The sequence below is a fragment of the Bacillus pfraonensis genome, from assembly GCF_050768835.1.
GTDB lineage: Bacteria > Bacillota > Bacilli > Bacillales > Bacillaceae_G > Bacillus_A > Bacillus_A pfraonensis.
Map to the genome: position 1 here is coordinate 1 of NZ_JAHCDO010000017.1, position 57,671 is coordinate 57,671.

General features: G+C 37.4%; 56 protein-coding genes, 1 pseudogene and 2 other annotated features (1 of these 59 running past the window's edge). Of the genes and pseudogenes, 49 read left to right on the plus strand and 8 right to left on the minus strand.

Translation table 11 applies throughout. The features are described from left to right. A pseudogene (locus tag KFD70_RS17445) lies at nucleotides 1-792 on the plus strand (SafA/ExsA family spore coat assembly protein); the annotation flags it as partial. Between the two features lie 121 nt (nucleotides 793-913). Next, a complete protein-coding gene (locus KFD70_RS17450) occupies nucleotides 914-1,594 on the plus strand; it encodes a YhcN/YlaJ family sporulation lipoprotein (RefSeq protein ID WP_336450223.1) in 681 nt (226 codons plus the stop codon). Between the two features lie 67 nt (nucleotides 1,595-1,661). Here the strand turns inward: KFD70_RS17450 and KFD70_RS17455 are convergent, their stop codons facing one another. Beyond that, complete coding sequence (locus KFD70_RS17455) at nucleotides 1,662-2,096, minus strand: branched-chain amino acid ABC transporter substrate-binding protein (protein ID WP_336450222.1); 435 nt, start codon at nucleotides 2,094-2,096, stop codon at nucleotides 1,662-1,664. 482 nt (nucleotides 2,097-2,578) lie between these two features. Here KFD70_RS17455 and KFD70_RS17460 point away from each other — a divergent pair, with 482 nt between their 5' ends. The 3 genes from KFD70_RS17460 (at nucleotide 2,579) to KFD70_RS17470 (ending at nucleotide 4,596) form a co-directional block, all read left to right on the plus strand. Next, complete coding sequence (locus KFD70_RS17460; protein ID WP_336450221.1) at nucleotides 2,579-2,899, plus strand: ArsR/SmtB family transcription factor; 321 nt, start codon at nucleotides 2,579-2,581, stop codon at nucleotides 2,897-2,899. A 68-nt stretch (nucleotides 2,900-2,967) separates the two neighbouring features. Continuing rightward, nucleotides 2,968-3,882, plus strand: a complete 915-nt coding sequence (locus tag KFD70_RS17465) for a DMT family transporter (protein ID WP_336450220.1) — start codon at nucleotides 2,968-2,970, stop codon at nucleotides 3,880-3,882. Between the two features lie 183 nt (nucleotides 3,883-4,065). Next, complete coding sequence (locus KFD70_RS17470) at nucleotides 4,066-4,596, plus strand: BofC C-terminal domain-containing protein (RefSeq protein WP_336450219.1); 531 nt, start codon at nucleotides 4,066-4,068, stop codon at nucleotides 4,594-4,596. Nucleotides 4,597-4,609: 13 nt separating this feature from the next. On the opposite strand, the gene KFD70_RS17475 is transcribed toward KFD70_RS17470, so the two are convergent. Then, nucleotides 4,610-5,554, minus strand: coding sequence for an iron-hydroxamate ABC transporter substrate-binding protein (locus KFD70_RS17475; RefSeq protein ID WP_336450218.1), 945 nt, complete (start codon nucleotides 5,552-5,554; stop codon nucleotides 4,610-4,612). A gap of 191 nt (nucleotides 5,555-5,745) precedes the next feature. Here KFD70_RS17475 and ruvA point away from each other — a divergent pair, with 191 nt between their 5' ends. Genes ruvA through yajC form a run of 6 tightly spaced genes read left to right on the plus strand, consistent with a single transcriptional unit; the run spans nucleotide 5,746 to nucleotide 10,080 of the window. Continuing rightward, nucleotides 5,746-6,363 carry a Holliday junction DNA helicase RuvA gene (gene ruvA / locus KFD70_RS17480; protein WP_017150673.1) on the plus strand — a complete coding sequence of 206 codons (618 nt, stop codon included), beginning with the start codon at nucleotides 5,746-5,748 and terminating at the stop codon, nucleotides 6,361-6,363. A gap of 5 nt (nucleotides 6,364-6,368) precedes the next feature. Beyond that, the gene (gene ruvB / locus KFD70_RS17485) at nucleotides 6,369-7,370 is read left to right on the plus strand and encodes a Holliday junction branch migration DNA helicase RuvB (protein WP_336450217.1); all 1,002 of its coding nucleotides are present in this window, start codon (nucleotides 6,369-6,371) and stop codon (nucleotides 7,368-7,370) included. Next, nucleotides 7,367-7,567 carry a DUF2905 domain-containing protein gene (locus tag KFD70_RS17490; protein ID WP_174098877.1) on the plus strand — a complete coding sequence of 67 codons (201 nt, stop codon included), beginning with the start codon at nucleotides 7,367-7,369 and terminating at the stop codon, nucleotides 7,565-7,567. The genes ruvB and KFD70_RS17490 overlap by 4 nt, the downstream gene beginning before the upstream one ends. Before the next feature lie 18 nt (nucleotides 7,568-7,585). Then, entirely contained in the window at nucleotides 7,586-8,638 is a 1,053-nt protein-coding gene (queA, locus tag KFD70_RS17495; RefSeq protein WP_336450216.1) for a tRNA preQ1(34) S-adenosylmethionine ribosyltransferase-isomerase QueA, read from the plus strand. A gap of 14 nt (nucleotides 8,639-8,652) precedes the next feature. After that, a complete protein-coding gene (gene tgt, locus KFD70_RS17500; protein WP_336450215.1) occupies nucleotides 8,653-9,792 on the plus strand; it encodes a tRNA guanosine(34) transglycosylase Tgt in 1,140 nt (379 codons plus the stop codon). 27 nt (nucleotides 9,793-9,819) lie between these two features. Beyond that, entirely contained in the window at nucleotides 9,820-10,080 is a 261-nt protein-coding gene (gene yajC, locus KFD70_RS17505) for a preprotein translocase subunit YajC (protein WP_017150677.1), read from the plus strand. Nucleotides 10,081-10,112: 32 nt separating this feature from the next. On the opposite strand, the gene KFD70_RS17510 is transcribed toward yajC, so the two are convergent. Further along, nucleotides 10,113-10,496, minus strand: a complete 384-nt coding sequence (locus tag KFD70_RS17510; RefSeq protein WP_241814875.1) for a TIGR04086 family membrane protein — start codon at nucleotides 10,494-10,496, stop codon at nucleotides 10,113-10,115. Between the two features lie 113 nt (nucleotides 10,497-10,609). Here KFD70_RS17510 and KFD70_RS17515 point away from each other — a divergent pair, with 113 nt between their 5' ends. Then, on the plus strand, nucleotides 10,610-11,266 hold the full coding sequence (locus KFD70_RS17515; protein ID WP_336450214.1) for a DUF421 domain-containing protein: 657 nt from the start codon (nucleotides 10,610-10,612) through the stop codon (nucleotides 11,264-11,266). Between the two features lie 39 nt (nucleotides 11,267-11,305). Here the strand turns inward: KFD70_RS17515 and spoVB are convergent, their stop codons facing one another. Then, nucleotides 11,306-12,865 carry a stage V sporulation protein B gene (gene spoVB / locus KFD70_RS17520; protein ID WP_336450213.1) on the minus strand — a complete coding sequence of 520 codons (1,560 nt, stop codon included), beginning with the start codon at nucleotides 12,863-12,865 and terminating at the stop codon, nucleotides 11,306-11,308. 206 nt (nucleotides 12,866-13,071) lie between these two features. Between spoVB and KFD70_RS17525 the strand changes: the two genes are divergently transcribed. The 12 genes from KFD70_RS17525 to KFD70_RS17580 all read left to right on the plus strand — a co-directional run bounded on the left by KFD70_RS17525 (nucleotide 13,072) and on the right by KFD70_RS17580 (nucleotide 28,121). Further along, the gene (locus KFD70_RS17525) at nucleotides 13,072-13,356 is read left to right on the plus strand and encodes a post-transcriptional regulator (RefSeq protein WP_336450212.1); all 285 of its coding nucleotides are present in this window, start codon (nucleotides 13,072-13,074) and stop codon (nucleotides 13,354-13,356) included. 355 nt (nucleotides 13,357-13,711) lie between these two features. Next, nucleotides 13,712-15,976 carry a protein translocase subunit SecDF gene (gene secDF, locus KFD70_RS17530; RefSeq protein WP_336450211.1) on the plus strand — a complete coding sequence of 755 codons (2,265 nt, stop codon included), beginning with the start codon at nucleotides 13,712-13,714 and terminating at the stop codon, nucleotides 15,974-15,976. Between the two features lie 208 nt (nucleotides 15,977-16,184). Then, nucleotides 16,185-17,078, plus strand: coding sequence for a cation diffusion facilitator family transporter (locus KFD70_RS17535; protein WP_336450210.1), 894 nt, complete (start codon nucleotides 16,185-16,187; stop codon nucleotides 17,076-17,078). Between the two features lie 119 nt (nucleotides 17,079-17,197). After that, nucleotides 17,198-19,537 carry a single-stranded-DNA-specific exonuclease RecJ gene (gene recJ, locus KFD70_RS17540; protein ID WP_336450209.1) on the plus strand — a complete coding sequence of 780 codons (2,340 nt, stop codon included), beginning with the start codon at nucleotides 17,198-17,200 and terminating at the stop codon, nucleotides 19,535-19,537. Between the two features lie 47 nt (nucleotides 19,538-19,584). After that, a complete protein-coding gene (locus KFD70_RS17545; RefSeq protein ID WP_336450208.1) occupies nucleotides 19,585-20,097 on the plus strand; it encodes an adenine phosphoribosyltransferase in 513 nt (170 codons plus the stop codon). Between the two features lie 212 nt (nucleotides 20,098-20,309). Beyond that, nucleotides 20,310-22,496, plus strand: coding sequence for a GTP diphosphokinase (gene relA / locus KFD70_RS17550; RefSeq protein ID WP_336450207.1), 2,187 nt, complete (start codon nucleotides 20,310-20,312; stop codon nucleotides 22,494-22,496). Nucleotides 22,497-22,513: 17 nt separating this feature from the next. Next, nucleotides 22,514-22,954: a D-tyrosyl-tRNA(Tyr) deacylase gene (locus KFD70_RS17555; protein ID WP_336450206.1), complete on the plus strand. Its 441-nt coding sequence runs from the start codon at nucleotides 22,514-22,516 to the stop codon at nucleotides 22,952-22,954. A gap of 156 nt (nucleotides 22,955-23,110) precedes the next feature. Then, entirely contained in the window at nucleotides 23,111-23,302 is a 192-nt protein-coding gene (locus KFD70_RS17560) for a damage-inducible protein DinB (protein WP_336450205.1), read from the plus strand. 276 nt (nucleotides 23,303-23,578) lie between these two features. Beyond that, the gene (locus tag KFD70_RS17565) at nucleotides 23,579-23,755 is read left to right on the plus strand and encodes a hypothetical protein (protein WP_001242606.1); all 177 of its coding nucleotides are present in this window, start codon (nucleotides 23,579-23,581) and stop codon (nucleotides 23,753-23,755) included. A 54-nt stretch (nucleotides 23,756-23,809) separates the two neighbouring features. After that, nucleotides 23,810-24,041: a binding site (T-box leader), on the plus strand. A gap of 69 nt (nucleotides 24,042-24,110) precedes the next feature. Continuing rightward, complete coding sequence (gene hisS / locus KFD70_RS17570) at nucleotides 24,111-25,382, plus strand: histidine--tRNA ligase (RefSeq protein ID WP_336450204.1); 1,272 nt, start codon at nucleotides 24,111-24,113, stop codon at nucleotides 25,380-25,382. A 12-nt stretch (nucleotides 25,383-25,394) separates the two neighbouring features. Continuing rightward, a complete protein-coding gene (gene aspS / locus KFD70_RS17575) occupies nucleotides 25,395-27,170 on the plus strand; it encodes an aspartate--tRNA ligase (protein WP_336450203.1) in 1,776 nt (591 codons plus the stop codon). Between the two features lie 183 nt (nucleotides 27,171-27,353). Next, nucleotides 27,354-28,121, plus strand: a complete 768-nt coding sequence (locus KFD70_RS17580; protein ID WP_000903174.1) for a tRNA threonylcarbamoyladenosine dehydratase — start codon at nucleotides 27,354-27,356, stop codon at nucleotides 28,119-28,121. Nucleotides 28,122-28,482: 361 nt separating this feature from the next. Here KFD70_RS17580 and KFD70_RS17585 read toward each other — a convergent pair whose 3' ends face one another. Beyond that, on the minus strand, nucleotides 28,483-29,127 hold the full coding sequence (locus KFD70_RS17585) for an RsfA family transcriptional regulator (RefSeq protein ID WP_336450202.1): 645 nt from the start codon (nucleotides 29,125-29,127) through the stop codon (nucleotides 28,483-28,485). 37 nt (nucleotides 29,128-29,164) lie between these two features. Beyond that, entirely contained in the window at nucleotides 29,165-30,451 is a 1,287-nt protein-coding gene (locus KFD70_RS17590; RefSeq protein ID WP_336450201.1) for a replication-associated recombination protein A, read from the minus strand. Between the two features lie 301 nt (nucleotides 30,452-30,752). On the opposite strand from KFD70_RS17590, the gene cymR reads away from it, so the two are divergent. The 7 genes from cymR to KFD70_RS17625 all read left to right on the plus strand — a co-directional run bounded on the left by cymR (nucleotide 30,753) and on the right by KFD70_RS17625 (nucleotide 37,170). Next, a complete protein-coding gene (gene cymR / locus KFD70_RS17595; RefSeq protein ID WP_000704116.1) occupies nucleotides 30,753-31,169 on the plus strand; it encodes a cysteine metabolism transcriptional regulator CymR in 417 nt (138 codons plus the stop codon). A gap of 35 nt (nucleotides 31,170-31,204) precedes the next feature. Next, nucleotides 31,205-32,350, plus strand: a complete 1,146-nt coding sequence (locus KFD70_RS17600; protein WP_336450200.1) for a cysteine desulfurase family protein — start codon at nucleotides 31,205-31,207, stop codon at nucleotides 32,348-32,350. 16 nt (nucleotides 32,351-32,366) lie between these two features. Beyond that, the gene (gene mnmA, locus KFD70_RS17605) at nucleotides 32,367-33,482 is read left to right on the plus strand and encodes a tRNA 2-thiouridine(34) synthase MnmA (protein ID WP_336450199.1); all 1,116 of its coding nucleotides are present in this window, start codon (nucleotides 32,367-32,369) and stop codon (nucleotides 33,480-33,482) included. Nucleotides 33,483-33,594: 112 nt separating this feature from the next. Continuing rightward, the gene (locus tag KFD70_RS17610) at nucleotides 33,595-34,254 is read left to right on the plus strand and encodes a tetratricopeptide repeat protein (RefSeq protein ID WP_336450198.1); all 660 of its coding nucleotides are present in this window, start codon (nucleotides 33,595-33,597) and stop codon (nucleotides 34,252-34,254) included. A gap of 102 nt (nucleotides 34,255-34,356) precedes the next feature. Continuing rightward, nucleotides 34,357-36,693, plus strand: a complete 2,337-nt coding sequence (recD2, locus tag KFD70_RS17615) for an SF1B family DNA helicase RecD2 (RefSeq protein WP_336450197.1) — start codon at nucleotides 34,357-34,359, stop codon at nucleotides 36,691-36,693. A gap of 141 nt (nucleotides 36,694-36,834) precedes the next feature. Further along, on the plus strand, nucleotides 36,835-37,023 hold the full coding sequence (locus KFD70_RS17620; protein ID WP_000490499.1) for a hypothetical protein: 189 nt from the start codon (nucleotides 36,835-36,837) through the stop codon (nucleotides 37,021-37,023). An 18-nt stretch (nucleotides 37,024-37,041) separates the two neighbouring features. Next, entirely contained in the window at nucleotides 37,042-37,170 is a 129-nt protein-coding gene (locus tag KFD70_RS17625; RefSeq protein WP_098490228.1) for a YrzQ family protein, read from the plus strand. Nucleotides 37,171-37,216: 46 nt separating this feature from the next. On the opposite strand, the gene KFD70_RS17630 is transcribed toward KFD70_RS17625, so the two are convergent. After that, on the minus strand, nucleotides 37,217-37,429 hold the full coding sequence (locus tag KFD70_RS17630) for a hypothetical protein (RefSeq protein WP_336450196.1): 213 nt from the start codon (nucleotides 37,427-37,429) through the stop codon (nucleotides 37,217-37,219). Between the two features lie 183 nt (nucleotides 37,430-37,612). Here KFD70_RS17630 and KFD70_RS17635 point away from each other — a divergent pair, with 183 nt between their 5' ends. The 13 genes from KFD70_RS17635 (at nucleotide 37,613) to KFD70_RS17695 (ending at nucleotide 51,326) form a co-directional block, all read left to right on the plus strand. After that, on the plus strand, nucleotides 37,613-38,671 hold the full coding sequence (locus KFD70_RS17635) for an AI-2E family transporter (RefSeq protein ID WP_336450195.1): 1,059 nt from the start codon (nucleotides 37,613-37,615) through the stop codon (nucleotides 38,669-38,671). 81 nt (nucleotides 38,672-38,752) lie between these two features. Continuing rightward, nucleotides 38,753-38,970, plus strand: a binding site (T-box leader). A gap of 53 nt (nucleotides 38,971-39,023) precedes the next feature. Then, nucleotides 39,024-41,666, plus strand: a complete 2,643-nt coding sequence (alaS, locus tag KFD70_RS17640) for an alanine--tRNA ligase (protein ID WP_336450194.1) — start codon at nucleotides 39,024-39,026, stop codon at nucleotides 41,664-41,666. Between the two features lie 78 nt (nucleotides 41,667-41,744). Further along, entirely contained in the window at nucleotides 41,745-42,011 is a 267-nt protein-coding gene (locus KFD70_RS17645) for an IreB family regulatory phosphoprotein (protein WP_000348589.1), read from the plus strand. Between the two features lie 3 nt (nucleotides 42,012-42,014). Then, complete coding sequence (gene ruvX, locus KFD70_RS17650; protein WP_336450193.1) at nucleotides 42,015-42,428, plus strand: Holliday junction resolvase RuvX; 414 nt, start codon at nucleotides 42,015-42,017, stop codon at nucleotides 42,426-42,428. A 12-nt stretch (nucleotides 42,429-42,440) separates the two neighbouring features. Further along, nucleotides 42,441-42,725, plus strand: coding sequence for a DUF1292 domain-containing protein (locus KFD70_RS17655; protein WP_336450192.1), 285 nt, complete (start codon nucleotides 42,441-42,443; stop codon nucleotides 42,723-42,725). A 222-nt stretch (nucleotides 42,726-42,947) separates the two neighbouring features. Then, nucleotides 42,948-44,018 (plus strand): endolytic transglycosylase MltG, encoded by a 1,071-nt coding sequence (mltG, locus tag KFD70_RS17660; protein ID WP_336450191.1) that lies wholly within the window; start codon nucleotides 42,948-42,950, stop codon nucleotides 44,016-44,018. 215 nt (nucleotides 44,019-44,233) lie between these two features. Then, the gene (locus KFD70_RS17665) at nucleotides 44,234-44,875 is read left to right on the plus strand and encodes an O-methyltransferase (protein ID WP_286115205.1); all 642 of its coding nucleotides are present in this window, start codon (nucleotides 44,234-44,236) and stop codon (nucleotides 44,873-44,875) included. 7 nt (nucleotides 44,876-44,882) lie between these two features. Beyond that, nucleotides 44,883-45,812 carry a peptidase U32 family protein gene (locus KFD70_RS17670; protein WP_336450190.1) on the plus strand — a complete coding sequence of 310 codons (930 nt, stop codon included), beginning with the start codon at nucleotides 44,883-44,885 and terminating at the stop codon, nucleotides 45,810-45,812. Between the two features lie 18 nt (nucleotides 45,813-45,830). Further along, nucleotides 45,831-47,111 carry a peptidase U32 family protein gene (locus tag KFD70_RS17675; RefSeq protein WP_336450189.1) on the plus strand — a complete coding sequence of 427 codons (1,281 nt, stop codon included), beginning with the start codon at nucleotides 45,831-45,833 and terminating at the stop codon, nucleotides 47,109-47,111. Nucleotides 47,112-47,128: 17 nt separating this feature from the next. Further along, a complete protein-coding gene (gene udk, locus KFD70_RS17680) occupies nucleotides 47,129-47,767 on the plus strand; it encodes a uridine kinase (protein ID WP_336450188.1) in 639 nt (212 codons plus the stop codon). A gap of 283 nt (nucleotides 47,768-48,050) precedes the next feature. After that, nucleotides 48,051-48,527, plus strand: a complete 477-nt coding sequence (gene greA, locus KFD70_RS17685) for a transcription elongation factor GreA (RefSeq protein ID WP_017150713.1) — start codon at nucleotides 48,051-48,053, stop codon at nucleotides 48,525-48,527. 286 nt (nucleotides 48,528-48,813) lie between these two features. Next, entirely contained in the window at nucleotides 48,814-50,568 is a 1,755-nt protein-coding gene (locus tag KFD70_RS17690) for a peptidoglycan D,D-transpeptidase FtsI family protein (protein ID WP_431613251.1), read from the plus strand. Nucleotides 50,569-50,684: 116 nt separating this feature from the next. Beyond that, entirely contained in the window at nucleotides 50,685-51,326 is a 642-nt protein-coding gene (locus KFD70_RS17695; protein ID WP_336450186.1) for a YrrS family protein, read from the plus strand. A 38-nt stretch (nucleotides 51,327-51,364) separates the two neighbouring features. Here the strand turns inward: KFD70_RS17695 and KFD70_RS17700 are convergent, their stop codons facing one another. Continuing rightward, nucleotides 51,365-51,580: a YrzA family protein gene (locus KFD70_RS17700; protein WP_174098915.1), complete on the minus strand. Its 216-nt coding sequence runs from the start codon at nucleotides 51,578-51,580 to the stop codon at nucleotides 51,365-51,367. A 136-nt stretch (nucleotides 51,581-51,716) separates the two neighbouring features. On the opposite strand from KFD70_RS17700, the gene KFD70_RS17705 reads away from it, so the two are divergent. The 5 genes from KFD70_RS17705 to adhE all read left to right on the plus strand — a co-directional run. Then, nucleotides 51,717-52,355, plus strand: coding sequence for a class I SAM-dependent methyltransferase (locus KFD70_RS17705; protein WP_336450185.1), 639 nt, complete (start codon nucleotides 51,717-51,719; stop codon nucleotides 52,353-52,355). Between the two features lie 14 nt (nucleotides 52,356-52,369). Continuing rightward, nucleotides 52,370-53,065: a 5'-methylthioadenosine/S-adenosylhomocysteine nucleosidase gene (gene mtnN / locus KFD70_RS17710; protein WP_016116419.1), complete on the plus strand. Its 696-nt coding sequence runs from the start codon at nucleotides 52,370-52,372 to the stop codon at nucleotides 53,063-53,065. An 82-nt stretch (nucleotides 53,066-53,147) separates the two neighbouring features. Then, the gene (locus tag KFD70_RS17715; protein WP_336450184.1) at nucleotides 53,148-54,071 is read left to right on the plus strand and encodes an O-acetylserine dependent cystathionine beta-synthase; all 924 of its coding nucleotides are present in this window, start codon (nucleotides 53,148-53,150) and stop codon (nucleotides 54,069-54,071) included. 2 nt (nucleotides 54,072-54,073) lie between these two features. Next, nucleotides 54,074-55,207 carry a bifunctional cystathionine gamma-lyase/homocysteine desulfhydrase gene (locus KFD70_RS17720; protein WP_336450183.1) on the plus strand — a complete coding sequence of 378 codons (1,134 nt, stop codon included), beginning with the start codon at nucleotides 54,074-54,076 and terminating at the stop codon, nucleotides 55,205-55,207. A 259-nt stretch (nucleotides 55,208-55,466) separates the two neighbouring features. Then, nucleotides 55,467-57,671 carry the 5' portion of a bifunctional acetaldehyde-CoA/alcohol dehydrogenase gene (gene adhE / locus KFD70_RS17725; protein ID WP_431613252.1) on the plus strand. 399 nt of this gene lie beyond the right edge of the window, so only the first 2,205 of its 2,604 coding nucleotides appear in the window; it begins with the start codon at nucleotides 55,467-55,469; the stop codon falls past the right edge of the window.

Sequence of the window (57,671 nt, forward strand, 5' to 3'; positions counted from 1 at the left end):
CCGAACATGATGCCGATAATGGATAATAACCAAATGCCGAACATGATGCCGAATATGGATAATGACCAAATGCCGAACATGATGCCGATAATGGATAATAACCAAATGCCGAACATGATGCCGAATATGGATAATAACCAAATGCCGAACATGATGCCGATGATGGATAATAGCCAAATGCCGAATATGGATAATAACCAAATGCCGAATATAATGCCGATAATGGATAATAACCAAATGCCGAATATAATGCCGATAATGGATAATAACCAAATGCCGAACATGATGCCGATAATGGATAATAACCAAATGCCGAACATGATGCCGAATATGGATAATGACCAAATGCCGAACATGATGCCGATGATGGATAATAACCAACCACCGCCAATGATGCCGCAACCAATACCGATGCCATATCAATCACAAATGATGCCACAACAGTACCCATATTATCAAATGCCATATCAACCACAGCAAAATCCGTATTATCAAATGCCGTATACACAAGGTGTACCAATAATGCCGTACCAAATGCCGGTGCAACATACTTCAATGCCATATCAACCACAAACGGATAATAACATGCCGCCAATGATGCCAGCAGAAGAAGATTGTGGATGTGGTGAGGAAAGAAATTTATATAGTCCACAGCCAGGGGGGGCATACTATCCGAATTCTCCATACTACCCAACAAATCAAATTGCATATGCACCACAACCAGGTGCGGCGCTTTATCAGCCAGATCCGCCGAGAATTTTTGGAGACCCACTTGCAGAAGATGAGGAATAGAAAGAGTAGTGTTAGAAAATTCCTAGTGAAATATTAACAAGTGTAAAAACCTCCTTTGTTACTCACTATAAGAAGGAGCTTTTCGAGAGAGAAGTTCAACCTAACAAGGGGGGTTTTTATATTGAGTAAAAAGATTAAAATTATTGCCGCTTCTTTGTTAGTTACCAGTGCGTTAGCTGCATGTGGTACACCTAATAATAACAATGCGATGGATGATCGTAATGCAACTTACAATTATGAGCGTACAACGTATGATAATACACATCCACATAGAAATAATGTGACGCGTACTGATCGCTATACAGATTATGTAACATATCGAAATGGGAATAGAGTTACAGATAATGTATATGATCGTCGTAATGATGTCGGATATAACTATTATCGTGATGTGAATTATCATGGTCAAATAGCAAATCCATATCCAACGCGTAACATTACAATGAATAATTCATATATTAACAACGATGGTAAGACAGCAGAAAGAATTACAAATCGTGTTAAACGTATGAATAATGTAGATCGCGTTTCTACTGTTGTGCGAGGAAATGATGTAGTAATTGCAGTAAAACCACGTGGTGCAGTAGCAAACGAAACAGCAATGGCAAATGAAATTCGTCAAGCTGTTGCCAACGATGTGAAAAACCGTAATGTGTATGTAACTGTTAAAAATGACATGTTTGACCGTGTCGATACAGTGAATACACGTTTGCGCAATGGAACAGTAACAAACGATTTAAATCGTGATATAACAGATCTGTTCCGAGACATTCGTGATGGTCTAACTGGTACAGTGCGATAACAAAAAAGGGAAAGGTTTACGCCTTTCCTTTTTGTTTTCATAAGTATTAACATAGCGACATGGAAAATTATTCATCTATATCCTGTAATCGTTTTTTCTTAATAAAGTAACCAACAGAATAAGAAGATAAGAAACATAAGAAAAAAATAATTCCAATAAGAAGTGCTTCCCATAATGGTCTTTCAGGACTGAAGATAACATAAATAACAACAAAGATGATTCCTACGATAGCAGAGCGTAAAACAAGTTTGTAATAAGGAGTGATTTTGATTCCCTTTTCATTTTCTTCAGAGTCAATAGAGATTCCCATTTGTAAATAGGCTAGAAGTATACTTGTTAGTATGAATAATAACCATAGCGGTGACTTTGTAATTTGATCTATTCCTTCATTGAAGCCAATATAACCTAAAATACCTATTATACCAATCGATTGAAATAAAAAGGCAATTCGTACGTTCTTTAAATTTTGAAGGATTAAACGTTCATCTTTTATTTTTTTCAATGTACTCACTCCTGTTTTACCAGATTTTTCATTATATCCATGCCTATTGTAACATATATTTTACATTAATCAATTTATATTTTACTTAAGAATCTTGAGGAATATATGTTGGTATGAAAAGTTAATAAAAATTTTTAGGATTAGCTTGCGTTTTTTGTACATTAATGTTATATTAGCAAAGCGATGAGCTAATTTACGTAAGACGAGAGATATGCTTAAGTGCTAAACACGCGGATGTGGCCGCCTGGTCTCTCGCCGTAAACGCATCAAGACGCCTGCTATGTTCAGGCGTCTTTCTTATTATATAAAGGTGAAATGAAGTTATGCATAAGAGAATTGTCGTCCAACTTCACTTTTTGGTAGGTTAAAATATCAGAATATTAGATTGATTTATTTACAAATCCCTTCAATAAGATTAAAATATAAATGGTAATATATTACACAATATAGTGACTATATGAAATGGTAAGGATGAAAAGAATATGGAAAATTTTGAATGTAAAAATACAGAGGTTGTTTTGGAGAAATTTAAATTAACAACACCTATATTTCAGGCTTTGGGAGATATAAATCGTCAACAAATTATTATGATGTTACTTGAAAATAAAAGTCTGAATGTAACTCAAATAACCGATGGAATGGGTATTTCAAGACCAGCTGTTTCTCATCATTTGAAAATTTTAAAACAGGCAGAATTAATTACAGCTGATCGAAATGGAAAAGAGATATTTTATGCTGTAAGTTCACGAGAATTTTTAAAACAAATTAAGGAGTTAATTGTAGCGGTAGAATCAAACTACTAATTTTTTTAGATTATAAGTTTACAAGTTTAAACATTTGAACTCATTTTTAGTGAAAAGGAGCAATCAAGGTGAATGGTAAGAATCGAATGTATGTATTAATGTTACTCGTTCCTTTGTTTTGGGGTGGCTCTTTTGCAACAGCGGAGCATGTTATTACAGAAATTCCACCACTTGTTGCAGCGACGATTCGTTTCACGTTAGCTGGAGTTATTTTAATAGGGATTGTTCTAGTTAAAGCTGAGTGGAATATGAGCGTGTTAAGTAAAAGCTGGAAAGGTTTATTATTTGTATCCTTAACCGGCATTTTTGGATACAATGCATTTTTCTTTATGGGACTCAATTATACTTCTACGATGAATGGCTCATTAATTATTGCCACAATGCCAGTGTTTGTTACAATGGGAGCAATTTTGTTTTTTAAAGAAACATGGAGTGTGAAAATAGCAATAAGTTTAATTTTATCCCTTATAGGTGTCATTATTGTTATTACGAAAGGCTCATTATATACACTTATATCTTTGTCGTTTAATAAAGGAGATTTATTGTTTATAGCTGCATTAGCCTGTGGAGTGTTATACAGCTTAACTGGGAAGGCAGTGATGAAGGGTGTTTCGCCTTTGTTGACGACTATGAGTATGACTGTAATAGGAGCTATTTTTCTAGCAGGTCTTTCTGTTTTTGAGGGAGGATGGGAGAAAGTTCCGGCGCTCTCTATACAAGGATGGCTTGAGATGTTGTATATGGTCGTTTGTGGAACGCTAATTGGCTATATAGTATTTAATAAAGGGGTAGAAGAAATTGGAGCAAGTAAAGCAAGTATGTATTTAAATATCACACCTATCGTTGCAACCTTAATTGCAGTTGTTTTATACAAAGCAACAATTACATGGCAACAGCTACTTGGAATGGTAATTGTGCTAGCAGGGGTTTATATTGCGACGGTTCAAACAAGTAAAAATAAAAACATGTCTCTACATGATTAAAAGAACTTGTGATATCAGAAATTTACTCTGATACTGTTTGGTGTACAAAGTGGTGATTTGTTCGAGAGTTTGCATATTTTATAATCCTCAATAAACGATATCTACTCTTCCTATGGATAAAACTTCTAATTCCGGAAAAACTACAAATAGAAGTTTTAGATTGCCTAGAAGAGGTGAGCGGAAATGAAATTCATAATGATTGCAGTTCAAGTCGTAATTGCTATGTTTTGTCTATATCATGAATCGAGTGTGATAGCTGCGGCTCCTGCATCAGAGGTTACACAAAAAGAGCCTCAAGTTACAATCTTATTAGAGCGTATGTATTTAGATGGAGAAGTAAGTGAGGAAATTTTTACTGAAAAAGTAGCAAACTTAGAACAGTTTCTACAGCAGTATAAAGAATGGCAGCTTGTCGATCGTGATGAGACACAAATTGTGTTGCAAAAAAAGGTAGATGATATTTCACCCCTGCTTAAAACGAGTGGGTATTTTGGTGTTTCTAATGAGGGAATACTGCAAATTTTTAATGGTGTGCCAAAAGAAGATAATGCGATTCATTCATTTTTTCAAATTGATATGAAAAAGCTAGAAAGTTATGAACGAGCAGAGTTAAAACGCGGTATTCGCATCAAGTCAAAAGAACGTTTTGTGAAGACAATTGAGAAAATGAAGCAGTATGCAGTGCAAAATAAGAAAAACAGCAGCTCGGGATGAGCTGCTGTTTTTCTTATTTATTTTTATCTAAAATTTGTTTTGCAATTTCATCAATTAGCATATCTTTTCCGATTGGGTTAAATGCTTTTGTGTTAAAAACTTCATTGCTTACTTCATAGACGTGATTGTTTTTTACAGCTTTATTATCTTTCCAAACAGCGCTGTTTTTGTAGTCATCGAACACTTTATCCGCTTCGCCACCAAAGTTTACGATAAACATTTGATCCGGCTGGAATGCAACAAGACCTTCTAGTGATACTTGTGCCATCGTTTGTTTTAAATCTGTGCCTTTCGTTGCAGGAAGTTTTAAGTCGTTAAAGAGAATATCACCATATCCGAAGCTACCATATACACGGAAGTTTTGTGGTGTTACAGCGAGGAACATAAAGTTCTCATCTTTTGTTTTCTCTTTAATTTTTTTAGATAAGGACTCTGCTTTTTTATCGTAGTCTGCAATCCATTTATCAGCTTTTTTCTCTTCGTCAAATAGCTTGCTTACTTCTTTAAATTTACCGCGCCAGTTTTCTAAGTTGGTTTCTAAGACAACTGTAGGTGCAACTTTTGATAGTTGATCATAAATTTTCAATTGACGATTGTTTAAAATAATTAAGTCTGGTTTTAAAGCAGTAACTGCTTCTAAATCAACTTTAGGTGCCCAGTACCAACCAACTGCTTTTACACCTTTTAGCTTTTCTTGTAAATGATCTTGGATTTTATCTTTATACGTGTTGGCAGTACCAACAGGCTTATGGCCAAGAAGTAATAATTCTTCAGATGATCCAGATAAGTCAACAATTCTTTTTGGATTTATCGGAATTTTAACTTCTCCTTTTGCATGTTTTACAACTTTTGTTTTTGGTTGTTCTTTTGTCTGTGCTTCTTCTTTTTTAGAAGAGCAACCAACAATGGCAAGAACAACAAGAATGAGAGTAAGTAGAATAGATAGATTGCGTTTCATCTTGTATGTAACCCCTTTAATTAGTATTGATAATCATTATCGACCTTGTAATATTAATTTGCTTTATATATTTCTGTCAATATTAAAAAAATGGAAAATCCAAACAGAGAACATTTGTTGGGTCAGTCTCGCTTTTCCATCATTAAATATGTTAAAATGGAATACATGATTTAAGAGGGAGAGATCGTATTTTGTTTGAATATGTTACAGGCTATGTGGAATATGTAGGGCCGGAATATGTCGTTCTTGATCATAATGGAATTGGCTATCAAATTTTCACGCCAAATCCGTATGTATTCCAAAGAAGTAAGCAAGAAATTCGTGTATATACATATCATTATGTGAGAGAAGATATTATGGCGCTTTACGGATTTAAGACACGTGAAGAGCGATTATTATTTACAAAATTGTTAGGTGTGTCAGGAATTGGGCCAAAAGGTGCGCTCGCAATTTTAGCTTCTGGTCAAACTGGACAGGTCGTGCAAGCAATTGAACATGAGGATGAAAAATTCTTAGTGAAATTCCCGGGAGTTGGAAAGAAAACAGCACGCCAAATGATTTTAGACTTAAAAGGAAAATTAGCTGATGTTGTGCCGGATGCATTTGTTGATTTATTCTCAGATGTAGAACGTTTCGATGAGAAGAAAGGTTCATCGGCTGAGCTTGACGAAGCGCTTGAAGCACTGCGTGCACTTGGCTATGCTGAACGAGAAGTAAATCGTGTTGTACCTGAGTTGTTAAAAGAATCACTTACGACGGATCAATATATTAAAAAGGCACTTAGTCTTTTACTAAATGGTAAGAGGTGAGTAGAATGGACGAACGCCTCCTTTCAGGAGAATCGGCATATGAAGATGCGGATTTAGAATATTCGTTACGGCCACAGACGCTCCGTCAGTATATTGGCCAAGATAAGGCAAAACATAATTTAGAAGTGTTTATTGAGGCGGCGAAAATGCGTGAGGAGACATTGGATCACGTACTATTATACGGACCTCCAGGACTTGGTAAAACGACGCTTGCGAATATTATCGCTAATGAAATGGGCGTTAATATTCGAACAACGTCAGGTCCAGCAATCGAGCGTCCAGGGGATTTAGCGGCAGTGTTAACGGCGCTTCAACCTGGTGATGTACTATTTATTGATGAAATTCATCGCCTGCACCGATCGATTGAAGAAGTATTATACCCAGCGATGGAGGATTTTTGCCTTGATATTGTCATTGGTAAAGGACCAACTGCAAGATCTGTAAGGCTTGATTTACCACCGTTCACATTAGTCGGTGCAACAACACGTGCAGGTGCGTTATCAGCGCCGCTTCGTGATCGTTTTGGTGTGTTATCACGATTGGAGTACTATACGGTAGATCAACTGTCAGCAATTGTAGAGCGTACAGCAGAGGTGTTTGAAGTTGAAATAGACTCATTAGCTGCTTTAGAAATTGCAAGGCGTGCGCGTGGTACGCCGCGTATCGCGAACCGATTATTAAGACGCGTGCGTGATTTTGCGCAAGTTCGAGGCAACGGAACGATTACGATGGAAATTACTCAAATGGCATTAGAGCTCTTGCAAGTCGATAAATTAGGGCTTGATCATATCGATCATAAGTTACTGCTCGGTATTATTGAAAAGTTCCGCGGTGGACCAGTTGGATTAGAGACTGTTTCAGCGACAATCGGGGAAGAATCTACGACGATTGAAGATGTATATGAACCGTATTTACTTCAAATCGGGTTTTTACAACGAACGCCAAGGGGACGCATTGTAACACCGCTTGCATATAACCATTTCGGAATGGAGATGCCAAAATTATGACGGATATGCCGAAGTTGCTTATTACGGCGGGTATCCTTCTCATTGTCGTGGGAATAGCTTGGAAGTTTATCGGAAGGCTTCCAGGCGATATTTTTGTGAAAAAAGGAAACGTTACCTTTTATTTTCCGATCATTACATGTATTGTGTTAAGTATTGTATTATCTTTTATTATGTATATAATAAATCGATTTAAATAGAAATAGGTGGCTATAGTTATGGATATTAATCTGTTTGATTTTCATTTACCGGAAGAACTTATTGCACAAACACCGCTTGAAGAGCGTGAAACATCAAGATTAATGGTGTTAGATCGTGAAACAGGTGATATCGAGCATAAGCATTTTACTGACATTCTTTCTTATTTACATGAGGGGGATTGCTTAGTTTTAAATGAAACGAAAGTTATGCCTGCTCGCCTGCATGGTGTGAAAGAAGATACAGGTGCACATATCGAAGTACTTCTTTTAAAACAAGAAGATGGTGATAAGTGGGAAACACTTGTGAAACCGGCTAAACGTGTAAAAGAAGGAACGGTTATTTCTTTTGGCGAAGGAAAGCTAAAAGCAACTTGCATTGGAACAGCTGATCAAGGTGGCCGTCAGCTTGAGTTTTCGTATGACGGTATCTTTTATGAAATTTTAGATGAACTTGGAGAAATGCCGCTTCCTCCGTATATTAAAGAAACACTAGAAGATCGTGATCGTTATCAAACGGTATATGCGAAGGAAATTGGTTCTGCAGCAGCACCGACAGCCGGGCTTCATTTTACAGAAGAGCTACTAGAAACATTGAAACAAAAAGGCGTTCACTTGGCGTTCATTACACTTCATGTTGGCCTTGGTACATTTAGACCAGTGTCTGCAGATACAATTGAAGAACACCATATGCATGCTGAGTATTATCATATGTCAGAAGAAACAGCAGAGTTGTTAAATCGTGTGAAAGAGAACGGTGGACGTATCATTACAGTTGGTACAACATCAACTCGTACATTAGAAACAATTGCTACAGATAACGATGGTAAGCTTTGCGCGGCATCTGGATGGACGGATATCTTTATGTATCCAGGTTATGAATTTAAAGCAATTGATGGTTTAATTACAAACTTCCACTTGCCAAAATCAACATTAATTATGCTTGTGAGTGCATTTGCAAATAGAGAAAATGTACTTCATGCGTATAATGAAGCAGTAAAAGAGAAATATCGTTTCTTTAGCTTCGGTGATGCGATGTTCATTGCATCTCATTCTAAAGTAGGAAACAAATAAAAAGGAGTAAATCTATGACAGCAATTCGTTATGAATTTATTAAAACATGTAAACAAACGGGTGCACGCTTAGGGCGCGTCCATACACCACACGGCTCATTTGATACACCAACATTTATGCCAGTTGGTACACTTGCGACAGTGAAAACCATGTCACCAGAAGAGTTAAAGGCAATGGATTCAGGCATTATTTTAAGTAATACGTATCATTTATGGCTTCGTCCAGGTCATGAAATTGTGCGTGAAGCAGGCGGATTACATAAATTTATGAATTGGGATCGAGCAATCTTAACAGATTCAGGTGGTTTCCAAGTATTTAGTTTAAGCGACTTCCGCCGCATTGAAGAAGAGGGCGTACATTTTCGCAATCATTTAAATGGAGACAAGTTATTCTTATCACCAGAAAAAGCGATGGAAATTCAAAATGCATTAGGTTCAGATATTATGATGGCATTTGATGAGTGTCCGCCATTCCCAGCTACTTTTGAATATATGAAAAAATCTGTAGAACGTACGAGCCGCTGGGCAGAGCGTTGTTTAAAAGCACACGAGCGTCCAGAGGATCAAGGGTTATTCGGTATTGTACAGGGTGGAGAGTTTGAAGAACTTCGTCGTCAAAGTGCGAAAGACCTTGTTTCAATGGATTTCCCTGGTTATGCGGTAGGTGGATTATCAGTTGGGGAGCCAAAGGATATTATGAACCGCGTACTTGAATTTACAACACCGCTTCTTCCGGACAATAAACCACGTTATTTAATGGGAGTAGGTTCTCCTGATTCATTAATTGACGGTGCAATTCGTGGTATTGACATGTTTGACTGCGTACTTCCAACACGTATTGCTCGAAATGGTACATGTATGACAAGCCAAGGGCGTCTTGTTGTGAAGAATGCGAAGTTTGCAAGAGACTTCGGTCCGCTTGATCCAAATTGTGATTGCTACACATGTAAAAATTATTCTCGTGCGTACATTCGTCACTTAATGAAATGTGATGAAACGTTTGGAATTCGTTTAACGTCTTATCACAACCTTCATTTTCTGTTAAACTTAATGGAGCAGGTGAGACAAGCCATTCGTGAAGATCGTCTTGGCGATTTCCGTGAAGAGTTCTTTGAGCAATATGGCTTTAATAAACCGAATGCTAAAAACTTCTAATACATAATTTAAAAGGAGGAACAAAAGATGAATCCAGGTATGATGAATATTGTCATGATCGTTGCGATGTTTGCGATTTTCTATTTCTTATTAATTCGCCCGCAACAAAAACGTCAAAAGGCAGTAGCTCAAATGCAAAGTGAATTACAAAAAGGTGATGCGATTGTAACAATCGGTGGCTTACACGGTACAATTGAATCAGTAGATGACACTACGATTGTAATTAAATCTGGTGGTTCACACTTAACATTCGATCGCAATGCGATTCGTGAAGTTGTGAAGAAGTAACAGTCAAAAGCCCTGCTAATAGCAGGGCTTTTTTAATTCGAGCGTTTCGTCATGTTAACGCCGAATATACCACCAATTGTACTTGCTCCCATCAACATAAGCTGATAGAGAAGCTGTGAGTTGGATAGGGCGTGTGAGAAACCTAAGTAGCTAACGAGAAAAACAAGAATTGTAAAGGTAAGTCCGGTTGTGAAGCCGACTAACCATCCTCTACCTTGTGCCTTTTTACCAGCGACAAAGCCAGAGATGAGAGTAGAGAGAATCGCAAATATGAAAAGAGTGATTGCCAATGCTCCTTCACTAATATTTGTGAATTTTAATAAAAGTGCAATCACCATACTTGTAACAGAGGCAAGTATTAATAAAGTGATAATGCCAAACCCAATTGCTGTAGATAACTTTTTCGTTCCATCCATGATAAATTCCTCCTTTTAATACAAGCATATTTTCACTTCTTGTAAGTTAGACTAGTTTCTTTTTTGCTGGTTAAACTACGTCGTAGAAGAAAGAAATAGAAAGGGGATTACAGATGGAACTATGGGGAATTGCTTTACGAACAGTTCTGTTATATTTTATTATGCTAATCATTTTTCGTGTTATGGGAAAGCGCGAAATCGGGGAACTAAGTATATTAGACTTGATCGTCTTCATTATGTTAGGAGAAATTGCTGTATTAGGAATTATTGAAGCTGATCGTCCTATATGGGATCAAATTGTCCCTATGATAGTAATTGTAGTAATTCAAATTGTATTAGCATATGCTTCGCTCAAAAGTGGAAAACTACGTCATTTAATCGATGGTGAACCGGCCATTATTGTTCGGAAAGGGAAAATTGATGAGAAACAAATGCGAAAGCAACGTTATAACATGGACGATTTATTAATGCAGTTAAGAGAAGAAGGAATTGGTGATATTCGCGATGTCGAATATGCTATTTTAGAAGCTTCAGGAAAACTGTCTGTATTTCATAAACAAAAGAGTAAAAAAAATAAAGATGATACCCCTATTTTTTCATTTCCACTAATTATTGATGGAGAGATGCAACAATCACATTTGCAGATGATTGAACAGTCGGAAGAATGGCTTGCGAGAAAACTGGAAAATATAGGATACAGTGATGTGACAGAAATTTCGTATTGTAGTTTTCAAAATGGCGAGTTTTTTGTGGATTTAAAAGATAAATAAGAAGCTTGCAGTGAAAAAGCAAGCTTCTTATTTATATGGTTATTTCAAAAATGATAGTTTTCTGATGATCGGGAGACGCCGTAATTCGTCTTTGTGAATGAGTTTGAAAATGAGAAGAAGCAATGTATAAAGGATGGTGGTTAATGTGATTTCCCATAATGTTTGCATGCCAAGTGAATGTGAAAAAATAATGTACTTGTGGAGGTAGAATCCGAAAGCTCCTGCAATGACAATCGCAACCCCTCCGAAAATATAATCTCTTATGTAAATTGTAAATGTAATTTTCTTTAAGACAGTTGCGTAGTGAAGGAATGTCACAGTTACAATGTTAGCAGCAATTGCGATTGCGACCCCCATCATTTGAAATTCTGGGCGCGAAGCGAGTAAGAAAATAACGAGCAGTTTTACAATGGCTCCGATAAAAGTGTTCATCATCGCGGCGCGTGCTAAGTTTAAAGCTTGTAAAACAGATGTGAGGGGACTTTGAAAATAGTGAAATAAAAAGCAAGGTGCAAGTAATTGAATGAATGCAGTTGCGCTATCTGAACCGTACATGAGAGTTAAAACAGGTGAAGCAAATACATAAAGAATAACGACCGACCAGCCTCCAGTAATTAAAGAAATTCGAAGCGCTTGTTGCAGACGATGTTCTACTAATCGATGTTGTTTTTTTGCCATTGCTTCACTAATCGATGGTACCAGTGCTGTAGAAAGAGCGTATGTAATAAAGGCTGGTAGTGATAAAAGAGGGAACGCATAGCCATTTAATATGCCGTATTGCTGCGTAGCAACTGAAGCAGCAACACCAGCTATCGCTAAGCTTTGCATAACGATAATTGGTTCGAAAAAATAAGAGACTGACCCAATTAAGCGACTCCCTGTAGTTGGAAGTGCAATTTCCATAAGCGAATGAAAAGTTTGTTTACTTTCTTTGACAGTACTTAGAAAACCGGTTCGGATGGAAAGATGTTTTTCGCGCTGAAATAAAGTGAGTAAGAATAATAAAGAAGCAACTTCTCCAAGAACAGCTGATAGCATTGCACCTGCAGCAGCGTACTCAACACCGTAAGGTAAAAATAGACGAATACATACGGCAATAATGGTAATACGGATAACTTGTTCTAACACTTGTGCATATGCGCTTGGTTTCATATTTTGTTTTCCTTGAAAATAGCCACGCAAAACAGATGAAACCGCAATAACAGGAACAACAGGTAAAATGGCCATTAACGGATAGTACGTTCTTTTATCTGTTAATAAAGTTTCAGCTAAAATAGGGGTTAGAAGCATGATTGCGATTGTTAAGATAATACTAATAACGGATGTAACAGCTAATGATACTGTTAATATTCTCTTTACTTTTTGTTTATCATTTACTGCTTCCGCTTCTGCTACGAATTTTGCAATGGCAACAGGAAGTCCGATTTGTGTTAATGTAATTGCTAAAATGAAAGTAGGGACAGCCATCATATAAAGACCGACGCCTTCTTCTCCTAAAATACGCGCCATTACAATCCGGTTTATAAACCCGAGAATTTTTGTAATAAAACCAGCTAGCATTAAAATAAATGCACCTCGTAAAAAGCTTTGTCTTGTCATGGTCTTCTCCTACCTTCTCAAAATCAATGGAATGATTTACAATAATTTATATGCACGTATGAGACAAGAATGACAAGCATTTAAGAGGATGAACATATAAAGTAAGACTTTCACTAGGAAGGAACTCTTAAAGGCAGTTATTGCTGTCCATTAGAGCGGGATGAAAAACGACTTTTCGTGCTGAAATAAAAAGGAGATGTGATAGTATGACTGAAAAAGAAGATTTGGTAGAAGCTTACCGCGGACAGTTGCAAGTCGTTTTAGAAAGCAAAGTAGAAGAATTTCAAATGATTGGCTATGACCGAGTGACAACCGAGGAGATTTGGAAATGTTTAAAAAGTAAAAAGTGGAAAAAAGTAGATAGTGATGTTAGATTATATGAACTTGTGAATGATGTGTTAACATTAACAGCAAATGAGTACATGACATATTTAACGGTAGAAGCATATCAAGAACCACTTTGGTCATTTGAAGAATATGAAAATAAATAACTGGCTGTAATTGGTTTGTTCTTCCTTTTGCAGTATAATGATAGGTATTGATAAAGAGGAATGTATATGTCAGAGATTCTAAGTAAAGGAGGTAGAAAGCAGAAAACATAACAATTTGTAGTAAGATATAGGGTTTGGTTGTACAACTAGGACGTAGAACTGAAAATTTACCTATATGGCTAGTAGCACTAGTGAAAAAGTTAAAAATTCACAGAAAGGAAGCCTACTAACTAGACAAACACATAAGTGTAGAGGAATACCTGTGAATAAACAGAAATGATTGTTACAGGAAATTGTCTAGCGTAAATGAATGATAGGATTTGTTTATGATTTTAGTAGCAGAAAGAAGGTACATATGGCAAAGCGTAGTACTAGAATTGTCGCCTTTTTTCTCATCGTATTATTAATCGGTGGAATTATTGGTGCGACAGGAAAAAACATAACAAAAGGAATTAGTCTTGGACTAGACCTTCGTGGTGGTTTTGAAATCTTGTATGAAGTAAAACCAGCGAAAAAGGGAGATAAAATTGATCGTGATGCACTTGTAAGTACAGTAGGTGCTCTTGAAAATCGTGTGAATGTTCTTGGTGTAAGTGAGCCAAATATTCAAATCGAAGGGAAAGATCGAATTCGTGTACAGCTTGCTGGTGTGAAGGATCAGCAAAAAGCACGTGAAATTTTATCTACACAAGCAAAACTTACATTCCGTGATGTGAATGATAATCTTCTCATGGACGGAACAGATTTAAAAGGCGGAGGGGCTAAGCAAACGTTTGATGATCAAGGTCGACCGAGCGTTGGACTTACATTAAAAAGTGCTGAAAAATTTCGCGAAGTAACTGAAAAAATATCTAAAATGCCGCCGCCAACAAATTTAATGGTGATTTGGCTTGATTTTGAAGAAGGAAAAGATTCTTACAAAGCAGAATCTGCAAAACCAAATCCGAAATTTTTATCAGCAGCAACAGTAAACCAAGTATTTAACCAAGCGGAAGTATCCATCGTTGGTGGAAACTTTACAGTTGAAAGTGCGAAGCAGCTTTCAGACTTATTAAACGCTGGTGCACTTCCTGTAGATTTAAAAGAAATGTATTCAACATCTGTTGGAGCAAAATTTGGTCAACAAGCATTAGAGCAAACAATTTTTGCAAGTATAATCGGGATTGCTATAATCTTCTTATTCATGCTTGTATTCTACCGTTTACCAGGACTTGTAGCGGTTATCATGTTAGGTTTATATATTTTCGTAACATTGCTTATCTTTAACTGGATGCATGCAGTCCTTACGTTACCAGGTATTGCGGCGTTAGTGCTCGGGGTTGGTATTGCGGTTGACGCAAATATCATTACATACGAGCGACTGAAGGAAGAATTACGAATTGGCAAATCAATGATGTCAGCATATCGTGCTGGTAACCATCGTTCGTTAGCGACGATTTTAGATGCAAACATTACAACAATAGCAGCAGCTGGTGTATTATTTGTTTATGGTACAAGCTCTGTAAAAGGGTTTGCAACAAGTTTAATTGTGAGTATTCTAGTCGGCTTTATTACAAACGTATTCGGTACTCGTTTCCTACTTGGATTACTTGTGAAAAGCCGTTACTTCGATAAGAAATTATCGTACTTTGGTGTGAAAGAGAAGGAAATTATTCCGTTGTCAAAAGGTTTACAACATGCACCAACGAGATTTGACCGTATTAACTTTGTAAATATTGGTCACAAGTTCTTCTTATTCTCAATTGTAGTTGTTATTGCTGGAGCAATTATACTACCAATTTTCAAAATGAATCTTGGAATTGACTTTGCAAGTGGTACACGTATGGACTTGCAGTCAAAACAAGAGATTAGTGTAGATCAAGTTCAAAAAGATTTACATGGATTGAAAATTGATGTGAAAAAAGAGGACATTGTACCGACTGGAGATGACAATAAAGGGTTTGCTGTTCGTACAATTGGTGTTTTATCGAAAGATGAAATTGCAAAGGCAAAAACATTCTTCTACGATAAATACGGGACAGATCCAAATGTAAGTACAGTTTCTCCAACAATCGGGAAAGAAATTGCACGAAATGCATTTATCGCAGTTCTGATTGCCTCAGCGGTTATCATTTTATATGTAAGTATTCGTTTCCGTTTCACATATGCATTATCTGCTGTAATCGCATTGTTACATGATGCGTTCGTTATGATTGTTGTGTTCAGTATCTTCCAATTGGAAGTAGATTTAACGTTTATTGCTGCGGTATTAACAATCATTGGTTATTCCATCAATGACTCGATTGTTACGTTTGACCGAAACCGTGAGCTATACAAGCAGAAAAAACGAATTCGCGACTTGAAAGATTTGGAAGAAATCGTAAACTCAAGTATTCGTCAAACAATTGGTCGTTCTATTAATACGGTTCTAACTGTACTGTTCCCTGTTATTGCACTGCTTATCTTTGGTAGTGAATCACTGCGCAATTTCTCACTTGCATTAATGATCGGATTAGTTGTAGGTACGTATTCTTCTGTTTTCGTTGCTTCTCAAATCTGGCTCATGCTTGAAAATCGCCGATTGAAAAAAGGAAAAGGTAAGAAGAAAGTAGAAAATGAAGTATCTGAACCACAAGTGTAAAATTTAGAACAGAACATATAAAAAGATGATGCCTTTTAGAAGGCATCTCTTTTTTCGTTTGCGGATACACTAAAGTGACACTTCTTTTAGCGCTTTTTTGCTAAAGGTTAGTAGAGCCAGTCTCGAGGAGGACTGGAGGGAAGTGTTAATTTTGCCATTATTTTCGCTACAATAAAAAGGTAGTTTGAGAAAAGAAGGGATTTCATGTATGGAAAAAGATGAACGTTTTAAACAGGCGGAGTTTGGCGCTATTGTTGGAATCGTTGGAAATATTGTCTTAGCGATTGTGAAAGCGGTAATCGGTTATATTGGGAATAGTAAGGCGCTTTTAGCAGACGCGGTTCATTCAGCATCAGATGTAGTTGGCTCGTTAGCTGTATTTTTCGGACTGCGGGCGGCGAAGCAACCGCCCGATGAAGATCATCCTTATGGGTACGGGAAAGCGGAATCGATTTCAGCGATTATTGTTGCGGTATTATTATTTATTGTAGGGATTGAAATCGCGATCTCGTCTATAAAGGCTTTCTCGCAGGACCTAGAACCACCGAAGGGGATTACAATTTTTGCGGTTATCCTTTCTATCGTGGTAAAAGAAGGAATGTTTCGGTATAAATATCGATTAGGGAAACGGGTAAACAGTGATGCAATTATTGCAAATGCATATGAGCACCGTTCAGATGTGTTTTCTTCAATTGCAGCTTTAATTGGGATTTGTGCAGCTATTATAGGGGATAAATTAGGTGTAGATTGGCTTGTATACGCCGATCCTGTTGCGGGATTATTTGTTTCTTTACTTGTTGTAAAGATGGCATGGAGTATTGGGAAAGAAGCAATCCATACAACGCTTGATCATGTCCTTCATGAGGAAGATGTTATTCCATTAAGAGAAGCAGCCCTTGGAGTAGAAGGTGTGAAAAAAATCGGCTCCCTATATGCGAGAGAGCATGGGCATTACGTTATTGTCGATATTAAAGTGTCTGTTGATCCATATATCACAGTGGAAGATGGGCATCGCATTGGGAAACATGTAAAAGAGGTGTTGATGAAACAAGATAACGTACAGAATGTGTTTGTTCATATTAATCCGTATTCTCCTGATTGAGATGAAACGAGTAAATGAACATTTGTTTATGGAGATATTCAATCTTAGTTAATAGAACTTGTATCATATTGTCACCCCTTAATCTGTCTTGTATAATGAACAGGTTAAGGGGTGATTTCGTGTTACAACCGAAGACGCGTTGGAAAGAAAAGTCATTTAATGAAGAGCAGGTAAGTGAGTTGGCAAGTAAATTGCAATTATCACCGCTTGTTACTTCGTTATTCCTCGGTAGAGGTTTAGATACAGAAGATAAGATTGTAGATTTTTTAAATACAGAAAGACAAGAATTTCACGATCCATTTTTACTTGAAGGAATGGATCGCACAGTAGATCGTGTAAAGCAAGCCATTCAAAATGGAGAACAAATTTTAATTTTTGGTGACTACGATGCCGATGGTGTAAGTAGTACGACAGTGTTATACCTTGCTCTTCAAGAACTAGGTGCGGATGTTGAGTTCTATATTCCAAACCGATTTACGGAAGGATATGGACCGAATGAAGAGGCGTTTCGCTGGGCGCACCGTGCAGGATTTTCTCTTATTATTACTGTTGATACAGGTATTGCAGCAGTTCATGAGGCGCAGGTGGCAAAAGAACTTGGCATGGACCTTATTATTACAGATCATCATGAGCCGCCGCCAGAACTTCCAGAAGCCCTTGCGATTATTCATCCGAAGCTAGAAGGCGGCGTTTATCCGTTTCATTATTTAGCGGGCGTTGGTGTTGCATTTAAAGTGGCGCATGCATTACTTGGACGTGTACCGGAGCATTTATTAGAAATTGCAGTGATTGGTACAGTAGCCGATTTAGTGTCGCTTCATGGTGAAAATAGATTGCTCGTACAGCGCGGACTGAAGCAAATGCGAATGACGAGAAATATTGGTTTAAAAGCATTGTTTAAAGTAGCAAATGTTTCACAAAGTGAGATTACAGAAGAAAGCATTGGCTTCTCAATTGCACCGCGTATTAATGCAATTGGTCGCTTAGAAGATGCGGCTCCGGCAGTTCACCTTCTTTTATCGGAGGATCCAGAAGAAGCGAAAGAGCTTGCTGAAGAAATCGATGAAATGAATAAGCTACGTAAAGATATAGTAAAGCAAATTACAGAAGAAGCGATTGCAGAGGTAGAAAACAACTATCCGCCAGAGAACAATAAAGTATTAGTGCTTGCGAAAGAAGGATGGAATCCAGGCGTAATAGGAATTGTTGCTTCTAAATTAGTAGAGCGTTTTTATCGTCCAACAATCGTGTTATGTATTGATCCGGAGAAGCAAACAGCAAAAGGATCTGCTCGTAGTATTGCAGGATTTGATTTGTTTGCGAACTTATCAGATTGTAGAGAATTGTTACCACACTTTGGTGGTCATCCAATGGCAGCGGGAATGACGCTTCATATGAATGATGTGGAGGAACTGCGCCGCCGTTTAAATGAGCAGGCAGAAGTGATCTTAACGCCTGAAGACTTTACACCGATTACAACAGTTGATGCTTTTTGTAAAGTGGAGGATGTGACGCTCTCGGCAATTGAGGAAATGCAGAAGCTCGCGCCATTTGGTGTTGGAAATCCGAAGCCGCGTATCGCAATTAGGGATGCGGAGTTAGAAAGTATTCGTGCGATTGGATCAGATGGTTCTCATTTGAAGATGGCACTTCGTAACGGACAAGCAACGTTAGATACAATTGGCTTTGGTTTTGGTAGCTACGCGAAGGAGATTTCTCCGGTTGCCACTGTCTCGGTTGTAGGAGAGGCATCAATTAATGAGTGGAATAATTTCAAGAAACCACAGCTAATGATTCAAGATATTGCAGTAGAGGCATGGCAATTATTTGATTGGCGTAGCATGCGTAATGTGGAATCAAATTTAGCAGAGCTTCCGAAAGAAAAAGTAACAATGGTGTATTTTTCTGAAGAGGTATTAAATAAGTTTTCTTTAGAAGAATATAAAGAACAACTTATGCATGCTTCAGGAGTGACTGAGCTAGATGGTCGTTATATTGTTTTGCTAGATTTACCAAAGTCAACAGATGAATTACGTGGTTTATTTCAGGTAGGCTTCCCAGCGCGAATTTATACGCTGTTTTATCAGGAGAATAATCATTTATTTAGTACGGTTCCAACAAGAGAACATTTTAAATGGTACTATTCCTTCTTACATCAAAAAGCACCATTTTCTTTAAGACAACATGGGGAACAACTATGTCGTCATAAAGGTTGGTCAAAAGATACAGTAAATTTCATGACACAGGTGTTTTTTGAGTTAGAATTTGTTACAATAAAAGACGGTGTCATTTTTATGGCAGAAGAAATGAAGAAGCGTGATTTAATTGAATCGAACACATATCGTGAGAAAATGAACCACCTTCAATTAGAAAAAGAGTTGGTTTATAGCACATATCAACAACTATATACATGGTTTGAAACGATTCGTAATCATAAAGAAGTAGAACAGTTAGGGTAAAGGCCTTGTATTTACAGACCTTTTATATCTGAGGAGGATTCAGAAATATGGATTTCAAGCAACATATCGCAATTGTACCGGATTATCCGAAAGAAGGTATCGTGTTTAAAGACATCACACCTTTAATGAACGATGGGAAAGCATACAAAGCAGCAACAGATGAAATCGTTGCTTATGCGAAAGAAAGAAATATCGACCTTGTAGTAGGCCCAGAAGCACGTGGTTTTATTATCGGTTGCCCAGTTTCTTACGCGCTAGAAGTAGGGTTTGCACCAGTTCGTAAATTAGGAAAATTACCTCGTGAAGTCATTAAAGTAGACTACGGTAAAGAGTATGGAAAAGATGTTTTAACAATCCATAAAGATGCAATTAAACCAGGTCAACGCGTATTAATTACGGATGACTTATTAGCTACAGGTGGAACAATCGAAGCGACAATTAAGCTAGTTGAAGAACTTGGTGGAGTTGTAGCAGGGATTGCATTCTTAGTAGAACTTACTTACTTAGATGGCCGCAAAATGTTAGACGGTTATGATGTATTAGTGTTAGAAAAATACTAATTATTATATAGGTAAAACTACGGCGATAGAAAAAAGTACCCGTGAATCTCTTGGAGAGGAGCGGGTACTTTTGTATAATTGTACAAAAAAGTATGGTGAAATATCTGTAAAATCTTTTCCTTTTCACAATTCACAATCATTAGGTTATAATGATAGAATAAAATTTATTCTAATGATAAGGGAAAAGTCAATTTTCAATAAAAGGTGATTCGATGGCAAATGAGCAAGTACTAACAGCTGAACAGGTACTCGAGAAAGCACGGCAATATTTAGCAGACGATGATATTGAACTAGTGGCACGCGCCTATGAATATGCGCGTGACGCACATAGTGAACAGTATAGAAAATCGGGCGAACCATATATTATTCATCCGATTCAAGTTGCAGGTATTTTAGTTGATTTACACATGGATCCATCTACAGTGTCAGCAGGTTTTTTGCATGATGTAGTAGAAGATACAGAAGTTACATTAGAGGATATTGAACGGGAATTTAATAAAGAAATTGCAATGCTTGTTGATGGGGTTACAAAGCTTGGAAAAATTAAATATAAATCTCATGAACAACAACAAGCAGAGAACCATCGCAAAATGTTTATCGCAATGGCCCAAGATATTCGTGTTATTTTAATCAAATTAGCTGACCGTCTTCATAACATGCGTACACTGAAGCATTTGCCGCAAGAAAAGCAGCGTCGTATTGCAAATGAAACGTTAGAAATCTTTGCACCTTTAGCTCATAGACTCGGAATTAATACTATTAAATGGGAGCTAGAGGATACAGCGCTTCGCTATTTAAATCCGCAGCAATACTATCGCATTGTTAACTTAATGAAGCGGAAACGCGCAGAGCGTGAAGAATATTTGGATGAAGTCATGACGGGTATTCGTGACAAACTGAAAGAAGTAGCGATTCAACCAGATATTTCAGGGCGCCCAAAACATATTTATAGTATTTATCGTAAAATGGCACTTCAAAATAAACAATTTAATGAAATTTATGATTTATTAGCTGTGCGCGTTGTTGTGAATAGTATTAAAGATTGTTATGCGGTGCTTGGTATTATCCATACATGTTGGAAACCGATGCCAGGTCGTTTTAAAGATTATATTGCTATGCCGAAAGCAAATCTATACCAATCTCTTCATACAACCGTGATTGGGCCAAAAGGTGATCCACTTGAAGTGCAAATTCGTACGAAAGAAATGCATGAAATTGCGGAGTACGGGATTGCAGCGCACTGGGCGTATAAAGAGGGAAAAGCTGCGGAAGCAACAGGTACCCTTGAGAAGAAACTAACATGGTTCCGTCAAATATTAGAATGGCAAAATGAAGCTTCTAATGCAGAAGAATTTATGGAGTCATTAAAAATTGATCTGTTCTCTGATATGGTATTCGTCTTTACACCAAAAGGCGATGTCATGGAATTACCGCTAGGTTCGGTTCCGATTGATTTTGCTTACCGTGTCCATTCAGAAATCGGGAATAAAACAATTGGTGCAAAAGTCAATGGTAAAATGGTGACACTTGATTATAAGCTGAAAACAGGTGATATCATTGAAATTTTAACATCTAAACATTCGTATGGACCAAGTCAGGACTGGGTAAAACTTGCTCAAACATCTCATGCCAAAAATAAAATTCGTCAATTTTTCAAAAAGCAACGCCGAGACGAGAATATTGAAAAAGGTCGCGAGCTTGTTGAGAAAGAAGTACGCAATTTAGAGTATGAAATGAAAGAAGTATTAGCACCTGACAATTTAAAACGAGTGGCTGAGAAATATAACTTTGCGAATGAAGAGGATATGTTTGCAGCAGTTGGATATAACGGCATTACGGCGGCACAAATTGTAACGCGTCTAACGGATAAGTTCCGCAAACAGCGTGACGAAGAACAAGATATTGTGGAAGTTAAAGAAGTTCGTAAACCGATGAAAATTAGAAAATGGGATTCAGGTGTAAAAGTAAGCGGAGCTGACAATTTATTAATCCGCTTATCGAAATGTTGTAACCCAGTACCAGGTGACGATATTGTCGGATATATTACGAAAGGTCGCGGCGTTTCTATTCACCGTCGTGATTGTGTTAATGTTCATACAGAAGAAGCTCAGGAGCGCTTGCTAGAAGTAGAGTGGGAAGGTAGTCCAGAAAAAGAGATTGAGTATAATGTTGATATTGAAATTTCTGGGTATGATCGCCGCGGCTTATTAAATGAAGTTCTGCAAGCTGTAACAGAAACAAAAACATATATTTCAGCAGTTTCAGGTAGAAGCGACCGCAATAAAATGGCAACGATCAATATGTCTATTTCGATTCGTAATTTACACCATTTGAAAAAGGTAGTAGAGCGTATTAAGAGAGTTCCAGAAATTTATGCAGTACGCCGCATGATGCATTAATAGGGAGTGTATAAAATATGAGAATTGTCTTGCAACGATCAAAAAAAGCGTCTGTTACAGTAGATGGTGAGATTGTAGGACAGATCCCGTTCGGTTTAACATTGTTAGTTGGCATCACACATGAAGATACAGAGAAGGATGCAACGTATATTGCTGAGAAGGTTGCGAATTTACGTATTTTTGAAGATGAGAACGGGAAGATGAACCATTCTGTATTAGATGTAGAGGGACAAGTTCTTTCTATTTCACAATTTACATTGTACGGAGATTGCCGTAAAGGAAGACGCCCCAACTTTATGGATGCTGCGAAACCAGACTACGCAGAGAACTTGTATGATTTCTTTAATGAAGAACTTCGTAAACAAGGACTTCACGTAGAAACAGGAAAGTTCGGTGCGATGATGGATGTATCATTGATTAATGATGGTCCGGTGACCTTAATTTTGGAAAGTAAGTAATGGTGAAGAGAGGAGAAATCCTCTCTTTTTTAGTTGAATTTGTGCTAGTGGATTATAATTTTGTTTTAGAGAAATTAGCGATATAGTATAATTTATATATTGATAAATATTTGATTTTAAGTACATATGAAAATGTATGTAAGGGGCAGGAAGTGTATGAATTGGTCGATTTTCAAAGATTCTAAACTTACTTTAGGATTTAGTGCTGCAATTCTTTTACATGTGCTGGGAGTTATATTTGCGGTAGAAAATTATGGTACTTGGGTAGTGTTTGTAATAGCAGGAATAGTTATAATGTTCTTTAGTATTCAAAGAGCTGGTTATGTATACAGAAGTAGTGTGGAATAGTCTTATCCAAGAAGATGTACGTAATAGAAAAAGCCGTTGAGGAAATAAACTTTATTTATCCCGCATTAACGGGAAGTAAGACCCTCACTTCAAAATTTCGTACGAGCAGGGAGATCAACTGCCCGTAAAAGTCCGATTGGTGAGAGCTAATACTCAGCGGGGGGATAAAGAAAACCCTCACTGATTAAAGTTTCACTTTATTTGTGAGTATAACTGGACAATTAATATGGAACAATAGAAGTAAAAACATCCATATTGATTGTGAGGGATACACGTATGCGCATGAACGAAAAAGGGCACTCTGTGACGAACGGAGCGAATCAATTATTTAATGTGAATTTCCATGAATTTATCGACAAAGAACAGAACAATACTTCTATGGAGCTTGCATCTGAATTCGGTATTTCCTTGCAAGATGTTAAGCGGTTAAAGAGGCAGATTGAACGTTCCTAAGAGACTTGACAACTGCTAGGAAGAAACGTATAGTAATTTTATATTTACATATGAAGAGAACCGATGATAGAGAAGAGTAGATGAGATACACGTGAAAAGAGAAGAAATGTCCTAGGCTGAAAACATTTCTACACGATGACTGATCGAATGACACTCTGTAGGTTTCAACTTGAACAGCTTATAGGCTCAGTAGAGGTTGAACGCAAGTTTAAGCGTTATTAAAAAAGTGGAAGCATACGTGCTTCAATTAGGGTGGCACCACGGGTATAATACTCTCGTCCCTACTGGATAATCAGTAGAGGCGGGAGTTTTTTTATTTTTGATAAGATTAAAACAATTTGAGGAGGAACTGAATATGTCTATTCAAATCCCACGCGGAACGCAAGATATTCTTCCAGGTAGCGTTGAGTTATGGCAATACATCGAAGGGCAAGCACGCGAAATTTGCCGTCGTTACAACTATAAAGAAATTCGCACACCAATTTTTGAGCACACAGAATTATTTTTACGCGGTGTTGGTGATACAACAGATATCGTGCAAAAAGAAATGTACTCATTCCAAGATCGTGGAGAGCGCAGCTTAACACTTCGTCCAGAAGGCACAGCACCTGTTGTACGTTCTTACGTTGAAAACAAAATGTATGGTGATGCAACGCAGCCAACGAAATTATATTACATCGGTCAAATGTTCCGTTATGAAAGACCACAAGCAGGTCGCTATCGTCAATTCGTACAATTCGGTATCGAAGCAATCGGTAGTAATGATCCTGCCATTGATGCAGAAGTAATTGCACTTGCTGTAGAATTCTACCGCGGCATGGGCTTAAAAAATATTAAAGTTGTCCTAAATAGTTTAGGTGATGCAGCGAGCCGTAAAGCACATCGTGAGGCATTAATCGCTCACTTTGAGCCTCGTATTGGCGAGTTCTGTTCTGACTGTCAATCTCGTTTAGAGAAAAACCCACTTCGTATTTTAGACTGTAAGAAGGATCGTGATCATGAATTAATGAGCGCAGCACCATCTATTACAGAATACTTAAACGAAGAATCAACAGTATACTATGAAAAAGTACAAGAATTATTAACGATGATGGGTGTTCCATTTGAAAAAGATCCAAATCTAGTACGTGGTTTAGATTACTATCAGCATACTGTCTTTGAAATTATGAGTGAAGCAGATGGTTTCGGTGCCATTACAACATTAAGCGGTGGTGGTCGCTATAACGGACTTGTACAAGAAATCGGTGGTCCAGAAATGCCTGGTATTGGTTTTGCGATGAGTATCGAGCGTTTAATTATGGCGCTAAAAGCTGAGAACATTGAGCTTCCAATTGAGCATAACATTGATTGTTATGTTGTAGCACTTGGGGATAAAGCGAAAGATCATGCTGCAAAAATTGCATTTGATCTTCGTAAGGCTGGGTTATCAGTTGAAAAAGATTATTTGGATCGCAAAATGAAAGCACAATTTAAATCAGCGGATCGTCTAAATGCAAAATATGTAGCTGTGTTAGGTGAAGATGAGTTAGATAAGGGTATCATTAACTTAAAAAATATGGCGACAGGTGAGCAAGAAGAAGTAGCATTAGATGTATTTGCTTCATATGTAGCAGAAAAATTAATATAGGGGGAACTCATAGTGGCTGAAAGAACACATGCATGTGGAAAAGTAACAGTAGAAGCAGTTGGACAAACGGTTCAATTAAAAGGTTGGGTACAAAAGCGCCGTGATTTAGGTGGATTAATTTTCATCGACTTACGTGACCGCACAGGTATCGTACAAGTTGTATTTAACCCAGAAACATCTAAAGAAGCACTAGAAGTAGCAGAAACAATTCGTAGCGAATACGTGCTTCACGTAGAAGGAACAGTTGTTGAGCGCGGCGCTGGTGCAATTAATGACAATATGGCAACAGGACGCATTGAAGTACAGGCAACAAAAGTTAATGTATTAAATGCGGCAAAAACAACGCCAATTATTATTGCGGATGATACAGATGCATCAGAAGATGTTCGTTTAAAATATCGTTATTTAGATTTACGTCGTCCGGTTATGTATAACACATTTAAAATGCGTCACGACGTAACAAAAACAATTCGTAACTTCTTAGATTCAGAAGAGTTCTTAGAAGTTGAAACACCAATCTTAACAAAGAGTACACCAGAAGGAGCTCGTGACTATTTAGTTCCAAGCCGTGTTCATGAAGGTGAATTTTATGCATTACCTCAATCTCCGCAGCTATTTAAACAGCTTCTTATGGTCGGCGGATTTGAGCGTTACTACCAAGTAGCACGTTGTTTCCGTGATGAAGATTTACGTGCGGATCGTCAACCAGAATTCACGCAAATCGACATCGAGGCTTCATTCTTAACACAAGAAGAAATTTTAGATATGATGGAGCGCATGATGACGAAAGTTATGAAGGATGCAAAAGGTGTAGAAATTAACGCACCATTCCCTCGTATGACATATGCAGATGCGATGGCTCGCTATGGTTCTGATAAGCCGGATACGCGCTTTGCAATGGAACTTACTGATCTATCTGAATTTGCAGCAGGATGTGGCTTCAAAGTATTTACAAGCGCTGTAGAGAACGGTGGACAAGTAAAAGCAATTAATGCAAAAGGTGCAGCGAGCAAATATTCTCGTAAAGACATCGATGCATTAACTGAATTTGTAAAAGTATACGGAGCGAAAGGTTTAGCTTGGTTAAAAGTTGAAGAAGATGGCTTAAAAGGACCGATTGCGAAATTCTTCGGTGAAGAAGATGCAAGCGTACTAATGAACACATTAGAAGCGACTGCTGGTGACTTATTATTATTCGTTGCTGATAAGAAGAGTGTTGTTGCAGATAGCTTAGGAGCACTTCGTTTACGCTTAGGTAAAGAACTTGAGTTAATTGACGAAAGTAAATTTAACTTCCTATGGGTAACAGATTGGCCACTTCTTGAGTATGATGAAGATGCAGATCGCTATTTCGCAGCGCATCATCCATTCACAATGCCATTCCGTGAAGATGTGGAGCTATTAGAAACAGCACCAGAAAAAGCGCGTGCGCAAGCGTATGACCTTGTATTAAACGGTTATGAACTTGGTGGTGGATCACTTCGTATTTACGAGCGTGATGTACAAGAAAAAATGTTCAAAGCACTTGGATTTTCACAAGAAGAAGCACAAGAGCAATTTGGATTCTTATTAGAAGCATTCGAGTATGGTACACCACCACACGGCGGAATTGCATTAGGGTTAGACCGTCTTGTAATGTTACTTGCAGGTCGTACAAACCTTCGTGATACAATTGCATTCCCGAAAACAGCAAGTGCAAGCTGTTTACTAACAGATGCGCCAAGCCCGGTTGCAGGAGCGCAACTTGAAGAGCTTAACTTACAGTTAAACGTAAAAGAAGAGAAGTAAGAACGGAAGCTAGATGGGGTATACTAACCTCATCTAGTTTTTTTATGGATGCATGTATATATTTCCTGTATTCTTCGTATTGGAAATATATTTTTAGAGATTCTGTAACTTTTTCTATACAAATAGTCGGAAAAACGCTAGAATACATGGTAGACCATTTTTGTAATAGGAGTGTAGGGACGCATGTTACATCAATTTTCACGTAATGAATTAGCCTTCGGAAAAGAAGGTCTTGAAATATTAAAAAATAGTACAGTTGGCATTTTAGGAATTGGCGGCGTAGGCTCATTTGCAGCAGAAGCGTTAGCACGTTCTGGTGTAGGACGCCTTGTATTAGTTGATAAAGATGTTGTTGACATTACAAATGTGAACCGTCAAATTCACGCACTACTTTCTACTGTGGGCCGTTCAAAAGTAGAATTAATGAAAGAGCGTATCGCTGATATTAACCCAGACTGTGAAGTAATAGGATTAGAAATGTTTTATACAGATGAAACATATGAAGAATTCTTTAAACACGGTTTAGACTTTGTAGTTGATGCATCAGATACAATTACGTTTAAAATTCATTTAATTAAACAATGCTTACGACGTAAAATTAAAATCATCTCAAGTATGGGTGCAGCAAACAAAATGGACCCAACTCGTTTCCGTATTGCGGATATTTCCAAAACACATACAGATCCGATTGCGAAAGTCATTCGTACGAAACTTCGTAAAGAAGGGATTAAAAAAGGTGTAAAAGTGGTATTCTCTGATGAAAACCCAATCGTAATTCGTGAAGAGGTTCGTAAAGAAATCGTTCCAGATGAAAACGCAAAAATTCGTAAAGCGAAATTACCACCTTCTTCAAATGCATTCGTACCATCTGTGGCAGGTCTCATTATGGCAAGTCATGTTGTACGTGAACGTATAAAGAATGTAGAAGTAAAGCGTGTTGGACAAGAGTAAAAACAGAAAGCGTATATTCTATAAGGGATATACGCATTTTTATGTGGTATAAAGAGTTTAGGTGAGAAATACCCATATCGGCAGTGCGACAGATTCTAAGGCAATTAAAAGTAATAAATAATGATCGTACTGGTCCGATTGATACGAAGCAGATCTTTTCAAGCCTTTAATGGTAAAAAACCTAAAATCAAAACGAGAATCCCGAGTGTAATTTTGAAAATCGTTAATGAAATAGACAATCTCCCCTTTTTTAATAACGTATATCGTTAGGTTTATAATAACATAAAAGTTATATTTTTCCTTATTATGTTTTGAATGCATAAAAATACTCCCCACCATGTAATATGAGGTGGGGAGTATTTCAATTTTCAGCTGAGTATATAATATCTAAATTCCCGTTTTGATCGGTTTTAAAAATAGGAGCAATTTGATCTTCTTGTTCATCTACTAGCACAAGCTTTCGCGCACGATCCATAATTCGAACAAGCATTGCATAATCTTCTTCGATTGCTTGTTGTTTTTTCGTTAAATCTGCTAGTTTGACCTCTAGTTCATCGTTTGTTTTTTGTAAGGAGGCAAGCTTTGTGTGCAAGTCTTCATTTTCAATTTGTATCTTTTCTAACCCAGGATTATTGTGTCCTAAGTTTTGCAAGAATGAGATTACATCTTGCATTGTAAGAGAATGCTTGTTAGAAACAAGTTCTTCGGAAAATTCAGCATCAATTATGACTTTTCGTTTTGGTTTTAATAGTTGTTCTTTTTCCACATTTGCTTCAGAACGCTTTAACTCTTTTCTCTGCTTCTTAGCAAGTTGTACAGCATCCTCATAATTTTGCCTAACTTCAGCATTCCAGCGAAATCCACAAGCGGCAGAAGTACGGTTTAATTTATCTCCAACTTCATCGAATGCTTTTAGTTGTGTGCTGCCACTGCGAATATGTCGTAAGACGGTTTCTGCTAAAAGGAGATCATCTTCTCCTGTCCATGCATCTTGGCGTGTTTTCATAAGCGAAACCTCCATTATCATGTCGTTTTCGCTTAGATTACCCTTTTGGTTTGCTTTTATGCGAACTTTGTAATCTTTCGTACACGCCTGAAAGTGCTTGTTCAAACTTCCCAGTCGTTTTCGGCTTATAATATCGTTTATTCTTTATTTTATCCGGTAAGTATTGTTGCTCAACCCATCCATTCGGATAATCGTGTGGATATAAGTATCCGATGCCTCTACCTAGTGCTTCAGCACCTTTATAGTGACTATCTTTCAAATGACTCGGCACATCACCTGTTTGTCCGTTTCGTAAGTCGTGAAGTGCGGCATCAAGCGCTTTGTAGGCTGAATTTGATTTTGGAGAGAGACAAAGCTCAATTACGGCATTTGCAAGCGGAATACGAGCTTCTGGAAACCCGACGCGTTCTGCTGATTCAATTGCGGCGAGTGTACGTGGTCCAGCTTGCGGACTAGCAAGTCCAATATCTTCATATGCCATAATAAGAAGTCTTCTTCCGATACTTTGTAAGTCACCAGCTTCAATAAGTCGTGCTAAATAATGAAGAGCAGCATTTACGTCGCTACCTCGTACCGATTTTTGGAAAGCAGATAGGACGTCATAATGGGCATCTCCGCCTTTATCGTGAATGAAACTTTTTCTCTGTAAACATTCTTCTGCAATTTCTAATGTAATCTCTACCTTTTGCTCGTCTGTTGTAAAGCTAGATAAGACTGCAAGTTCAAGTGCGTTATAAGCAGAGCGCATATCTCCGCCAGAGGCATTTGCGAAGTGCTGAAGGGCTTCATCTGTAACAATTACATCATATTCACCTAAGCCTTTTTCTTTATCTTCCAGCGCTCGCTTTAAACCAATTGAAATATCATATTCTGTTAGAGCGTGTAATTCAAAGATTTGACATCGACTACGAATGGCAGAGTTAATGGCATGGAAAGGGTTGCTCGTTGTAGCTCCAATCAATGTAAGAAGCCCGCTTTCTAAATGTGGTAAGAGAAAGTCTTGTTTTGCTTTATCTAAGCGATGCACTTCATCTAAAATTAACATAAGATGGCGATGCATCTTTGCTTCTTGCACGACAACTTCCATATCTTTTTTATTATGAGTAACAGCGTTTAATAGGCGAAATGGCGTTCCTGTACTGCCAGCGATTGCACTAGCAATGGATGTTTTTCCAGTTCCGGGTGGGCCGTATAAAATCATCGATTGGAAATGGTTTGCTTGAACCATTCGCCATAAAATTTTCCCTTCACCAACTAAATGCTCTTGTCCAATAATTTCTTTAATATTTGTTGGACGCATTCGGTGTGCGAGTGGTTGTTTCATTGTAACCGTCTCCCTTAATATGTAATCTCATTCTATGTTAACATCTTTTGGGTAAAAAATTGAAATATGATGCTGTATAATATAAGTAATCTAAGTGAATATTTTTATTTTTCTATCGATTGAAATAATTCCCGAGTTTTTCAATCCGAATTTATGTTATCATTTTGATACACAAGTTGAAATTTCTTATAATACTATATTATGCTATAATTTCATAGGATTTTGATTTTTACATTGTGTTCTTCTTAAGAATAAAGATTTAACTAATAGAAGTGAAATTTTGAAAAGAGGTGCGAAATAGATGAAAATTTCAACGAAAGGCCGTTACGGCTTAACAATTATGATTGACCTTGCGAAAAAGTTTGGTGAGGGGCCGATTTCTTTAAAATCAATTGCGCAGGCGCATGACCTATCTGAACATTACTTAGAGCAACTAATCTCTCCGCTTCGTAACGCTCGTCTTGTAAAAAGTACACGCGGTGCATATGGTGGTTATGTCTTATCTGATCAACCGGCTAACATTACAGCAGGGGATGTAATCCGCGTGCTAGAAGGTCCGATTAGCGTTGTTGAAATGATAGAAGAGGAAGAACCAGCACAGCGCCAATTATGGATGCGTGTTCGTGATGCAGTACAAGAAGTATTAGATAGTACAACTTTAGAAGATTTAGTACGCTATGAGGAAGAAAATCATGGGGGTTATATGTTTTACATTTAATTCCTTGTGAAACGATTTGGAAAGAAGGAGATCTGATGGAACGCATTTACTTAGATCATGCTGCGACATCTCCGGCTCACCCAGAAGTAGTCGAAAAGATGATTCCATATATGACAGAGATATTTGGTAATCCGTCTAGTATTCATTTTTATGGACGACAAACGCGCCATGCGGTAGATGAAGCAAGACGCGCTTGTGCACGCAGCATCAATGCAAATCCAAATGAAATTATTTTTACAAGCGGTGGTACGGAGGCTGATAATTTAGCACTTTTAGGTGTAGCACGTGCGAATCGCAACAAAGGAAATCACATTATTACGACGCAAATTGAACATCACGCTATCTTGCATACATGTGAAGTGTTAGAGCGAGAAGGCTTCGAAGTGACATATTTACCTGTTGATGAAACGGGCCGTGTTCGAGTTTCTGATGTGAAAGAGGCGTTAACGGGTGAAACGATTCTTGTATCCGTTATGTTTGGGAATAATGAAGTTGGAACAGTTCAACCGATTACAGAAATTGGAGAACTGTTAAAAGAACACCAAGCTTATTTCCATACAGACGCTGTACAAGCCTACGGTTTAACAGCGATTGATGTGAAGACTTTGGGCATTGATTTATTATCAATCTCTGGGCATAAAATTAATGGTCCAAAAGGTGTAGGGTTTCTATATGCTAGCACAGGGGTGAAATTCGAACCGTTATTAACGGGCGGTGAACAAGAGCGAAAACGTCGTGCAGGTACTGAAAATGTACCTAGCATTGTTGGACTTCAGCATGCTGTTTTGCTTGCTGAAAAAACACGTGAGCAAAAAAATGCCCAATATGAAGAATTTAAGGATATAATGATATCTGTCTTTCAAAAAGAAGACATTACTTTCGAGGTAAACGGAAACTTAGAATATCGCTTACCGCATGTGTTTAATGTAAGTTTTACAGGAATGGATATTGAGCCGTTTCTTGTAAACTTAGATTTAGCAGGCATTGCAGTATCGAGTGGTTCTGCATGTACAGCTGGCTCTATTGATCCATCACATGTATTAGTGGCGATGTTTGGAAAAGATTCCGATCAAATACGTTCATCCGTACGTTTTAGTTTTGGACTTGGGAATACGAAAGAACAAGTGGAAAAAGCGGCGTACGAAACAGTGAAAATCGTGAAGCGATTCTCGCAAAACTAGCATAGGAGGTGACAAGATGAACAAACTACCTCACGAAACGCGTGTTGTCATCGGGATGTCCGGTGGCGTCGATTCATCTGTAGCGGCTCTTTTATTAAAAGAGCAAGGTTATGATGTAATCGGGATTTTTATGAAAAACTGGGATGATACAGACGAAAATGGTGTCTGTACAGCAACGGAAGATTATAATGATGTAATCGAAGTATGTAACCAAATCGGTATCCCATATTATGCAGTAAACTTTGAAAAACAATACTGGGATAAAGTATTTACGTACTTTTTAGATGAGTACCGAGCTGGTCGTACGCCAAACCCAGATGTAATGTGTAACAAAGAAATTAAATTTAAAGCCTTTCTAGAGCATGCGATTGCGCTTGGTGCGGATTATGTAGCAACAGGTCATTATGCACGTGTTGCTTATATCGATGGCGAATATAAAATGCTTCGCGGCGTTGATGATAATAAAGATCAAACATATTTCTTAAACCAACTAAGCCAAGAGCAACTATCAAAAACGATGTTTCCACTTGGTGAGTTAAAGAAGCCGCAAATTCGTGAAATGGCAAAAGAAGCTGGTTTAGCAACAGCGACGAAAAAAGATAGCACGGGTATTTGCTTTATTGGTGAACGTAACTTTAAAGATTTCTTAAGTAACTACTTACCAGCTCAGCCGGGTGTGATGCAAACATTATCTGGTGAAGTGAAAGGGAAACATGACGGTTTAATGTACTATACAATTGGACAACGTCATGGTCTTGGTATTGGTGGTAATGGTGATCCATGGTTTGCTGTTGGGAAAAACTTAAAAGAGAACATCTTATACGTTGATCAAGGATTCCATAACGAGCTTCTATACGGTGATGAAGTTATTGCTACTAATGTAGGATGGGTAAGCAACAGAGTAAAAGAAAAAGAATTTAAGTGCACAGCGAAATTCCGTTATCGCCAAGAAGATAATGGTGTAACGGTTCAAATTGTTGATGAGAATACTGTTCGCATTCTTTGCGATGAACCAATTCGTGCGATTACGCCAGGACAAGCGGTTGTTTTCTATAATGGAGATGAATGCCTGGGCGGTGCTACAATTGATGAAGTATATCGTAGTGGTAAGAAATTAGATTATTTAGGATAAAAGACGAGAAGCCTCTGCCGATTAGCGGTCAGAGGTTTCTTTCTTAAAGAGCGAATTTTTGTTCGCTCGGAAAATAGATTCTTTGTTATAATTTGTTGTAGAGGTGAGGAATATGTCAAATAAGCTTGAAGCAGGCATCCAATATATGCAAGAAGGAAACTGGGAAGAAGCAGCTAAAAACTTTACAGAAGCAATTGAAGAAAATCCGAAAGATGCGCTCGGATATATCAATTTCGCGAATTTATTAGATGTATTGGGCGATAGTGAGCGTGCGATTTTATTTTATAAACGTGCATTAGAACTAGATGAAAAATCCGCTACTGCCTATTATGGTCTTGGAAGCTTATATTATAGTCAAGAGCAATTTAAAGAAGCGAAAGAAATGTTTGAGCAGGCGATGCAAGCTGGCTTACAATCAGCAGATGTGACATTTATGCTTGGAATGACACAGGTGCAGCTTGGAGATGATCGTCTTGCGCTGCCATTTTTACAAAGAGCAGCTGAACTTGATGAGACAGACGTAGAAGCAGTATTCCAATGCGGATTATGCTTTGCAAGGTTAGAACATATTCAATACGCAAAACCTTATTTTGAAAAGGTATTACAAATGGATGAAGAGCATGCAGATGCGTATTATAATTTAGGTGTTACTTACGTATTTGAAGATGATAATGAGAAGGCACTTGCTTTATTTAAGAAGGCAACTGAAATTCAACCAGATCACTTTTTAGCAGGGAACGGCATTCGTTTATTAGAGCAAGAAGCTGAATAAAAGTTGTACTTTAATGTGCAGTTATCCTTCATCTCATTATAAAAAATGAGGTGGGGGTTTTACTGCTCGTTAGGGTGAGGGAAACCGGAAAGGAGAGAAAAGATGGGAAATCAACATGCAATGGATTTGTTTGAGGAAGAGAAAAAATTTATAAAAGCACAAGTTCTTCATACCATTTTCCACAACGAAGAAAACCTCTATTCCGTTGTCAGTATGAAAATCATTGAAACCAATGAAACATATGACGAAAAAAAAGTGATGATTAATGGTCATTTCCCCCGTATGCATGAAGATGAAGTATTTACATTGACAGGTCACTTTAAAGACCATCCAAAGTACGGAAAGCAATACTTAGTTGAAACATTTAAAAAAGAATTACCTCAAACAAAAACAGGTATGGTGCAATATTTAGCTAGTGATTTATTTAAAGGAATTGGGAAGCGAACAGCAGAAAAGATTGTTGACCATCTCGGAGAACATGCAATTTCTAAAATTATGGACGATCCAACTGCATTAGAAGGTGTAGTAAACAAGCAGAAAGCCCAAGAAATTTATGACACAATCATTGAACATCAAGGTCTGGAAAAGGTCATGAGCTTTTTAAATGGTTATGGTTTTGGAACGAAGCTTTCGATTAAGATTTATCAGCAATACAAAGAAATGACACTTGAAGTCATTCGAAATAATCCGTATCAGCTTATTGAAGAAGTTGATGGAATCGGTTTTGGAAGAGCTGATGATATAGGAAGAGCGCTTGGTATATCAGGGAATCATAATGACCGTGTACGTGCCGGATGTTTCTATACGCTAGAAAATGTTTCACTGCAAGATGGGCATGTATTTATGGAAAAAGGCCAACTTGTTAGAGAAACGATTTCACTTTTAAATAAGCAAGAGGGTTCTGTGACGGAAGACGATGTAGTGCAATGTATTGAAATGATGCAAGGAGAAGGGAAAGTGATTATTGAAGACGAGCGCATTTATTTAGCTTCTTTGTTTTATTCTGAAAAGGGTGTTGTCAAATCAATTCGTCGTCTCATGAATCAAGAAGAGACGCCTTCATTTCCTGAAGCAGAAGTACTATTAACGTTGGGGAAAATTGAAGAGCAGCTAAAAGTACAATATGCGCCGCTTCAGCAAGAAGCAATTCAAACTGCACTTCATAAACCGATGATGTTATTAACCGGTGGACCTGGTACAGGAAAGACAACTGTAATTAAAGGGATTGTTGAAATGTATGCTTCCTTGCATGGTTTATCATTAAACCCGAAAGATTACAGTGATGATAATCCGTTTCCGATTTTGTTAACAGCTCCGACAGGCCGTGCTGCAAAGAGAATGAGTGAGTCGACAGGGCTTCCTGCTTGTACAATTCATCGCTTACTTGGTTGGACACCAGAAGGATCTTTCCAGCGTAACGAAACGGATCCGGTGCAAGGAAAGTTACTAATTATAGATGAATTTTCAATGGTTGATATTTGGCTTGCAAATCAACTGTTTAAATCATTACCAACAAATATTCAAGTCATTATTGTAGGTGATGAAGATCAATTGCCATCAGTAGGACCTGGACAAGTGTTGAAAGATTTGTTAGATGCGGGTGCGATCCCGACAGTGAAGTTAACAGAAATTTATCGTCAAGCAGAAGGATCATCTGTTATTCAGCTTGCCCATGCGATAAAAAAAGGAACGCTCCCACCAGACTTAGCGCAAAACAAAAAAGATCGTTCGTTTATTGGTTGCTCAGGTGCTCAAATTGTTGAAGTTGTAAAGCAGGTATGTGAAAACGCAAAAACGAAAGGATTTAGCGCAAGAGATGTGCAAGTATTAGCGCCTATGTATCGCGGGCCAGCGGGGATTAATGTGTTAAATGAGGCGCTCCAAGAAGTATTTAATCCGAAAAAAGAAAAGAGTAGGGAAATTGCTTACGGTGATGTTATGTACCGAACGGGGGATAAAGTTCTTCAACTCGTAAATCAGCCGGAAAGCCAAGTGTTTAATGGTGACATTGGAGAAATTGTTTCTGTATTTTATGCGAAAGAAAATGTCGAGAAACAAGATATGGTTGTTGTTTCATTTGATGGGATTGAAGTAACGTATATAAAGCCAGATTTAAATCAAATTACACATGCGTATTGCTGCTCGATTCATAAATCACAGGGAAGTGAATTTCCAATTGTAATTATGCCGATTGTAAAGAGTTACTATCGTATGCTGCGCCGAAATTTAATTTATACAGGTATTACGAGAAGTAAAAAGTTTTTAATTATTTGCGGAGAAGAATCAGCTTTTCAATCTGGCGTGAATCGTCTCGATGATTCGATGCGGCAAACGACGTTAGCTGGTCGCTTGCAGGAATCAAAAGGAGAAGTACAAATGGTTACGATTGATGGCCAGGAGATGGATGTGGAAAACATTTCACCGTATGATTTTATGTAGCAAGGTGAGATTATATAGTGAACCTTTCAACATGTGTAACGTTATTTTGAAAGTGTAAGGCAGTTCTAGTATGTATAAATGAATGCAGTTTGGACATAATGGCGAATAGAATCTGGGAGACTGTAAGGAGATGAAAGCCATATGTTCAGTTGTCCAAATTGCAAAGGGAAAGATATTGGAAAAATAGGTGTCAACCAATTTTATTGCTGGAACTGTTATATTGAATTATCGGTTTCAAAGGGGAAAATCCATACGCATCAAGTAGAAGAAGATGGCTCGCTTAGTTCTCTTGATGATTTATTTGATGAGAATGAACGAACCATCGGATAATCAAAAGGGGGATTTACTTTGAACGTACGCAATTCATTAATCGCATTAGGTATTGGAGCTGCGGCATATCAATATGCACGTAAACAAGATATGTTTTCAAAGCGCAATATGAAAAGAGCGCGTAAAATGATTAAGTCTTATCTATAATTATTTCTACAAAGTGAAAAAACTCCCTTATTCATTAGGGAGTTTTTCATGTGCTCGTATATAAATAAAATAGTCCAATTTCAGAAAAAAGATAAGAAAGTCCGTAACATCCAACGCCGAGAACTCCGTAATACCATAGCTGTTTCGCGCGTTCTTTTCGCGTTGAACGTGTGAAAAGTCCTTTCCAAATGCCAAAGCCAATGCAAACCCATTCTAGTATCATGAATAGTGCTGAAAGAATCAACATGAACCAAACCATTTTATTCCTCCTTACCTATTTGTAAGCCTACCGAAATGCTTGTCCGTATGATGTTAAATATATGTAAGTTTTTTTAAAACAGTATGGTCCGCACGAAATTATTTTAGTCCAGTTATTTTTTTAAAGTTTTGCACATAACCTTCTCTATTTCTTTTCAAAATAAGAGGGGAGGAGGTTTTTCATTTGAAGAATCTTAAAATTATTTGGATCTATCGATTAGGATTATTGTTATTAGTGTTTCTATGTTTACTCGTTTTTTTAAAAATCAAGCCATTATGGGCGCCGATTATATTTGTTTTTAAAGTAGCGATTACACCATTTTTTATTGCTTGTTTCATTGCGTATTTACTGCATCCCTTAATTGAAAAATTACATAAAGAAGGAATGCCACGGACGCTTGCAATTTTGCTTATTTATATTCTTTTTTTCGGTGGTCTTGGCTATGGGATTTATAAAGGGACACCGATTGTTATTAATCAGTTACAGGAAATTAATAAGCAATTCCCTCAATTTCTAAAAATGTATGATTCATGGATGGATGGTGTAACAGAACAAACAGATAATTTTCCCTCGTTTATTCATGAGAAAGTAAAACAAATTTTTGTTGGAATCGAAATGAAGTTACAGGCGTTATTAAATAAAGTGATGAGTACGGCCCGCGGTGTACTTGATTCATTGCTTATCATTTTCTTAATTCCGTTCATTGTATTTTACATACTGAAAGATTATGGGGAATTTTATCATATTTTTTGGAAGTTGATTCCGAGTAAATGGCGTGGTACAGGACAAGTATTGGCAAAAGAAATTGATAAGTCATTAGGGAGCTATATTCGCGGGCAATTATTTGTTTGTTTAATTTTAGGGAGTGTGTCCGCCCTTGCATTTTGGTTTATCGGTATGAAGTATCCTTTACTGCTTGGTATCATTGTTGGAATTACCGATATTATTCCTTACTTTGGACCAATTTTAGGGGCGATTCCAACATTGATGATTGCAGCAACGATATCCACAAATCTTTTTATTAAAGCGGGTATAGCTCTTGCTATTTTACAATTCGTTGAAAGTAATATTTTATCGCCGTATATTGTTGGGAAATCGCTTCGTATGCATCCGGTTGTGATTATGTTGGCATTGCTTGTTGGGGGAGAAATAGGTGGGATTGTCGGTCTTTTGATATCAGTGCCTATTTTAGCTGTGATTCGAACAGTCGTTGTTCATATAAAGCCGCTCTGGAAACATTGACAAATGGAAACGGATTCGCTACAATTTTGGCATATAGCATAAACTTATATAAGTTTATATAATAAATGTATAGTATATGATTTTAAATTGATGACGGAACGAGTATGTCACAGTCCATTTTTAGAGAGAAACTTCCATCGGCTGAAAGAAGTTTTAAATGAAGGGTGACAGAACGCTAATCCTGAGAGCAGCTAATCCCTGCCGTCTTGCCACGTTACGGCGCCATGAGGTGATGAACCGAGATTGTAAAGATCGGTTCATAATTAGGGTGGTATCGCGAGTTAACTCTCGTCCCTTTTATAGGGACGGGAGTTTTTTGTTTTTATGGAATTTCTTAAAGGAGGAAATATAGATGAAACAATTAACAGGAGCACAAATTCGTCAAATGTTTTTAGACTTTTTCGAGGAAAAAGGGCATGCAATTGAACCAAGTGCATCATTAGTTCCGCATGAGGATCCATCTCTTTTATGGATCAACAGTGGTGTAGCAACATTAAAGAAATACTTTGATGGCCGTGTAATCCCGCAAAACCCACGTATTACGAATGCACAAAAATCAATTCGTACAAATGATATTGAAAACGTTGGGAAAACAGCTCGTCACCATACATTCTTTGAAATGTTAGGAAACTTCTCAATTGGTGACTACTTTAAAGAAGAAGCAATTACATGGGCTTGGGAATTCTTAACAAGCGATAAATGGATTGGATTCGATAAAGAGTTACTATCTGTTACAATTCATCCAGAAGATGATGAAGCATTTGCAATTTGGAATGAGAAAATGGGTGTTCCGAAAGAGCGCATTATTCGTTTAGAAGAAAACTTCTGGGATATTGGTGAAGGCCCAAGTGGACCGAACACAGAAATTTTCTATGACCGTGGTGAAGCTTACGGCAATGATTTTAGTGACCCAGAATTATATCCAGGTGGAGAAAATGAGCGTTATTTAGAAGTGTGGAACCTTGTATTCTCTCAATTTAACCATAATCCAGATGGCTCATATACGCCACTTCCAAAGAAAAACATCGATACAGGGATGGGTCTAGAGCGTATGACATCTATCGTTCAAGATGTACCTACAAACTTTGATACAGACCTATTTATGCCAATGATTGGTGCAACAGAATCAATCTCTGGTGAGAAGTATCGCAATGGCGATGTAGAAAAAGATATGGCGTTTAAAGTGATCGCTGACCACATTCGTACAGTAACATTCGCTGTAGGTGATGGTGCTCTCCCTTCTAATGAAGGCCGTGGTTATGTATTACGTCGCTTATTACGCCGCGCTGTACGTTATGCGAAGAAATTAAACATTAACCGTCCATTCATGTTTGAATTAGTACCGGTTGTTGGCGAAGTAATGAAAGATTTCTATCCAGAAGTTCTTGAAAAGAAAGATTTCATTGCAAAAGTTGTAAAAAATGAAGAAGAGCGTTTCCATGAAACTCTTCATGATGGCGAAGCAATTTTAGCAGAAGTAATTGCAAAAGCGAAAGAAGAAAAAACAACTGTTATTTCTGGAGTAGACGCGTTCCGTCTATACGACACATACGGCTTCCCGATTGAATTAACAGAAGAATATGCAGAAGAAGCTGGTATGACAGTTGATAATGAAGGCTTTGAAGCTGAAATGGAAAAACAACGTGAGCGTGCACGTGCTGCTCGTCAAGACGTTGATTCTATGCAAGTTCAAGGTGGCGTACTTGGAGAAATTAAAGTAGCGAGTGAATTCGTTGGTTATGGTACAGTTGCGGTAGAAAGTAATGTTGTTGCGCTTGTGAAAAATGGCGAGTATACAGATAGCTTACAAGCAGGAGAAGAAGGACAATTAATGCTTGATGTAACACCATTCTATGCTGAGAGCGGTGGACAAATCGCAGACCGCGGTTATCTTCTTGCTGACGGTGTAAAAGTCCTTGTAAAAGACGTACAAAAAGCACCAAATGGTCAAAACTTACACAAAGTAGTTGTAGAAGAAGGTACATTAACAAAAGAAGCAGCTGTAAAAGCTGTTATTGATACGAAGAACCGTAGCAGTGTTGTGAAAAACCATACAGCAACTCACCTATTGCATCAGGCACTAAAAGATGTACTTGGAACACATGTTAACCAAGCTGGTTCTCTTGTAACATCAGAACGCTTGCGCTTTGACTTCTCTCACTTCGGTCAAGTACAAGCTGACGAATTAGAAAAAATTGAGCGTATTGTAAACGAGAAAATTTGGGAAAGTATTGATGTTGAGATTTCTCAAAAAGCAATTGAAGAAGCAAAAGAAATGGGTGCAATGGCATTATTCGGTGAAAAATACGGAGATGTTGTACGCGTTGTCCAAGTTGGGGATTACAGCTTAGAACTTTGTGGTGGTTGTCACGTTGATAACACAGCATCTATCGGTATTTTCAAAATTGTTGCTGAGTCTGGTATCGGAGCAGGAACGCGTCGTATTGAGGCAGTAACTGGTAAATCTGCATATGAGTTAATGAACGACCAAGTAGGTTTATTAAAAGAAGCTGCAGGGAAAATGAAAACAAATCCGAAAGATATTTTAACAAGAGTAGATGGTCTGTTTGCTGAAGTGAAACAACTTCAGAAAGAGAATGAATCCCTTGCTGCTAAATTAAGTAACATTGAAGCAGGAAGCTTAACAGATTCAGTGCTTACAGTTGATGGAGTGAATGTATTAGCAACAAAAGTAAATGTGGCAGACATGAATAACTTACGTACAATGATGGATGACCTGAAAAATAAATTAGAGTCTGCAGTCGTTGTATTAGCAGCTGTAAATGATGATAAAGTGAATATTCTAGCAGGTGTAACGAAAGATTTAATCGAACAAGGTTACCATGCAGGTAAACTTGTGAAAGAAGTTGCTTCTCGCTGCGGTGGTGGCGGTGGTGGCCGTCCTGACATGGCTCAAGCAGGCGGTAAAAACCCAGCGCAAGTGGATGAAGCTTTAGCATTTGTAGAAGAGTACGTTAAATCTGTTTCAAAATAAAGAGAGAGTAGTGTACAATAGTAGGGAGAGGAGAAATTCTTCTCCCTATACTTACTACTTATAAGTGAGGTGCTTAAAATGGACGGTTTTGATAAAACAATGAAGTTTAACTTTCAAGATGAAAAACAGAGTGTCCATGTAAATGATGTACTTTTAACTGTGTATGATGCACTTCAAGAAAAAGGCTATAATCCGATTAACCAAATTGTCGGTTATTTATTAAGTGGAGACCCAGCATACATACCTCGTCATAAAGATGCACGAAGCATTATTCGCAAGTTAGAACGTGATGAATTGATTGAAGAGCTTGTGAAGTCTTATTTGAAACAACATCGTGAGGAGTAGTTTATGCGGATATTAGGTTTAGATGTTGGTACAAAAACAGTCGGTGTTGCGATTAGCGACGAAATGGGCTGGACAGCACAAGGCTTAGAAACGATTAAAATCAATGAAGAACGAGAAATTTTCGGTTTTGATCGGGTTTCTGAGTTAGTAAAACAGTACAATGTGGACAAGATAGTAGTAGGATTGCCCAAAAACATGAATGGTACGATTGGTCCACGTGGTGAAGCGTGTCAGCGATATGCTGAAAGTTTGCGTGAACTTCTGCAATTAGAAGTTGTATTGTGGGACGAGCGTCTGTCAACAATGGCAGCGGAACGTCTTCTTATTTCGGCTGATGTAAGTCGAAAGAAGCGGAAGCAAGTTATCGATAAGATGGCGGCAGTCGTGATTTTACAAGGATATTTAGATAGTAAATAAGAGGTGACCAAAATGGAAGAAAATCAAATTACAATTGTAGACGAAAAAGGAAACGAACATTTATGTGAAATTATTTTCACTTTTGATGCTGAAAAATTTGGGAATAAATCTTATGTAGTCTTCTCACCAATTGGTGAAGTTGATGAAGATGGAGATCCAATTTACGATGCAATGGCATATGAGCAAAACGAAGAAGAGTCAGGTGGAACATTACTTCCAATCGAATCTGAAGAAGAGTGGGAAATGGTACAAGAAATGTTTAACACGCTTGCTGAAGAAGAAGAGGACGAAGAGTAATTTAGGTGAAAAGATGGACTGTACATACTACAGACCATCTTTTTTTGTATTCTTGTGCAAAATGACAGATTTTTTGTCGAAACTACATAATTGTTTATAGTATAATGAGACGGATTGTATAAAACAAAAACTATCTGCAAATGAATGAGTTTTGCTTTGGGTTTGTAGGGCATTGTATAGAGGGAGTACATATGGTCTACAATGGAATAAGGAGGAAGAATTTTGATAGAGAATCAAGTAAAGAAGAAACGTAGACGTAGTTTTCTAATTGCGATTATTGCGCTACTCGTAGTCTGCGGGTCTGTCTATGTGTATATTTCATCTGCGTTACAACCAGTTGATAGCGAGAATAAAAAAGAGATTGAAGTAGAGATTCCAAAAGGTTCATCTACAAGTAAAATTGGAGAGATTTTGGAAGAAAAAGGCGCAATTAAAAACGGTACAGTATTTAGTTTTTATGCAAAAGCAAAATCTAAAAATTTGCAAGCTGGTACCTATTTATTGAACTCGTCAATGAATGTAGAAGAAGTAATGGAACAAATGTCATCAGGTAATGTACATCGCCCAGTTGCTTATAAACTGACGATTAAAGAAGGCGCACAAGTTGTTGAGATTGCCGATATCATTGCGAAAGAACTGAAATGGAATAAAGATGATGTTGTGCGTCAATTAAACGATAAGGCATTTATTCAAAAGATGCAGCAAAAGTATCCGGTATTATTAACGAACAAAATTTTTGATGGGAATATTAAGTATCCATTAGAAGGTTATTTATATCCAGCAACGTATTCTTTCTATAAAAAAGATACGACTTTAGAAGAAATTGTAACGCCGATGCTTGAAAAAACGAATGCATTAATTGTTCAAAATGAGGCGAAAATGAAAGAGAAGAAGTGGGATGTTCATCAGCTTTTAACATTGTCTTCACTCATTGAAGAAGAGGCGACTGGTTTTACAGACCGTCAAAAAATTTCTAGTGTCTTTTACAATCGTTTAGCTAAAGGGATGCCACTCCAAACAGATCCGACAGTATTATATGCACTTGGAAAGCATAAACAACGTGTATTGTATGAAGATTTAAAAGTAAATTCACCTTATAATACATATGTTGTAAAAGGGTTACCTGTTGGTCCGATTGCTAACTCTGGTAAGCATTCTGTGCAAGCAGCGTTAGAACCAGCGCGAACAGATTATTATTATTTCTTAGCAGCACCAAGCGGTGAAGTGTATTATGCGAAAACGTTAGAAGAACATAATGCATTGAAACAAAAATATATTACACAAAAGAAATGAAAATAGGAGGGAGCGCGAAAAGGGTCGCATATCCCTCTTTTTTATGGTAAAATATATCGGGTTAAAAACTGGCAGAAGAATCGTTTTTAATATCAAAACGGGACGTACAAGCTAAGGATGAAGCTGGCTTGTATTTTTATTGCATTCTATGTGTGAAAAGACAAAGACTGACACGTCATAGAGGCACTTCTCCATGTAAATAAGGAGGACTATTTATGGAGGATGCAGTTAACGAATACCTATTATCATTTATCGATCCAAAAGATGAACTGATTCTTGAAATGGAACAGTATGCAAGCGAAAATCATGTGCCGATTATGGATCGTCTTGGAATGGAATTTATGTTGCAATTTTTACGTTTAATTGGACCGACAAGCATATTAGAGCTTGGAACAGCAATCGGTTATTCTAGCATTCGTATGATGCAAGCTATTCCAAATTCCCGAATTGTGACAGTAGAACGCAATAGCGATCGATATGAAAAAGCACTTGAATATATAGAGCGTTCTCCTGTAAAAGAACGTATTTCCGTTATTTATGGTGATGCACTAGAAACAGGCGAGCAAGTGAAAGAACATGGAACATTTGATGTTATTTTTATTGATGCCGCAAAAGGACAATATCGTCGCTTTTTTGACTTATATGAACCGTTATTAAATCCGGGTGGTGTGATTATTTCGGATAATGTTATGTACCATGGACTTGTAACGACAAAAGAGAAAATCGAAAATAGACGTACACGTGGTTTGATTCGTCGTATTAAGACGTATAATGAATGGCTTATGAACCATGAAGGATATGATACAACCATTTTTCCAATTGGTGATGGAGTAGCCGTGAGTAAAAAGAGAGGGTGACGAAGGTATGAAAAAACCTGAATTGTTAGTAACGCCAAGAACATTGGCGGATATTGAACCTCTTGCAAAAGCAGGGGCAAGTGCCGTAATGATCGGTGAACAAAAATTTGGTTTACGTTTAGCAGGGGAATTCTCACGTGATGATGTGAAAGAAGCTGTGAGCATTGCGCATGAAAATGGTATGAAAGTATATGTAGCGATGAACGCTATGTTTCATAACGACAAAGTAGAAGAATTAAAAGACTACGTTGCATTCCTACAAGAAGTACATGTAGATGCGGTTGTTTTTGGAGATCCAGCAGTATTAATGACTGTACGTGAAGTAGCACCAAATATGCAAATGCACTGGAATACAGAAACAACAGCAACAAACTGGTTCACATGTAACTATTGGGGTCGAAAAGGCGCAAAACGTGCGGTACTTGCACGTGAATTAAGTTTAGATGAAATTGTTGAATTAAAAGAAAATGCTGAAGTCGAAGTGGAAGTACAAATTCACGGTATGACATGTATGTTCCAATCAAAACGTTCATTAGTAGGAAACTACTTTGAGTATCAAGATCGTAATCTAGAAATTGAGAAGAAAAAGTATGAAGAGAATATGTTCTTGCATGATCCAGAGCGTAATAACAAATATCCAATTTATGAGGATGCAAATGGTACTCATATTATGAGCCCAAATGATATTTGTTTCATTGATGAGTTAGATGAACTAATCGATGCTGAAATTGATAGCTTGAAAATTGACGGCGTATTAAAAAGCTCTGCGTATATTATTGAAGTAACAAAGAAATATCGTAAAGCTATTGATTTATGTGTAGAAGATCGCGATGCGTATTATGACATGAAAGACGATTTATATAAAGAGATAGAAGGAATACAACCAGTAAATCGTCCGTTAGATACAGGATTCTTCTTTAAAGAAACGGTTTACTAAACGAGGAGGGTGTAGGATATGACTGTACAAGAAATTTCACGAGTAATCGATGGAAAACGCGTTATTGTGAAAAAACCTGAACTGTTAATCCCTGCAGGTAATTTAGAAAAATTAAAAGTAGCTATTCATTACGGTGCAGATGCTGTATATTTAGGTGGACAAGAATTCGGTCTTCGTTCAAATGCAGGGAACTTTACGCTAGAAGAAATGGCAGAAGGCGTAGAATTTGCAAAGAAATACGGTGCGAAAATATATGTAACAACAAATATCTTTGCACACAATGAAAACATGGATGGATTAGAAGATTATTTAAGAGGGATTGAAAAAGCTGGTGTAACAGGTATTATTGTTGCAGACCCTCTTATTATTGAGACGTGTAAACGTGTAGCACCTTCTGTTGAAGTACATTTAAGTACACAGCAGTCTCTATCCAATTGGAAAGCAGCGCAGTATTGGAAAGAAGAAGGCTTGCATCGTCTTGTATTAGCTCGTGAAGTCGGCTATGAAGAAATGAAGGAAATTAAGGAAAACGTTGATATTGAAATTGAAGCGTTCGTCCATGGGGCAATGTGTATTGCATACTCTGGAAGATGTACATTAAGTAACCATATGACAGCACGTGACTCGAACCGTGGTGGTTGTTGCCAGTCTTGTCGTTGGGATTATGACTTAGTTCAAACAGTATCACAACATAAAGAAGCAGAAGAACTTCCTTTATTCCAAGAAGGTGATGCACACTTTGCAATGAGTCCAAAAGACTTAAACTTGATCCTTTCGATTCCGAAAATGATTGAAATTGGTATTGATAGCTTGAAGGTTGAAGGACGCATGAAATCTATCCATTACGTGGCAACAGTAGCAACTGTGTACCGTAAAGTAATTGATGCGTATTGTGCAGATCCTGATAACTTTGAGTTTAAACAAGAATGGTTAGATGAGCTTGATAAATGTGCAAATCGTGATACAGCGCCTGCGTTCTTTGAAGGCGTTCCAGGATACCAAGAACAAATGTATGGAAATCATAGTAAGAAAACAACGTATGATTTTGCTGGTTTAGTGTTAGATTATAATGAAGAAACAGGCATTGTTACGTTAGAGCAGCGCAATTACTTCAAACCAGGACATGAAGTTGAGTTCTTTGGGCCAGAAATAGAAAACTTTACACAAACGGTGGAGAAAATTTGGGATGAGGATGGAAACGAATTAGATGCGGCGAGACATCCGTTGCAAATCGTGAAATTCAAAGTGGATCAACCAGTGTATGTGAATAATATGATGCGAAAAAGCATACATCAATAAGAAAGAGTGGTAGTCGAATGGGGACGAATAAGCCGGTTGTAATTGGAATTGCTGGTGGTTCAGGATCAGGTAAAACAAGTGTAACAAAAGCAATTTTTGATCAATTTCAAGGTCATTCCATTTTAATTTTGGAGCAAGATTATTATTATAAAGATCAAAGCCATTTGCCAATGGAAGAGCGTTTAAAAACAAATTACGATCATCCGTTAGCATTTGATAATGACTTATTAATTGAGCACTTACATCAGTTGCTTGCATATAAGCCGGTTGAGAAACCCGTATATGATTATACATTGCATACACGCTCAGATGAGATTATTCCAGTAGAACCAAAAGATGTAATTATTTTAGAAGGGATTCTAATCTTAGAAGACCCACGTCTTTGCGATTTAATGGATATTAAAGTGTTTGTTGATACGGACGCTGACCTTCGTATTTTACGTCGTATGCAACGTGATATAAAAGAGCGCGGTCGTACAATGGATTCCGTTATTGAGCAATACGTAAATGTTGTACGCCCAATGCATAATCAATTTATTGAGCCTTCTAAGAAATTTGCGGATATTATTATCCCAGAAGGTGGACAAAATCATGTTGCAATTGATATTATGGTTACAAAAATTGCAACAATTCTTGAAGAAAAAGTGAATTTGTAATAGCATAGTAAAAGATATCCGATAGGAAGGGATTTTTTCCCTTCCTATCGAATACAATGAAACATGCCAACCTCATCTATCTATAGATGAGGGCATATTTATATGAACTTTCCATACATATCTTCTTTATATGAGGAAGAATTGGAAAAAACACGGGGTTGTATGTGACAACTCCGCTAGTGCGTGTGTGCTAGAAACCTCCGCTATAAAGATAAAGCGGAGGAGTTTTCATATTGAACTCCTCTTTTTTTCGGGGGATTGGTATATAAAAGGAGTGGAAAACATGGCAACAGAAAAAACATACCCTATGACGCAAGAGGGTAAACAAAAATTAGAAAACGAACTTGAGCAATTAAAAACAGTAAGACGTAAAGAAGTTGTAGAACGTATTAAAATCGCGCGTAGCTTCGGTGATCTTTCTGAGAACTCGGAGTACGATGCAGCGAAAGATGAGCAAGCATTCGTAGAAGGTCGTATTACACAACTTGAAAATATGATTCGTAACGCAGTTATCATTGAAGATAATGGTGAAGAATCTACAGTTGTAACATTAGGTAAAACAGTAACATTTAAAGAATTACCAGATGGAGACGAAGAAGCTTACACAATCGTTGGTAGCGCAGAAGCAGATCCATTTGAAGGAAGAATTTCTAACGATTCTCCAATTGCAAAAAGCTTACTAGGTAAGCAAATTGGTGAAAAAGTAGCAATCCAAACACCAGGCGGAGAAATGCAAGTAGAGATTATCTCTGTAAAATAATAGAAAAGGTTCACTCCTAGAGTGGACCTTTTTTATTATTTCGCTCTTTTATTATCCCATTACTCCCCAGGATTCTGAGTGAAAACTGCAGAGTAAGTAAGGACTACTGAAGTTGCTCAAAATTCAGGTTTAAATGTGGAAACTTAGAAATCAGTTTTTGAAAAATATGCAAAGCAACCTGTCAGCCAATAAAAAACAATTACATCATATAGGAATGAATAACATTTCGCTTTGTATAAAAGGACTAACACCTCGTCTAAACTGAAAAAAGACGAGGTGTTTTTGTATGAAAATTAAGAAGAGAATTATCATCATTTTACTATGCTTTACATGCACGATGCTTTTATTACTTGGTAGGTTAGCGCAAATACAACTTGTAGCGACGGAATCATTTACAGATAGGCATATTAATTTGATTGAAAAAAGTGTCACACAACGTACACAAGCAGTCACAGTAGATGATGGTAGGGGGCATTTTATTGATCGGAATGGAGAAGATCTTGGAGAAGAAAGATATCCAGTTTTAATTGTTTTTCCATTTTTACAAATAAAAAATGACATGTTACAAAAAATTGCGCATATCATTGGTGTGTCAAGGCAAGACATAAATCTGCAAATGAAAGGCAAACGAAAACCATTTATATTTCGAAGAGGTGATAAACCGTTTCAATTAACGAAAGAACAGATGGAAAAGGTGAACCGCACGGATATGTTAGGCATGGTCGCAACTGAAGTAAGAATAAAACAATCATCTGAAGCAGAGCATCTTATCGGTGTAGTCGGGGAAAATGAGAAGGAATTTAAAAAACGATATGAGGGACTAAAACAAATATCTAGCCAAACACCGATTGGTATTTCTGGATTACAGCAATCGTTTGATGAGTTTTTAATGACTGATGGTGAAACGAAAGTGCTGTATCAAGTAGATAGACAGGGGGAACCGATTTTTGGAAAACGTGCGAAATATACATCTCCTGGAAATCCCTTTTATCCCGTTACGATTCAAACAACGATAGAAAAATCGTTGCAACAAAAAGCAGAAGAACTCGTGCAGAAACATGGAATCAAAAAAGGGGGAATCGTATTACTTGATGTAAATGCAAGTGAAATTGTAGCAATGGTGAGTAAACCGTCCTTGCAGATGAACAATCAAAATACATATAAGAAAAGAATAGAAAACCAAATGCTAACACCGCATTTTCCTGGTTCTGTTTTTAAAACAGTTATTGCGGCTGCAGCAATCGATAATGATATGATTCAATCTCATCGTAAGTTTAACTGTGATACAGATCCGTATGGAGAAAATATCCCGCAGGTTACGATGGGGAAGTTAAGCTTTACAGAAAGTTTTGCTAGGAGTTGTAACAGGACATTTGCAGTGCTTGGTGACGAATTGATGCAAAAAGATAAACATGTAATGGAAACGTATTTAGAGGCGCTAGGAGCGAGTAGGGCGGTAGGATGGAAAGGGAAAGTATTTCATACGCCTAGGTTTAAACAATTGATAGAAGAGAAAAAAGCAATCGTTTGGAATGGGGAAGAAAATAAGGTAAGTCACAAAGCAATCGCTCAAACGGCGATTGGGCAAAAAGATGTCAGAATATCCCCTTTAGCTGTGGCAAATATGATGGCGACGATCGCAAGGAATGGAGAGAAGAGAGAAGTAAAAGCTGTAAAAGAAATACGTTACAAAAATGGAACAAAATTTTTAAATTTTGAAGATCATAAACTGGAGGGGCGACAACTCTCTTATCGTACAGTGAAACAAGTGCAATCTTTATTAAGGAAAGTCGTAACGATGAAAAAAGGAACAGGTGCTACTTTTCAGTCATTACCAGTATCTGTTGCTGGAAAAACTGGGACGGCACAAACAGGAAAAGAAGATCGCGTAAATCGTTGGTTTGCGGGTTATTTTCCGTACGAAACCCCAAGATATGCGCTAGTAGTTGTTGATTTAGAAACGAATAATAAAGAAAATACTGTAACACCGATTTTTAAAGAACTTGTAGAAGAGATTGTTCACTTGGAAAACAGAAGGTAATCTTGCAATTTATTATCAAATGTTTTCATTTCGTGAAAATATTACTGTAGTTGTTCAACCTTTTAAGATTTAATGTTACAATAACAAGTAGGAAAAACTGCATGGAGGTTTGAAGAATGGCAGGAGGATCTAGATTCCAACAGAAACAACAAAAACGTCGTCAAAACGGTGTTTTAAATATTGCGATTGCTATCGTGTTGTTAGCAGTACTTGTTGTAGCGTACCAAGTATTCTTTACTTCTGATACAACAGAACAAGCGTCTTCTCAAGACAAAAAAGTATCTCAGGAAACGAAGAAAGAAAATAAAGCTGAGAAAAAGAACGAGAAAGAAGAACAAGCGAAAATAGACGAGCAGAAGAAGAAAGAGGAAGAAGAGAAGAAAAAGGCTGAAGAAGAGAAACAAAAAGCTGAGGAAGAAGCAAAAGCAAATGAAAAAGTACCAGCTGAAAAAACACAGTCAAACGCAACAGATGCGTACACAAATCCTTCTTGGAAGCCAGTAGGTACAACGCAAGGTGCGACACCTGCGATGACATTTAAAATAGGCTCAGCAGATTGGAATGAAATGAAACAAGCAATTTCCTCTGCAATTGAGGTTCCGGTGGAGCAACTAACTGTTCACCGTATTGGAAATAACGGTAAGCAAAAAGCATACGGTAATGTCCAAGATAAACAAAGCGGTAAAAGATATTATGTAAATATTGATTGGGTAGAAAATGAAGGCTGGAAACCAGTACTTGTTCAAACTCTAAACTAAAAAAGAGAAAGGTTCTTAAGAACCTTTCTCTTTTTTAGTTAGCGTAATTTTTTTAATTTGAAATGAACAACTGCACTATAATAAGGTCTCTTGCTTTCAGGATCCATAACCATTTGATGAGAAATATGATGAACTTCCAGCATAAGTGCTTTGTTATTGTCAATTTGCTCGTTAATTTTCTTTTCTAAGGAAACTAAGTTTGATGCTTCAAAAAATTCTACTTTATCTTCCAGCATTTCAAAGGTAAATGACACAAAAAACGCTCCTCTCCATATAATCAATTTAAGTGTAACAAAGAAAAGAAGGAAATACCATTTCCGTTTCAATTGACATTTTTGTAAAGAAAGCATATCATACTGATAAAACCGATAAGAAAAAGGGGAATTTTATATGGGTACAGAATTTAACGGTTTATTTGATGAGTGGGCTCATACGTACGATTCATTCGTACAAGGCGAAGATATACAATATAAAGAAGTTTTCGCTCGTTATGAGGAGATTTTAGAGGATGTAGTAAACAAATCATTTGGAAATGTATTAGAATTTGGTGTTGGTACTGGCAATTTAACAAATAAATTATTAGTTGCTGGCCATACTGTTTACGGCATAGAGCCGTCACGTGAAATGCGTGCTATTGCAAAAGAAAAATTACCGAAAGAATTTTCAATTACAGAGGGAGATTTTCTGGAATTTGATGTCCCAGATGCTATTGATACCATTGTAAGCACCTATGCATTTCATCACCTAACAGATGATGAAAAAGATGTGGCAATTGCGAAATATAGTCAATTGCTTCATAAAGGTGGTAAAATAGTGTTTGCTGATACGATATTTGCAGATCAAGAAGCGTATGATAAAACTGTTGAAACCGCAAAACAAAGAGGGTTCCATCAGCTAGCCAATGATTTGCAAACAGAATACTACACACGTATTCCAATCATGCAATCTATTTTTGAAAACAATGGCTTCCATGTAACATTCACGAGATTAAATCATTTCGTTTGGGTAATGGAGGCAACTAAGCAATAGAAAGAGGGATTAGATTGAGAATTGCTGTAATTGGAGCAATGGAAGAAGAAGTACGTATTTTACGTGACAAATTAGAACAGGCAGAAACAGAAACTGTTGCAGGTTGTGAATTTACGAAAGGGACATTAGCAGGACATGAAGTAATCTTGTTAAAGTCTGGTATTGGTAAAGTAAATGCAGCGATGTCAACGACAATTTTATTAGAGAGATATCAGCCTGAAAAAGTAATTAATACAGGTTCAGCTGGTGGATTCCACCAATCTTTAAATGTTGGGGATGTTGTTATTTCAACAGAAGTTCGCCATCATGACGTGGATGTAACTGCGTTTGATTACGAATATGGTCAAGTGCCAGGGATGCCACCAGGATTTAAAGCTGATGAAGCATTAATAGCACTAGCAGAAAAATGTATGAAATCAGAAGAGAACATTCAAGTTGTGAAAGGAATGATTGCAACAGGAGATTCATTTATGAGTGATCCAAACCGAGTTGCAGCAATCCGTGATAAATTTGAAAATCTTTACGCAGTAGAAATGGAAGCAGCAGCGGTTGCGCAAGTTTGTCATCAATACAAAGTTCCATTTGTAATTATTCGTGCACTTTCTGATATTGCTGGTAAAGAATCAAACGTTTCATTTGATCAATTTTTAGATCAAGCAGCTCTTCATTCTACGAACTTTATTATAAAAGTACTAGAAGAGTTAAAGTAATGTAACAAAAAGGCAACTGTCTCATATAAAGAAAATACATACAGTTGCCTTTTCTTTATTGGCAAATAAGGAGGAGAACACGGTGAAGGTGTATCGCGGGATTCATGAATTAATCGGTCATACACCGATTGTAGAAATTACTCGGTTTTCACTTCCAGAGGGCGTTCGTTTATTTGCAAAGCTTGAATTTTATAATCCAGGTGGAAGCGTGAAAGATCGTTTAGGAAGAGAATTGATTGAAGATGCACTAGCAAAAGGACTTGTTGCGCAAGGTGGAACGCTTATCGAACCAACTGCAGGAAATACCGGTATTGGACTGGCACTTGCTGCACTAGAGCATGATTTACATGTTATAGTTTGTGTACCAGAAAAATTTAGCGTTGAAAAACAAGAGTTAATGAAAGCGCTCGGTGCAACGGTTGTGCATACACCTACTGAACAAGGGATGACAGGTGCAATTGCGAAGGCAAAAGAATTAGTAAAAGAAATTCCAAACTCATATTCTCCAAGTCAATTTGCAAATGAAGCAAATCCACGTGCCTATTTCAAAACATTAGGACCTGAGCTGTGGGAAGCGCTAGATGGAGAGATTAACATATTTGTGGCAGGTGCAGGTACTGGGGGTACATTTATGGGAACTGCGTCTTATTTAAAAGAACAAAACCGTGAGATTAAAACGGTGATTGTAGAACCGGAAGGATCTATTTTAAATGGTGGTGAAGCAGGTTCACATGAAACAGAGGGAATCGGTCTTGAATTTATTCCACCATTTTTAAAGCCATCATATTTTGATGCAATTCATACTATTTCTGATCGAAATGCATTTAAACGTGTGAAAGAGTTAGCGCAGAAAGAAGGGCTTCTTGTAGGTAGTTCTTCGGGAGCGGCATTTCATGCAAGCTTATTAGAAGCTGAAAAGGCAAAATCAGGTACAAACATTGTAACGATTTTTCCAGATAGCAGTGAGCGTTACTTAAGTAAAGATATATACAAAGGGTGGGAATAAAAATGAGAGCAAAAACAAAGTTAATTCATGGTATTCGCATAGGAGAACCTTCAACTGGATCTGTGAACGTACCAATTTATCAAACAAGTACGTATAAACAAGAAGCGGTTGGTAAACACCAAGGATACGAATATTCACGTACAGGAAATCCAACACGTGCAGCATTAGAAGAAATGATTGCAGTGCTAGAAAATGGTCATGCGGGATTTGCATTTGGATCAGGGATGGCTGCTATTACAGCAACGATTATGTTATTCTCAAAAGGAGATCATGTCATTTTAACAGATGACGTATACGGCGGAACATATCGTGTAATTACAAAAGTATTGAATCGATTTGGTATTGAACATACATTTGTAGATACAACAAATGTAGATGAAGTAGCAGAAGCAGTTCGTCCAAACACGAAAGCAATTTATGTAGAAACACCAACAAATCCACTATTAAAAATTACAGATATTAAGCAAATTTCTACATTTGCAAAAGAGAAAGGTTTACTAACAATTATTGATAATACATTCATGACGCCATACTGGCAGTCACCAATTTCTTTAGGAGCAGATATTGTGCTTCATAGTGCAACGAAATATTTAGGGGGACATAGCGATGTTGTTGCCGGACTAGTTGTTGTTAATAGCTCACAATTAGCAGAAGATCTTCATTTCGTTCAAAATTCAACAGGTGGCATTCTTGGACCGCAAGACAGCTTTTTATTACTTCGTGGTTTAAAAACATTAGGAATTCGTATGGAAGAGCATGAAACAAATTCACGCGCGATTGCTGAGTTTTTAAACAATCATCCAAAAGTAAATAAAGTATACTATCCAGGCCTTGAAGCACATCCAAATCATGCATTAGCGAAAGAGCAAGCTGGTGGATACGGTGCAATTATTTCATTTGATGTAGACAGCGAAGAAACGCTAAATAAAGTACTTGAGAAAGTACAGTACTTTACACTTGCTGAAAGTTTAGGAGCAGTAGAAAGCTTAATTTCTATTCCAGCACAAATGACTCACGCATCTATCCCAGCAGATCGCCGTAAAGAGTTAGGAATTACCGATACATTAATCCGCATTTCTGTCGGCATTGAAGATGGGGAAGACTTAATTGAAGATTTAGCACAGGCTTTAGCATAATGGAAAAGCACTGCTCAAAGAGGGCGGTGCTTTTTTAAGATTAATTTGTGAATTTTTTCACAAATTAGACACACACAAATAAAAATATTTCGTGTATAGTAAAAGCAAGAAATGATGCTTCACACATATATTTGTGAAATGTTTCACAAATAATAGAATTCATGTAGGAAAAGTAACTCTATTTTTTTTACGCTAATAAGGACTCATTAAGGCCGTGAGGGACTCTTTAAGACCAAGTAGCAGAATAGGAGGAATTTACATGGTAGTCAAAGAGAAAGTTGTAAATGAAATGCAAGAAATAACAGAGATGATTGACACGTTGGTGAAGAATGGTCAGGAAGCTTTACGAGCATTAGAGAATTTTACACAAGAGCAAATTGACGACATTGTACATGAAATGGCACTTGCGGGTGTAGACCAACATATGCCACTTGCAAAAATGGCTGTTGAGGAAACAGGGCGCGGTGTATATGAAGATAAATGTATCAAAAATATTTTTGCCACTGAATATATTTGGCACAGTATGAAAAAAGATAAAACAGTAGGAATCATTCATGAGGATCCCCATGAAGAAATGATAGAAATTGCAGAACCAGTCGGTGTAGTTGCTGGGGTAACACCAGTAACGAATCCAACTTCGACAACGATGTTTAAAGCGTTAATCGCAATGAAAACAAGAAATCCAATTATCTTTGCATTTCATCCTTCCGCACAAAATTGTTCGATTGCAGCGGCTAAAACGTTATATGATGCAGCAGTGAAGGCGGGGGCGCCAAATGGCTGTATTCAATGGGTTGATAAACCTTCTGTTGAGGCGACAAAGCAATTAATGAATCATGAAGGTGTTGCACTCGTTCTAGCAACTGGAGGCGCGGGGATGGTGAAATCAGCGTATTCTACTGGTAAACCAGCCTTAGGCGTAGGACCTGGAAACGTACCTTGTTATATAGAAAAATCTGCACATGTAAAACGTGCTGTAAATGATTTAATTTTATCAAAAACATTTGATAACGGTATGATTTGTGCTTCTGAACAAGCAATCATTGTAGACAAAGAAATTTACAATCATGTGAAAGAAGAAATGATAGCAAATAATTGTTACTTTGTAACAGAAGATGAACGGAAAAAATTAGAGAAACTTGTCATTAATGAAAATACATGTGCAGTAAATAGTGATATTGTTGGGAAATCAGCATATTATATTGCGGCATTAGTGGGAATTACTGTACCAGAAGATACAAAAATGCTGGTTGCTGAAGTTAAAGGCGTAGGTGCTGATTACCCACTATCTCGTGAAAAACTAAGCTCGGTATTAGCTTGTGTAAAAGCGAATTCACTGGAAGAAGGATTTACATATTGTGAAGGTATGTTAGATCTTGGTGGTTTAGGACATTCAGCAGTTATTCATTCGACAAATAAAGAAGTACAAAAACAATTTGGTTTACGTATGAAAGCGTGCCGTCTCATTGTAAATGCTCCGTCATCACAAGGCGGAATTGGTGATATATATAATGCATTTATTCCATCACTTACACTTGGATGCGGTTCATATGGAAAGAACTCTGTTTCTCAAAACGTAACGGCAACACATCTATTAAATATAAAAAGACTTGCAAGTAGAAAAAAGAATATGCAGTGGTTCAAATTACCACCTAAAATTTATTTTGAAAAGCATGCGACAGGATATTTAGAAAATATGCCGAATATTTCACGAGCATTTATTGTAACGGATCCTGGAATGGTTGAGCATGGATATGTCGATACAGTAACGCACTATTTACGTAAACATACAAATGATGTAAAGGTGGAAGTATTCTTTGAAGTAGAGCCAGATCCATCAGATGAAACGGTATTTAAAGGTGCCGAAATGATGAGAAGTTTCAAGCCGGATGTGATAATCGCTCTTGGTGGTGGATCGGCAATGGATGCAGCAAAAGGAATGTGGCTCTTCTATGAGCATCCAGAAACAACATTCTTTGGCATTAAGCAGAAGTTTTTAGATATAAGAAAACGTACATGTAAATATCCGAAACTTGGAAACAAGGCGCAATTTGTTGCAATCCCAACAACATCAGGAACAGGATCAGAAGTGACACCATTTGCGGTTATTACAGATAAAAAGAACAATATAAAATATCCGCTTGCTGATTATGAATTAACACCAGATGTAGCGATTGTTGATCCACAATTTGTGATGACAGTACCTCCGCATATAACTGCAGATACTGGAATGGATGTATTAACACATGCCATTGAAGCGTACGTGTCTATTATGGCAAATGATTATACAGATGGTTTAGCATTAAAAGCAATTGATCTTGTATTTAAATATTTACCAAGAGCATACACAGACGGGAATGATGAAGAGGCACGTGAGAAAATGCATAACGCTTCTGCAATTGCTGGAATGGCGTTTGCCAATGCATTTCTTGGTATTAATCATAGCTTGGCACATAAAATTGGA

Bases quoted from the DNA above. Each gene is read 5' to 3' on its own strand.
- KFD70_RS17460 (WP_336450221.1), top strand. From the start codon at position 2,579: ATGGAAAATTTTGAATGTAAAAATACAGAGGTTGTTTTGGAGAAATTT.
- KFD70_RS17470 (WP_336450219.1), top strand. From the start codon at position 4,066: ATGAAATTCATAATGATTGCAGTTCAAGTCGTAATTGCTATGTTTTGT.
- KFD70_RS17475 (WP_336450218.1), bottom strand. From the start codon at position 5,554: ATGAAACGCAATCTATCTATTCTACTTACTCTCATTCTTGTTGTTCTT.
- ruvB (WP_336450217.1), top strand. From the start codon at position 6,369: ATGGACGAACGCCTCCTTTCAGGAGAATCGGCATATGAAGATGCGGAT.
- KFD70_RS17490 (WP_174098877.1), top strand. From the start codon at position 7,367: ATGACGGATATGCCGAAGTTGCTTATTACGGCGGGTATCCTTCTCATT.
- queA (WP_336450216.1), top strand. From the start codon at position 7,586: ATGGATATTAATCTGTTTGATTTTCATTTACCGGAAGAACTTATTGCA.
- tgt (WP_336450215.1), top strand. From the start codon at position 8,653: ATGACAGCAATTCGTTATGAATTTATTAAAACATGTAAACAAACGGGT.
- yajC (WP_017150677.1), top strand. From the start codon at position 9,820: ATGAATCCAGGTATGATGAATATTGTCATGATCGTTGCGATGTTTGCG.
- KFD70_RS17510 (WP_241814875.1), bottom strand. From the start codon at position 10,496: ATGGATGGAACGAAAAAGTTATCTACAGCAATTGGGTTTGGCATTATC.
- KFD70_RS17515 (WP_336450214.1), top strand. From the start codon at position 10,610: ATGGAACTATGGGGAATTGCTTTACGAACAGTTCTGTTATATTTTATT.
- spoVB (WP_336450213.1), bottom strand. From the start codon at position 12,865: ATGACAAGACAAAGCTTTTTACGAGGTGCATTTATTTTAATGCTAGCT.
- KFD70_RS17525 (WP_336450212.1), top strand. From the start codon at position 13,072: ATGACTGAAAAAGAAGATTTGGTAGAAGCTTACCGCGGACAGTTGCAA.
- secDF (WP_336450211.1), top strand. From the start codon at position 13,712: ATGGCAAAGCGTAGTACTAGAATTGTCGCCTTTTTTCTCATCGTATTA.
- KFD70_RS17535 (WP_336450210.1), top strand. From the start codon at position 16,185: ATGGAAAAAGATGAACGTTTTAAACAGGCGGAGTTTGGCGCTATTGTT.
- KFD70_RS17545 (WP_336450208.1), top strand. From the start codon at position 19,585: ATGGATTTCAAGCAACATATCGCAATTGTACCGGATTATCCGAAAGAA.
- relA (WP_336450207.1), top strand. From the start codon at position 20,310: ATGGCAAATGAGCAAGTACTAACAGCTGAACAGGTACTCGAGAAAGCA.
- KFD70_RS17555 (WP_336450206.1), top strand. From the start codon at position 22,514: ATGAGAATTGTCTTGCAACGATCAAAAAAAGCGTCTGTTACAGTAGAT.
- KFD70_RS17560 (WP_336450205.1), top strand. From the start codon at position 23,111: ATGAATTGGTCGATTTTCAAAGATTCTAAACTTACTTTAGGATTTAGT.
- KFD70_RS17565 (WP_001242606.1), top strand. From the start codon at position 23,579: ATGCGCATGAACGAAAAAGGGCACTCTGTGACGAACGGAGCGAATCAA.
- hisS (WP_336450204.1), top strand. From the start codon at position 24,111: ATGTCTATTCAAATCCCACGCGGAACGCAAGATATTCTTCCAGGTAGC.
- KFD70_RS17580 (WP_000903174.1), top strand. From the start codon at position 27,354: ATGTTACATCAATTTTCACGTAATGAATTAGCCTTCGGAAAAGAAGGT.
- KFD70_RS17585 (WP_336450202.1), bottom strand. From the start codon at position 29,127: ATGAAAACACGCCAAGATGCATGGACAGGAGAAGATGATCTCCTTTTA.
- KFD70_RS17590 (WP_336450201.1), bottom strand. From the start codon at position 30,451: ATGAAACAACCACTCGCACACCGAATGCGTCCAACAAATATTAAAGAA.
- cymR (WP_000704116.1), top strand. From the start codon at position 30,753: ATGAAAATTTCAACGAAAGGCCGTTACGGCTTAACAATTATGATTGAC.
- KFD70_RS17600 (WP_336450200.1), top strand. From the start codon at position 31,205: ATGGAACGCATTTACTTAGATCATGCTGCGACATCTCCGGCTCACCCA.
- mnmA (WP_336450199.1), top strand. From the start codon at position 32,367: ATGAACAAACTACCTCACGAAACGCGTGTTGTCATCGGGATGTCCGGT.
- KFD70_RS17610 (WP_336450198.1), top strand. From the start codon at position 33,595: ATGTCAAATAAGCTTGAAGCAGGCATCCAATATATGCAAGAAGGAAAC.
- recD2 (WP_336450197.1), top strand. From the start codon at position 34,357: ATGGGAAATCAACATGCAATGGATTTGTTTGAGGAAGAGAAAAAATTT.
- KFD70_RS17620 (WP_000490499.1), top strand. From the start codon at position 36,835: ATGTTCAGTTGTCCAAATTGCAAAGGGAAAGATATTGGAAAAATAGGT.
- KFD70_RS17630 (WP_336450196.1), bottom strand. From the start codon at position 37,429: ATGGTTTGGTTCATGTTGATTCTTTCAGCACTATTCATGATACTAGAA.
- alaS (WP_336450194.1), top strand. From the start codon at position 39,024: ATGAAACAATTAACAGGAGCACAAATTCGTCAAATGTTTTTAGACTTT.
- KFD70_RS17645 (WP_000348589.1), top strand. From the start codon at position 41,745: ATGGACGGTTTTGATAAAACAATGAAGTTTAACTTTCAAGATGAAAAA.
- ruvX (WP_336450193.1), top strand. From the start codon at position 42,015: ATGCGGATATTAGGTTTAGATGTTGGTACAAAAACAGTCGGTGTTGCG.
- KFD70_RS17655 (WP_336450192.1), top strand. From the start codon at position 42,441: ATGGAAGAAAATCAAATTACAATTGTAGACGAAAAAGGAAACGAACAT.
- KFD70_RS17665 (WP_286115205.1), top strand. From the start codon at position 44,234: ATGGAGGATGCAGTTAACGAATACCTATTATCATTTATCGATCCAAAA.
- KFD70_RS17670 (WP_336450190.1), top strand. From the start codon at position 44,883: ATGAAAAAACCTGAATTGTTAGTAACGCCAAGAACATTGGCGGATATT.
- KFD70_RS17675 (WP_336450189.1), top strand. From the start codon at position 45,831: ATGACTGTACAAGAAATTTCACGAGTAATCGATGGAAAACGCGTTATT.
- udk (WP_336450188.1), top strand. From the start codon at position 47,129: ATGGGGACGAATAAGCCGGTTGTAATTGGAATTGCTGGTGGTTCAGGA.
- greA (WP_017150713.1), top strand. From the start codon at position 48,051: ATGGCAACAGAAAAAACATACCCTATGACGCAAGAGGGTAAACAAAAA.
- KFD70_RS17690 (WP_431613251.1), top strand. From the start codon at position 48,814: ATGAAAATTAAGAAGAGAATTATCATCATTTTACTATGCTTTACATGC.
- KFD70_RS17695 (WP_336450186.1), top strand. From the start codon at position 50,685: ATGGCAGGAGGATCTAGATTCCAACAGAAACAACAAAAACGTCGTCAA.
- KFD70_RS17705 (WP_336450185.1), top strand. From the start codon at position 51,717: ATGGGTACAGAATTTAACGGTTTATTTGATGAGTGGGCTCATACGTAC.
- KFD70_RS17720 (WP_336450183.1), top strand. From the start codon at position 54,074: ATGAGAGCAAAAACAAAGTTAATTCATGGTATTCGCATAGGAGAACCT.